The sequence below is a fragment of the Thiopseudomonas sp. SA1F2-1K genome, from assembly GCF_057443035.1.
Window position 1 is genome coordinate 1,522,155 of the sequence record NZ_CM172014.1, and the last position, 54,375, is coordinate 1,576,529.

The 54,375-nt window shown below is 48.7% G+C and carries 69 protein-coding genes and 1 pseudogene (1 of these 70 cut by a window edge); 28 read left to right on the forward strand and 42 right to left on the reverse strand.

Annotation, left to right across the window (positions count from 1 at the left end; genetic code table 11):
* The first annotated feature begins 41 nt into the window (after positions 1-41).
* The 3 genes from AC2T15_RS07340 (at position 42) to AC2T15_RS07350 (ending at position 2,207) form a co-directional block, all read left to right on the forward strand.
* Complete coding sequence (locus AC2T15_RS07340) at positions 42-1,247, forward strand: tyrosine-type recombinase/integrase (RefSeq protein WP_486777891.1); 1,206 nt, start codon at positions 42-44, stop codon at positions 1,245-1,247.
* A gap of 108 nt (positions 1,248-1,355) precedes the next feature.
* Positions 1,356-1,769 (forward strand): hypothetical protein, encoded by a 414-nt coding sequence (locus tag AC2T15_RS07345; RefSeq protein WP_486777892.1) that lies wholly within the window; start codon positions 1,356-1,358, stop codon positions 1,767-1,769.
* Between the two features lie 63 nt (positions 1,770-1,832).
* The gene (locus tag AC2T15_RS07350; protein WP_486777893.1) at positions 1,833-2,207 is read left to right on the forward strand and encodes an Aca2/YdiL-like domain-containing protein; all 375 of its coding nucleotides are present in this window, start codon (positions 1,833-1,835) and stop codon (positions 2,205-2,207) included.
* A 235-nt stretch (positions 2,208-2,442) separates the two neighbouring features.
* On the opposite strand, the gene AC2T15_RS07355 is transcribed toward AC2T15_RS07350, so the two are convergent.
* From AC2T15_RS07355 to AC2T15_RS07395, 9 genes are all read right to left on the reverse strand, one after another.
* Positions 2,443-3,786, reverse strand: coding sequence for an IS1182 family transposase (locus AC2T15_RS07355; protein WP_486777894.1), 1,344 nt, complete (start codon positions 3,784-3,786; stop codon positions 2,443-2,445).
* A gap of 114 nt (positions 3,787-3,900) precedes the next feature.
* Positions 3,901-4,128 (reverse strand): hypothetical protein, encoded by a 228-nt coding sequence (locus AC2T15_RS07360; protein ID WP_486777895.1) that lies wholly within the window; start codon positions 4,126-4,128, stop codon positions 3,901-3,903.
* 41 nt (positions 4,129-4,169) lie between these two features.
* Positions 4,170-4,658, reverse strand: a complete 489-nt coding sequence (locus AC2T15_RS07365) for a lysis system i-spanin subunit Rz (RefSeq protein ID WP_486777896.1) — start codon at positions 4,656-4,658, stop codon at positions 4,170-4,172.
* Positions 4,651-5,130, reverse strand: coding sequence for a hypothetical protein (locus AC2T15_RS07370; protein ID WP_486777897.1), 480 nt, complete (start codon positions 5,128-5,130; stop codon positions 4,651-4,653). Before AC2T15_RS07370 ends, AC2T15_RS07365 begins: the two co-directional genes overlap by 8 nt.
* A gap of 57 nt (positions 5,131-5,187) precedes the next feature.
* Positions 5,188-5,892, reverse strand: coding sequence for a hypothetical protein (locus AC2T15_RS07375; RefSeq protein ID WP_486777898.1), 705 nt, complete (start codon positions 5,890-5,892; stop codon positions 5,188-5,190).
* Positions 5,893-5,935: 43 nt separating this feature from the next.
* Positions 5,936-6,172 carry a hypothetical protein gene (locus tag AC2T15_RS07380; protein WP_486777899.1) on the reverse strand — a complete coding sequence of 79 codons (237 nt, stop codon included), beginning with the start codon at positions 6,170-6,172 and terminating at the stop codon, positions 5,936-5,938.
* On the reverse strand, positions 6,159-8,048 hold the full coding sequence (locus tag AC2T15_RS07385) for a hypothetical protein (RefSeq protein WP_486777900.1): 1,890 nt from the start codon (positions 8,046-8,048) through the stop codon (positions 6,159-6,161). The genes AC2T15_RS07380 and AC2T15_RS07385 overlap by 14 nt, the downstream gene beginning before the upstream one ends.
* 11 nt (positions 8,049-8,059) lie before the next feature.
* On the reverse strand, positions 8,060-8,740 hold the full coding sequence (locus tag AC2T15_RS07390; RefSeq protein WP_486777901.1) for a hypothetical protein: 681 nt from the start codon (positions 8,738-8,740) through the stop codon (positions 8,060-8,062).
* Positions 8,741-8,829: 89 nt separating this feature from the next.
* Positions 8,830-9,372: a hypothetical protein gene (locus AC2T15_RS07395; RefSeq protein ID WP_486777902.1), complete on the reverse strand. Its 543-nt coding sequence runs from the start codon at positions 9,370-9,372 to the stop codon at positions 8,830-8,832.
* Positions 9,373-9,589: 217 nt separating this feature from the next.
* On the opposite strand from AC2T15_RS07395, the gene AC2T15_RS07400 reads away from it, so the two are divergent.
* A complete protein-coding gene (locus AC2T15_RS07400) occupies positions 9,590-10,891 on the forward strand; it encodes an ISL3 family transposase (RefSeq protein ID WP_486779029.1) in 1,302 nt (433 codons plus the stop codon).
* On the opposite strand, the gene AC2T15_RS07405 is transcribed toward AC2T15_RS07400, so the two are convergent.
* Genes AC2T15_RS07405 through AC2T15_RS07425 form a run of 5 tightly spaced genes read right to left on the reverse strand, consistent with a single transcriptional unit; the run spans position 10,869 to position 18,945 of the window.
* On the reverse strand, positions 10,869-11,207 hold the full coding sequence (locus AC2T15_RS07405) for a hypothetical protein (protein WP_486777903.1): 339 nt from the start codon (positions 11,205-11,207) through the stop codon (positions 10,869-10,871). The genes AC2T15_RS07400 and AC2T15_RS07405 overlap by 23 nt on opposite strands.
* Before the next feature lie 57 nt (positions 11,208-11,264).
* Entirely contained in the window at positions 11,265-14,831 is a 3,567-nt protein-coding gene (locus tag AC2T15_RS07410; RefSeq protein WP_486777904.1) for a hypothetical protein, read from the reverse strand.
* Positions 14,832-14,890: 59 nt separating this feature from the next.
* Entirely contained in the window at positions 14,891-15,292 is a 402-nt protein-coding gene (locus tag AC2T15_RS07415; RefSeq protein WP_486777905.1) for a hypothetical protein, read from the reverse strand.
* Entirely contained in the window at positions 15,292-18,579 is a 3,288-nt protein-coding gene (locus tag AC2T15_RS07420; RefSeq protein WP_486777906.1) for a tape measure protein, read from the reverse strand. Before AC2T15_RS07420 ends, AC2T15_RS07415 begins: the two co-directional genes overlap by 1 nt.
* Positions 18,580-18,633: 54 nt before the next feature.
* Positions 18,634-18,945, reverse strand: a complete 312-nt coding sequence (locus AC2T15_RS07425) for a hypothetical protein (RefSeq protein ID WP_286594350.1) — start codon at positions 18,943-18,945, stop codon at positions 18,634-18,636.
* 938 nt (positions 18,946-19,883) lie between these two features.
* Between AC2T15_RS07425 and AC2T15_RS07430 the strand changes: the two genes are divergently transcribed.
* Positions 19,884-20,813 (forward strand): BRO-N domain-containing protein, encoded by a 930-nt coding sequence (locus AC2T15_RS07430; protein ID WP_486777907.1) that lies wholly within the window; start codon positions 19,884-19,886, stop codon positions 20,811-20,813.
* A 123-nt stretch (positions 20,814-20,936) separates the two neighbouring features.
* Here AC2T15_RS07430 and AC2T15_RS07435 read toward each other — a convergent pair whose 3' ends face one another.
* From AC2T15_RS07435 to AC2T15_RS07550, 24 genes are all read right to left on the reverse strand, one after another.
* Entirely contained in the window at positions 20,937-21,698 is a 762-nt protein-coding gene (locus AC2T15_RS07435) for a phage tail tube protein (RefSeq protein ID WP_486777908.1), read from the reverse strand.
* Positions 21,685-21,873 (reverse strand): hypothetical protein, encoded by a 189-nt coding sequence (locus AC2T15_RS07440; RefSeq protein ID WP_486777909.1) that lies wholly within the window; start codon positions 21,871-21,873, stop codon positions 21,685-21,687. Before AC2T15_RS07440 ends, AC2T15_RS07435 begins: the two co-directional genes overlap by 14 nt.
* 12 nt (positions 21,874-21,885) lie before the next feature.
* Complete coding sequence (locus tag AC2T15_RS07445; RefSeq protein ID WP_486777910.1) at positions 21,886-22,311, reverse strand: hypothetical protein; 426 nt, start codon at positions 22,309-22,311, stop codon at positions 21,886-21,888.
* A complete protein-coding gene (locus AC2T15_RS07450; RefSeq protein WP_486777911.1) occupies positions 22,283-22,615 on the reverse strand; it encodes a hypothetical protein in 333 nt (110 codons plus the stop codon). The genes AC2T15_RS07445 and AC2T15_RS07450 overlap by 29 nt, the downstream gene beginning before the upstream one ends.
* Positions 22,602-22,841: a hypothetical protein gene (locus AC2T15_RS07455; RefSeq protein WP_486777912.1), complete on the reverse strand. Its 240-nt coding sequence runs from the start codon at positions 22,839-22,841 to the stop codon at positions 22,602-22,604. Before AC2T15_RS07455 ends, AC2T15_RS07450 begins: the two co-directional genes overlap by 14 nt.
* Positions 22,842-23,873, reverse strand: coding sequence for a major capsid protein (locus AC2T15_RS07460; protein WP_486777913.1), 1,032 nt, complete (start codon positions 23,871-23,873; stop codon positions 22,842-22,844).
* Between the two features lie 9 nt (positions 23,874-23,882).
* Positions 23,883-24,236, reverse strand: coding sequence for a head decoration protein (locus AC2T15_RS07465; protein ID WP_486777914.1), 354 nt, complete (start codon positions 24,234-24,236; stop codon positions 23,883-23,885).
* A 12-nt stretch (positions 24,237-24,248) separates the two neighbouring features.
* Positions 24,249-25,487: a S49 family peptidase gene (locus tag AC2T15_RS07470; protein ID WP_486777915.1), complete on the reverse strand. Its 1,239-nt coding sequence runs from the start codon at positions 25,485-25,487 to the stop codon at positions 24,249-24,251.
* The gene (locus AC2T15_RS07475; protein ID WP_486777916.1) at positions 25,474-27,066 is read right to left on the reverse strand and encodes a phage portal protein; all 1,593 of its coding nucleotides are present in this window, start codon (positions 27,064-27,066) and stop codon (positions 25,474-25,476) included. The genes AC2T15_RS07470 and AC2T15_RS07475 overlap by 14 nt, the downstream gene beginning before the upstream one ends.
* On the reverse strand, positions 27,066-27,281 hold the full coding sequence (locus tag AC2T15_RS07480; RefSeq protein WP_486777917.1) for a hypothetical protein: 216 nt from the start codon (positions 27,279-27,281) through the stop codon (positions 27,066-27,068). The genes AC2T15_RS07475 and AC2T15_RS07480 overlap by 1 nt, the downstream gene beginning before the upstream one ends.
* 10 nt (positions 27,282-27,291) lie before the next feature.
* Positions 27,292-29,226 carry a phage terminase large subunit family protein gene (locus AC2T15_RS07485; protein ID WP_486777918.1) on the reverse strand — a complete coding sequence of 645 codons (1,935 nt, stop codon included), beginning with the start codon at positions 29,224-29,226 and terminating at the stop codon, positions 27,292-27,294.
* A complete protein-coding gene (locus AC2T15_RS07490) occupies positions 29,201-29,731 on the reverse strand; it encodes a terminase small subunit (RefSeq protein ID WP_486777919.1) in 531 nt (176 codons plus the stop codon). The genes AC2T15_RS07485 and AC2T15_RS07490 overlap by 26 nt, the downstream gene beginning before the upstream one ends.
* A 141-nt stretch (positions 29,732-29,872) precedes the next feature.
* Positions 29,873-30,538 (reverse strand): hypothetical protein, encoded by a 666-nt coding sequence (locus AC2T15_RS07495; protein WP_486777920.1) that lies wholly within the window; start codon positions 30,536-30,538, stop codon positions 29,873-29,875.
* Positions 30,538-30,861, reverse strand: a complete 324-nt coding sequence (locus AC2T15_RS07500; protein WP_486777921.1) for a phage holin family protein — start codon at positions 30,859-30,861, stop codon at positions 30,538-30,540. Before AC2T15_RS07500 ends, AC2T15_RS07495 begins: the two co-directional genes overlap by 1 nt.
* 99 nt (positions 30,862-30,960) lie before the next feature.
* Positions 30,961-31,509 carry a hypothetical protein gene (locus AC2T15_RS07505; protein ID WP_486777922.1) on the reverse strand — a complete coding sequence of 183 codons (549 nt, stop codon included), beginning with the start codon at positions 31,507-31,509 and terminating at the stop codon, positions 30,961-30,963.
* Positions 31,510-31,626: 117 nt separating this feature from the next.
* Positions 31,627-32,175 (reverse strand): hypothetical protein, encoded by a 549-nt coding sequence (locus tag AC2T15_RS07510; protein WP_486777923.1) that lies wholly within the window; start codon positions 32,173-32,175, stop codon positions 31,627-31,629.
* Positions 32,172-32,525 (reverse strand): RusA family crossover junction endodeoxyribonuclease, encoded by a 354-nt coding sequence (locus tag AC2T15_RS07515; protein WP_486777924.1) that lies wholly within the window; start codon positions 32,523-32,525, stop codon positions 32,172-32,174. The genes AC2T15_RS07510 and AC2T15_RS07515 overlap by 4 nt, the downstream gene beginning before the upstream one ends.
* A complete protein-coding gene (locus AC2T15_RS07520; protein WP_486777925.1) occupies positions 32,522-32,728 on the reverse strand; it encodes a hypothetical protein in 207 nt (68 codons plus the stop codon). Before AC2T15_RS07520 ends, AC2T15_RS07515 begins: the two co-directional genes overlap by 4 nt.
* A complete protein-coding gene (locus AC2T15_RS07525) occupies positions 32,715-33,008 on the reverse strand; it encodes a hypothetical protein (RefSeq protein ID WP_486777926.1) in 294 nt (97 codons plus the stop codon). Before AC2T15_RS07525 ends, AC2T15_RS07520 begins: the two co-directional genes overlap by 14 nt.
* An 84-nt stretch (positions 33,009-33,092) precedes the next feature.
* Positions 33,093-34,304, reverse strand: a complete 1,212-nt coding sequence (locus AC2T15_RS07530; protein WP_486777927.1) for a tyrosine-type recombinase/integrase — start codon at positions 34,302-34,304, stop codon at positions 33,093-33,095.
* Positions 34,301-34,537, reverse strand: coding sequence for a hypothetical protein (locus AC2T15_RS07535; protein WP_486777928.1), 237 nt, complete (start codon positions 34,535-34,537; stop codon positions 34,301-34,303). The genes AC2T15_RS07530 and AC2T15_RS07535 overlap by 4 nt, the downstream gene beginning before the upstream one ends.
* A complete protein-coding gene (locus AC2T15_RS07540; protein ID WP_486777929.1) occupies positions 34,534-35,208 on the reverse strand; it encodes a replication protein P in 675 nt (224 codons plus the stop codon). The genes AC2T15_RS07535 and AC2T15_RS07540 overlap by 4 nt, the downstream gene beginning before the upstream one ends.
* Positions 35,205-35,984 (reverse strand): conserved phage C-terminal domain-containing protein, encoded by a 780-nt coding sequence (locus tag AC2T15_RS07545; protein WP_486777930.1) that lies wholly within the window; start codon positions 35,982-35,984, stop codon positions 35,205-35,207. Before AC2T15_RS07545 ends, AC2T15_RS07540 begins: the two co-directional genes overlap by 4 nt.
* Positions 35,981-36,745: a Rha family transcriptional regulator gene (locus AC2T15_RS07550; protein WP_486777931.1), complete on the reverse strand. Its 765-nt coding sequence runs from the start codon at positions 36,743-36,745 to the stop codon at positions 35,981-35,983. The genes AC2T15_RS07545 and AC2T15_RS07550 overlap by 4 nt, the downstream gene beginning before the upstream one ends.
* A 132-nt stretch (positions 36,746-36,877) precedes the next feature.
* On the opposite strand from AC2T15_RS07550, the gene AC2T15_RS07555 reads away from it, so the two are divergent.
* A complete protein-coding gene (locus tag AC2T15_RS07555) occupies positions 36,878-37,081 on the forward strand; it encodes a hypothetical protein (protein ID WP_486779056.1) in 204 nt (67 codons plus the stop codon).
* On the opposite strand, the gene AC2T15_RS07560 is transcribed toward AC2T15_RS07555, so the two are convergent.
* A complete protein-coding gene (locus tag AC2T15_RS07560) occupies positions 37,014-37,370 on the reverse strand; it encodes a Cro/CI family transcriptional regulator (protein ID WP_486777932.1) in 357 nt (118 codons plus the stop codon). The two genes, AC2T15_RS07555 and AC2T15_RS07560, sit on opposite strands and share 68 nt — an antisense overlap.
* Positions 37,371-37,419: 49 nt before the next feature.
* Complete coding sequence (locus AC2T15_RS07565) at positions 37,420-37,629, reverse strand: Cro/CI family transcriptional regulator (RefSeq protein ID WP_486777933.1); 210 nt, start codon at positions 37,627-37,629, stop codon at positions 37,420-37,422.
* A 107-nt stretch (positions 37,630-37,736) separates the two neighbouring features.
* Here AC2T15_RS07565 and AC2T15_RS07570 point away from each other — a divergent pair, with 107 nt between their 5' ends.
* From AC2T15_RS07570 to AC2T15_RS07665, 20 genes and pseudogenes are all read left to right on the forward strand, one after another.
* The gene (locus AC2T15_RS07570) at positions 37,737-38,381 is read left to right on the forward strand and encodes a LexA family protein (RefSeq protein ID WP_486777934.1); all 645 of its coding nucleotides are present in this window, start codon (positions 37,737-37,739) and stop codon (positions 38,379-38,381) included.
* 7 nt (positions 38,382-38,388) lie between these two features.
* Entirely contained in the window at positions 38,389-39,141 is a 753-nt protein-coding gene (locus AC2T15_RS07575) for a HipA family kinase (RefSeq protein WP_486777935.1), read from the forward strand.
* Complete coding sequence (locus AC2T15_RS07580) at positions 39,138-39,944, forward strand: DUF3037 domain-containing protein (RefSeq protein ID WP_486777936.1); 807 nt, start codon at positions 39,138-39,140, stop codon at positions 39,942-39,944. The genes AC2T15_RS07575 and AC2T15_RS07580 overlap by 4 nt, the downstream gene beginning before the upstream one ends.
* 714 nt (positions 39,945-40,658) lie before the next feature.
* Positions 40,659-41,036 (forward strand): response regulator transcription factor, encoded by a 378-nt coding sequence (locus AC2T15_RS07585; protein ID WP_486777937.1) that lies wholly within the window; start codon positions 40,659-40,661, stop codon positions 41,034-41,036.
* Between the two features lie 15 nt (positions 41,037-41,051).
* Positions 41,052-41,297: a hypothetical protein gene (locus AC2T15_RS07590; RefSeq protein ID WP_486777938.1), complete on the forward strand. Its 246-nt coding sequence runs from the start codon at positions 41,052-41,054 to the stop codon at positions 41,295-41,297.
* Between the two features lie 12 nt (positions 41,298-41,309).
* Entirely contained in the window at positions 41,310-41,636 is a 327-nt protein-coding gene (locus tag AC2T15_RS07595) for a hypothetical protein (protein WP_486777939.1), read from the forward strand.
* A gap of 813 nt (positions 41,637-42,449) precedes the next feature.
* Complete coding sequence (gene csrA, locus AC2T15_RS07600) at positions 42,450-42,641, forward strand: carbon storage regulator CsrA (protein ID WP_486777940.1); 192 nt, start codon at positions 42,450-42,452, stop codon at positions 42,639-42,641.
* Positions 42,642-42,824: 183 nt separating this feature from the next.
* A complete protein-coding gene (locus tag AC2T15_RS07605) occupies positions 42,825-43,388 on the forward strand; it encodes a hypothetical protein (protein ID WP_486777941.1) in 564 nt (187 codons plus the stop codon).
* 599 nt (positions 43,389-43,987) lie between these two features.
* Positions 43,988-44,299, forward strand: coding sequence for a quaternary ammonium compound efflux SMR transporter SugE (gene sugE, locus AC2T15_RS07610; RefSeq protein ID WP_486777942.1), 312 nt, complete (start codon positions 43,988-43,990; stop codon positions 44,297-44,299).
* 170 nt (positions 44,300-44,469) lie between these two features.
* A complete protein-coding gene (locus tag AC2T15_RS07615) occupies positions 44,470-44,637 on the forward strand; it encodes a Com family DNA-binding transcriptional regulator (protein ID WP_486777943.1) in 168 nt (55 codons plus the stop codon).
* A 15-nt stretch (positions 44,638-44,652) separates the two neighbouring features.
* Positions 44,653-45,414 (forward strand): DNA adenine methylase, encoded by a 762-nt coding sequence (locus AC2T15_RS07620; protein ID WP_486777944.1) that lies wholly within the window; start codon positions 44,653-44,655, stop codon positions 45,412-45,414.
* 185 nt (positions 45,415-45,599) lie between these two features.
* Positions 45,600-45,782, forward strand: a complete 183-nt coding sequence (locus AC2T15_RS07625; RefSeq protein WP_486777945.1) for a hypothetical protein — start codon at positions 45,600-45,602, stop codon at positions 45,780-45,782.
* The gene (gene dut, locus AC2T15_RS07630; protein WP_486777946.1) at positions 45,770-46,213 is read left to right on the forward strand and encodes a dUTP diphosphatase; all 444 of its coding nucleotides are present in this window, start codon (positions 45,770-45,772) and stop codon (positions 46,211-46,213) included. The genes AC2T15_RS07625 and dut overlap by 13 nt, the downstream gene beginning before the upstream one ends.
* 1 nt (position 46,214) lies before the next feature.
* Complete coding sequence (locus AC2T15_RS07635; protein WP_486777947.1) at positions 46,215-46,559, forward strand: hypothetical protein; 345 nt, start codon at positions 46,215-46,217, stop codon at positions 46,557-46,559.
* Positions 46,556-47,047, forward strand: a complete 492-nt coding sequence (gene ssb / locus AC2T15_RS07640; RefSeq protein ID WP_486777948.1) for a single-stranded DNA-binding protein — start codon at positions 46,556-46,558, stop codon at positions 47,045-47,047. Before AC2T15_RS07635 ends, ssb begins: the two co-directional genes overlap by 4 nt.
* Before the next feature lie 37 nt (positions 47,048-47,084).
* Complete coding sequence (locus AC2T15_RS07645) at positions 47,085-47,327, forward strand: hypothetical protein (protein ID WP_486777949.1); 243 nt, start codon at positions 47,085-47,087, stop codon at positions 47,325-47,327.
* A gap of 66 nt (positions 47,328-47,393) precedes the next feature.
* On the forward strand, positions 47,394-47,774 hold the full coding sequence (locus AC2T15_RS07650; RefSeq protein WP_486777950.1) for a hypothetical protein: 381 nt from the start codon (positions 47,394-47,396) through the stop codon (positions 47,772-47,774).
* A gap of 96 nt (positions 47,775-47,870) precedes the next feature.
* Complete coding sequence (locus tag AC2T15_RS07655) at positions 47,871-48,755, forward strand: hypothetical protein (protein WP_486777951.1); 885 nt, start codon at positions 47,871-47,873, stop codon at positions 48,753-48,755.
* Positions 48,756-48,765: 10 nt separating this feature from the next.
* Positions 48,766-48,966 carry a helix-turn-helix transcriptional regulator gene (locus AC2T15_RS07660; RefSeq protein ID WP_486777952.1) on the forward strand — a complete coding sequence of 67 codons (201 nt, stop codon included), beginning with the start codon at positions 48,766-48,768 and terminating at the stop codon, positions 48,964-48,966.
* A gap of 489 nt (positions 48,967-49,455) precedes the next feature.
* Positions 49,456-49,796, forward strand: a pseudogene (locus AC2T15_RS07665) (DoxX family protein).
* A 66-nt stretch (positions 49,797-49,862) separates the two neighbouring features.
* On the opposite strand, the gene AC2T15_RS07670 reads toward AC2T15_RS07665, so the two are convergent.
* Entirely contained in the window at positions 49,863-51,014 is a 1,152-nt protein-coding gene (locus tag AC2T15_RS07670) for a methyltransferase (protein WP_486777953.1), read from the reverse strand.
* Positions 51,015-51,141: 127 nt separating this feature from the next.
* On the opposite strand from AC2T15_RS07670, the gene AC2T15_RS07675 reads away from it, so the two are divergent.
* Together AC2T15_RS07675 and AC2T15_RS07680 are read left to right on the forward strand one after the other, a co-directional pair.
* Positions 51,142-53,505, forward strand: a complete 2,364-nt coding sequence (locus AC2T15_RS07675; RefSeq protein WP_486777954.1) for a penicillin acylase family protein — start codon at positions 51,142-51,144, stop codon at positions 53,503-53,505.
* A gap of 152 nt (positions 53,506-53,657) precedes the next feature.
* The gene (locus AC2T15_RS07680; protein WP_486777955.1) at positions 53,658-54,332 is read left to right on the forward strand and encodes a YiaD family glycine zipper/OmpA-like lipoprotein; all 675 of its coding nucleotides are present in this window, start codon (positions 53,658-53,660) and stop codon (positions 54,330-54,332) included.
* Between the two features lie 25 nt (positions 54,333-54,357).
* Here the strand turns inward: AC2T15_RS07680 and AC2T15_RS07685 are convergent, their stop codons facing one another.
* Positions 54,358-54,375 carry the final stretch of a GIY-YIG nuclease family protein gene (locus tag AC2T15_RS07685; protein WP_486777956.1) on the reverse strand. The gene runs 348 nt beyond the window's last position, so the window shows 18 of its 366 coding nt (coding positions 349-366); the start codon falls outside the window, past its right edge — the gene reads right to left on this strand; its stop codon occupies positions 54,358-54,360.

A 54,375-nucleotide genomic window follows, 5' to 3' on the forward strand; every position in this document is an offset into this window, starting at 1 on the left:
TATCCTCGCCAAAAATCGAACTTTGGGATACACACAGTCTCATGAAAAGAAATGAAATTAAGCGCCGCCCTCTTGCGGACACTGTATTAAATAAACTTGAGCCCGAAGAAAAAGAATACCGAGAGCTAGACAGTCCTGGTCTTTACTTCCGTGTAACTAGCGCTGGCAGTAAGTCATGGCAGCTTCGTTATAAAAAACCTGACAATAAATGGGCGTGGATGGGGCTAGGCGCTTATCCTGAAGTGAGCGGTGCACTAGCACGCGAAAAAGCCAAAGCTTTGCAGGATCAACTAAGTCGTGGACATGATATTTCTGTATCCCAAAAAACTCAGGATACAAACGCAAAGCTATTCAAAACAGTTGCTGAGCAGTGGCTAAATTATAAGTTAACGCATGGGCTTAGTAAGAGCACAACAGATAAAGTCATAGCCTATCTTCACAAAGATATTCTCCCAGCCCTTGGGCATCTATCACTTGATGATATAACTCGCGCTGATTGTGTGGCCCTTCAAGCTAACATAGAAAAACGCGGCGCATTTAATATTGCTGAAAAAGTTCGCGGATGGGTAAATCAAATTTTTGGCTTTGCTATTGCCTCTGGTTTGACTGACAACGACCCAGCCGCTCGGCTAGGAGAAGTTGCAAAGAAAGCCCCTGAAACAGAGCACTACCCACACCTTACTGAAAAGGAACTGCCTGACTTTTTGCGCGCCTTACATGATTCAAAAAGCCGACCTATTGCCCTTACTGCAGCATGGCTGTGCATATACACTGCCGCTCGACCTGGAATGGTGCGCTTTGCGGAATGGTCTGAGTTTGATCTGGATAATGCTATTTGGACCGTTCCAGCAGAGAAGATGAAGATGCGCAGGGATTATGTGTCACCACTACCAACCCAAGCTGTTGAAAAGCTAAAGTTTCTATTCTCGCTTACTGGGAGAAGCCAGTATGCCTTCCCCGGCATCGGTAATAAAAACCCAGTAATTAGTGAGAACACTATCAACGGTGTTTTTAACCGAATTGGCTATAAAGGGAAAATGGTCGGTCATGGGGCTAGACACACTGCAAGCACACTACTTAGAGAGCACGACTGGCCAAAGGATCACGTTGAAGCGCAGCTCGCTCACGTGGAGGGAGGTATTGCAGGGGTTTACAACAAGGCTCAATACCTTGAACAAAGAGCTAAAATGATGCAGTGGTACGCTTGTTATTTAGACGCTTTGGCGTCATCAGATGATAAAGAGTAAACCCGACAAACGGTCACTACATCCGCTTGACCTGTTCGCGATCGCGAACTAATATACAAACAAGCTTACGAGATGGCTCGAAGCTACCCTACTTAGAGGATTCAAATTATGTTTATTTCTAACGCCCTACAAAACGCACATTCCATTGACCAAGTAGTTGAGCTGATCAATTCAGGCTCATGCGAAGGCATGGAAGGCATCGAGTTCTCAAGCGAACAGCTAGCAGGTCAATACGCGTGGAGCTGCGCTAAAGAGGCCGGCTACGGCGTAGGCAAAACTGAGATCGAAGCTCAACTGGAGCTCATATCTGAGCATGGCGCAAAGTTTGATTTAAACCAAGCTCTGGACCTAGCGCTAAAATTCGGAAACCCTGAAAAAATGTACATGAATCCAGAGACAGGAAGCGTGGACAGCTATGACGGTTGGGATTACGAGAAAGATGGTGTAGCTGTAAACGCCGTAGATCTTGGCGAGGTCGTCGAAGTCGAAAAAGATGAAAATGGCGACTGGGTTGAAGTGTAATTTTGCTTTATAGAATTATTAAAAACTAAGCCCGCTATCCGCGGGCTTTTTTATGGTGAACCCATGAACAATTTAGAATTACAAGCAGCGCGCAAACTGCTCATGCTTGATGCGTCCGAAGCAGCTGAAGAAATTGGCAACGTCTCTACGCGAAGCTGGCAGTATTGGGAAACTGGTGAGCGCGCAGTGCCGGACGATGTTGTAGATGAAATGCTGGCACTTATCTCAATTAGAATGGAAAAGATTGATGAGCTTGACCAGCTGTTAGCTGAAGCGCTCGCGGCAGGTGAAGAAAAGATCACGCTTGAGTACTACATTAGCTTTGAGCAGTATCAAGAAAAGCACCCAGGCGCACGTAAGATGGAATGGCGGCTAAATCAAAGTGTGGCCGCGCTTTACTTTACAGAGGGCCTAGCTAACCTAGCCGAGCCTCAATAAAAAAAGCCCCTTAATTGGGGCTCAGGTAGCTGACAAACCCCGCCTTTTTGGTGGGGTTTGTTGTTTTATGCACTTCAATGACGCTTTTTCTTTTGGGATAAGCGCTCAAATGGGACAAGCGTTCAAAGAGCGGAAGTTTTTGCTCCAAGATTTTTTAAGGTGAATTGGGCGTATCTGAGCTTAAGTAGGCGTGTAAACAGGCACTCATGAGGGCAAGAGGTTTACAAAAGCTGCACTATCCTGCCAGGAGTGCGATTTTCTTGATGTTTTGTGCCGCGGCAGTCATCAGGCATTGCGCCTGCACTTTGTGACGACCGCGATACCGCGCGTAGCGGTATTGGTGCAGCTCTTTGGCATCGGCAAAGCTGCGCTCTACTGTTTCTTTGCGCCTCTGATAGATGGTCTTACCCCAAGGCGTCAGCCGGTTGGCATCCTGCCGTTCTCTGCTGTCTTCCCACACATGGCGGGTGACGGTTTTTTGTTGTTTGGCGTTCTGAGTACAGCGTGACAGCAGCGGGCATTGTCGGCACACAGCCGGATCAGATACATAGTGGCGATACCCTTCCCGGTTAGTTGTACTGTAAATCAAGGCCTGTCCTTGTGGGCACACATACTGGTCTGTTTCGGCGATATAGATAAACTCACGTTTACGCAAGTACCCTTGGCGATGGATCGGTCGCCGATAGCCAAACACCGCTTTTACCCCTTTATCTTCCAGCCCCTTGCTGATGGCTGTGGTGTGATAGCCTGCATCCAGGCCAACATACTGGACGTTAAAGCCAAAACGCTGTGTCTGCCGTTCCAATCTAGCCAAATAGGGCACTGCGTCGTGGACGTTACCCGCCGTGACATGCACATCGGTAATGATATTGGCTTTGGTATCCACCGTACGATGGTCAAGATAAAAAAAGCCTTGGGGTTTGTTATCCCGAGTCATAAAGCCGCTTTCAGGATCGGTCTTACTTTGTTTGATTTCCCGCACCTGAGGTTCGCTCGATGGCGGCGGCAAGGGCTTTTTTCCGTGGGCTAGGCGATCCTCCTCGATCGCCTGATCCAACTTATCCATATAGGCTTGCCGTTCTGAAACGGCGTGTGCTTTGACCCATTTCCCCTTGTTAGCATTGGCTTTCAGGTGGGTTGAATCGGTATACAGTACCGTGCCGGATACCAACTTACGCTGCATCGCCTGCAAGACGATTTCATCAAAAATTTGCTGGTAGATATCCGAGTCATTAAAGCGGCGGCGACGGTTCTGACTAAGGGTGCTGGCATCAGGGACTTTGTCGGTCAGGTTTAAACCGAGGAACCAGCGGTAGGCTACATTGACCTGAACCTCACGGATCAACTGACGTTCACTACGAATACCGAATAAATAGCCTATAAGCAGCAGTTTAAACAGTAGGGTTGGATCCAGCGCTGGGCGACCGTTGTTCGCGCAGTACAAGTCTTTGACCAGATCATGAATAAACGAGAAATCGATATGACGATCTACTTTGCGTAGTAAATGGTCAGAAGGAACCAGCTCGTCAATACAGACAAATTCGAGTTCGGACTGGGTCTGGGGGCGATCACGTAACACTGTACAACTCCTGCAGCAGATGTGTGCCCAGTATAAAAAACAAACCCCTCGATGGGAACGAGGGGTTTGTCAGCAGTCTGAGCCCCTTAATTGGGGCTTTTTTACGTCTAGATTTTAATGCAGCCTTCTACTCATCCCCGTTACTATGCGCTCAAACTCTTCAAGCTGAACGATAGTAATTGCACCGACTAAAAACATTCCCATCATGAAATATCTGATAGCTTGCTCTGGCCCCTCCACGAAATCAGCCGTCTCGTTTATGTCATCAAGCCAGTTTTTGGCATAATCATAACAGTCTGGAATTAGCCTTTTCGCCTCTACCACTAGCTGCTTAATATCCATATATCACCTCGCTAAGATTCGTTATTTCTTAGTGTAGGTGCTTAAAGCTGATTAGCAAATTCCTGTAGTGCTGTTAGTTTTGCCCGGCATTCATCTGCCTGTGCTGCTACTCGGAAAATATCCGCTGCAGTTGCTGGATGTAGCTCTGCTCGGGCTCCGGTTGCATCATCCAAGCCGGTGGTTTCGGTGTTGGTGGACACACTAGAGCAGTTGGTTGACTCGATACGGACTGACAGCCGGTGCTTAGCACTAGCGAGCTCAGCAATAAGCTGCTGATTAGCTTTTTGTTCATGTGATAACTCCTGATAGTGCTTTTGATCAAGCTCAGTTAGTGCCTGTTGCTTAGCCTCTGCATCGCTAAATAAGTCATTAATAGTTTTGGCGTTATGTTCAGCTAAACCGCGTAAGTAGTTAGCGTGGCTTAACTCTAACCGAGCTATTTGCTTATCTTTTTGCCAGCTGCAGGCAGCCCAGCCAGCTGCAAACATAACCACGACAGCCAACAATCCTAAATACATAGGCTTACTCATAATCAGCCACCGCTTTTAACGCCTGTTGATACAAAGCATCCCATGTGTGCCGATGCGGTTTGCCCGGGCGCCACGTGCGCATATATAAATCCCATGCTGCCTGAGCATCGCCCAACTCAGGTAGTGACCGTGGATCTGTCCACAAAAGCAGCCGTGCAAATGCCGCGGCCAGCACATCGTCATGCTCTAGCGCTTTATAAATGGCTGCACGATCAGCTGTGCCAATGCGCTCTAATGCAATGTGCTTTGCAAGATCGTGGGTTGAGTGAAAATTAAGCACACCGTGCACGCCACCGCCCGACTCAAACTGCCAAAAACCCCTCGCTGGCCCCTTAATTTGGCGCCGGTGAATAAAACGAGATTCCTGCAAGCCTATGGCCAGCATCATCACAACTGCTTTTTTACTTTTCATACGCGCAGGCAAAAGCGCCAGCGCCGGCTCAATCGCCGTCTGGATTGTATTTTTTAGCATTGGGTTACCTTTCTGTAGGCATAAAAAAACCCGCCGAGGCGGGTTTAGTTATATATTTTATTTCAAGAATTTACGTTGTTCTTTGGTAAATATATGACAGCTTGTATGTCTTATATAAAACTCTGTATCTATTCGTTTTAAAAGTTCAGGATTTCTCATTAAATCTAGCCCGTGGCACGCATCTGAGATTTCAGCGGCTTTTATATTGCTAGTATCAAATACATCACCTCTAGCGTATGGAAACACTCTTGAGTTTCTGGCTGCAAGGTGACAGTAAATGCCAATCAAGTCGAGATCATGCTTACCATTAATTTTTTTTCGCCCTTTATTTCTAGCGTTTGCAACCTGTAGAACACGAAGAGTCTCAATAATAAACTTAGAATTTTCATCAGGGGCGTATTTTATATATTTCTCAAAATTTGCCATCACCCCATCGATACTCAAGCAATTTTTCTTATCATCGATAATATCTTGCACAGTCTTTACTATGTATTCATGAAGGTCATTGGCACTAAAAACCAACATTACTCTCGCTGCTTTATACTCTCGGTTATCCTCAGTCTTTACTCTGTACTTTGTGCTGAACCAAAGCAAAATACTTGCACCAAACGCTAGAACCCCGACATTTAACGCTTGCCACCTTTCCAATACATTTTGAACTTCAACCCAGTTTTGATATTTAATCGCAGGAGCAAGAAACATTGAGCTTACATAAGCTACAAAAACAGCAATAGCCAACCAAAACCATAATCCCTTCTTCATTGCACCCTCTTATCCTCAACTATAAAAAGCTCTCGATAATACCCTAAACCTCCACATCATACTGCGGCAGATCAGGTGCTGGGCCTACGATCTGCCCGTCCTTTATAAAGCACTTCTGCCCTACTTCTACTCCTACGCCCAGAGCGATAATCTCGCTCTGATTGCGTAGTTTTACGGTTGTTGTGCCGTTGCCGTGGCTAACGTGGGTAACAGTGCCCACTGCCCGGCTGCCGTCGGGTAACAGACTGATAAAACGCTTCCAGGGGTTAACGATTGCCATGATGACGCTCCAATTTAACTTGCTGCTTAACAACGCTGGCACCGGTGCCTTCTGCAGTAATGGTGGTTTCTAGGCACAGTCCGCGCCAGTTGGCTTCGTTATGTGGGCGCACCTCGCATAGCATCGCTGGATGAATCAGTGCCGGTGGTGCATCAACGGGGAACAGCGGCAGCGTTAAGTTAACGATTTCTTGGTTACCACCTTTACAGATTTCAGCAATACCACGTGCCCGGGCTGCAGCTGTGGCAGTGATAAGCTCATCAAATACATCAGGCGCGGGTTGATTGCCTGCAGTGCCGGCACGACGCACATCGACTGCCACGCCGTGGGTGGTACCGCTCACGTAGCAGCTGTTGTACTCGGGCTTGGGCGACCACTCCCCACCTACCTCGCTGATAATCTGATGCGGAATGATTCGCTCGTGGAATGCATCCTGCCACTGCCAAACGGGATCGCGATAACGTGGAATCACTGCGAACTCATCTTTAGTGGCATGCGGTCTAATCACCGCGCCAATCGCCTCGGCAATGCGGCCAGCTACTTCGATTGGGGTTTGCTCTTGATACGTGAGCGCTCCGGCGCTAATCGTCCAGTCGGGTGGATTTTGATTAACGCTATCCCACACCACTGTAAAGCCTGTGTTTTGTAGCAGATCCTCTACCGCCTGCGCGGCATTAATATCAACTGCATTTACAGCGCTAAAGGTTCGCGCATACGGCTCGCCCAGCAATTGCGTACGACTGGCACCTTGCACCGTAAAGCGCTCACTGGGAAATTTGTTGTGGCTGCTGTAGCTGCTGATAACAAAAATCCACTCGTGGCCATTGATCGTTATTTTTACGTTTTTCTGCCCTTTCTGATCGGGCTTGAGTAGCTGCATGCTTTCGCGACCAAATAGGTTTGCGCTTAACGTCCAGCTGTAGCTATCAATATCACGGGTAATCACGATGCCCGTGGCATTAATTGGGGTGCAATCGGGCAGCACGCACATACTGACTGTATTTGCGATCACGTACGTCTCCTTAATTTCGGGTTCACCCGCTGACTCTGGGTCGGGAATAATAATGATGGGGCCGTCGTAGTCGGGGTATTTAATGCCAGTAAAGTGTGGGTCAGTGGGCGTGGCCCACTTCCAGCGAATGCGAGTGGTTGGGTTAATCTGCTTAGCTTCACCCCAGCGGATGCGCTCACTGCGGCCATCAACCGGCTGCAGCTTTGGCTCGGGCGGGATATAGCGAAAATCAAAAAATGCCTCGCCGTTTTGCAGCGGTGAATAGCGCCGCCCACCAAAGTTAAAGGCCAGTGGCAGAGTATTAGGTAAATACAGGCTATCGCGCAGGATTTGCGCAGGGTTTGGCCGCTTGCCGAAGTCATCGACTCTTAGCCAGGCTGCGTTTGCCTCTTGATCAATGTCCCTTGGTTTTGGGCTGTAAAGCACGTGCAGCTTTATATCGATGCAGCGTAGCCGCCGATGCCAAGCGATTTGCTGGGTTAGATCCACGTCGCGCAACTGCTTCCAGTCTGCGCGCTGCTGAATATCTTGAGCAATGGCTTGGCCCCAAGCAATTTGGCTTTGTACATCTTTAATCGCTACCGGCTTCCAACCTGTTCTTTTGCTTAGATCATGGCTTGCAGCTAATGCCCAGCGGCCACGCTGATAGCGTTGATCTAGCGACCAGGTATCAGCAAAGCGAATGCCCCGTGCGCGCTGGCTTTTGGCTTTGGCATTACGGTAACTAATGCCTGCAGTCAGGGTAATAAGCGGCTTGTTTTCTTTAGCTGAATTGAAGTCAAAAAAAAGCGGTGAAGCTGGGTTATATGCTTCACCGCTTAGATCAAAGATCGTTGGCGTTTTGGGTATGTAGCCTTTGCTCATGTTGGATGCTCTTAGATCAGCTCATAGTGAATCGGCCCGTGTGCTATGGGTTGATAGTAACGCGTAGCTTGCAGTCGCGCGGTGCCTACCGGCCTTGCTGGGTTATCGCCAATTTCAGGCCACCACTCTGGCTCTGTACTTGACAGCTTACCTGGTTCGGTGCATACATATAGCCAACCCTGAAAGTTTGTAGGTCGCACTGTTTGCCCTACTTCTAAATCAAGCCCAGCTTGGTAAGGAATACCAAAATCATCAACGGCAATCGCATACACCTCACCACCGGTTACTTGCATTTCCAAGTCGCCAGACTGACTGATTAGGGTACTGCCAGCAAAGCGGTAAGTGCCGTCGGCACGGCGCTCCACTGCGAATAGCTCACGGGCTGCTGGTTTCTTATTCACGCGGACCACTGCAGCAGCGGTGGCTGGCTCGGTGGGTTCGGTAGAGCCACCGCCAGCACCGTCGTTGAGGTCGATATTGTAGTTAATATCTTGATTGATAGTGGGAGTTCTAATAGTTGAGTAAGGTGTGTCATGGAAATCGTAGACTAGTATGGCCCTCTTTCCATCCACTGACTCTGCGAGTAATCTCTCCTCACCAGAATAGCCATTGAGAAGTGGGGTAATGACTAGGTATTTTCTATCATATAGGGATACCCATATAGCTGCCTCTTTATATTCACTGGACTGCATACCATCCCTTGTTACTCTGTAAGATATTTTTCTAAATACAGGTGCTACATAACCAGGATTTGGGTACTGAGGATTTAATACAAGCTCCATTACCACCACCTTGGATCATCAGTGATTAAATAATTACCAGCACCACCGTTAACTGGTATGTACTTAAAATTATCAAGTATTACGGGTTCTCTCTCACCCCAAGCACCTATGTCTAATAGTCTATATGTAGTCTGTTGGTGGGCTGCGTGCATAATCGGGTCTAAGCAAGCCCCTGGTATATAACCAACATAATTATTACTACCTGATCTGACTAAAATTCTACCTAAGTTTAGGGTGGGAGGGTATGGACTACTTATACTACCTGATCTCCATAAGTCGTAACTATTGTCAATGAATGGTATAGCCCCAATATCAGTATACTCAGCTAAACCGTTAACTTGATTACGTAAGCTGGTAAAACCGTGGGACAGGCTTGCATAATAAGGACTAGAATTTAAGCTTACATTTCGACCACCTAGGGCAACAAACTTATTGCTAATATCATTAAAATTAATAATATTTCCAAAAAATAATGGAGACATCCGAATAGCTGTTCCACTAATACTAACAAAGCTTAGGTTAACCGATTCTTTATTAGCCACCACTACCCAAGATAAGTTATTAAGGTAACTTGAATTGTTAAATACTGCAGCAGTAATGGTGTGGTAATTATTTCCTGAACCATCTCTATAACCACCCGAGCATACGTTTAAGGGCTCTTCGCATTTAAGGGTGTAGAAAAAATCTGACCGGCTGGAAAAGGTGCCGGGGAACTTGGAAAATGTAAGCTCCTACACCAACAAAAACCAAGCCCCCGACGTGAACAATCTTACCTTTTCAAGCCCCGATCTTTCCAGCTTTTGCCAACTAAATATCCTCGGCCTGACTGCCACTGGGCAGCACCTTTGTGCAGAACGCGCCGTCATCGAATGCCGTTTCACCAAAGCACCTGAGCCGTGCCCCAAGTGCGGTGCTGCTGGCGTTTCACGCGGCACGGTCGATAGGTATCTTGCTCACACACCTTACGGGCAACGGCCAACTACATTGTTGCTGCGTATTCGGCGTTGGCGTTGTATTTGCGGCTGCTTCTGGCACGAAGATACCAGCAGTGCTGCGCCGCCACGCGCAAAGCTTTCCCATGGAGCGATACGCTGGGCATTGGCTGCCATCGTGCTGGATGACTTGTCGGTATCCCGTGTTGCGAGTCATCTTGACGTTGCCTGGCACACCGTCAATAACGCCATTATCAACGAAGGACGGCGCCTGCTTTTTAATGATTCGACACGTTTTGACGGTGTGACCGTGCTGGGCGTGGATGAGCATGTTTGGCGACATACACGCCGTGGTGACAAGTACGTCACCATCGTGGTTGACCTTACGCCCGTGCGTAACAAAACAGGACCATCGCGCTTGCTGGCTGTGCTGGAAGGCCGCTCCAAACAAGCCTTTAAGCAGTGGCTGAACAATCGTCCCAAGGCTTGGCGTGACCAGATTGAAAGCATTGCCATGGACGGTTTTACGGGGTTTAAATCTGCGGCGCAAGAAGCCCTGCCTCAAGCCCAAACCGTGCTGGATCCTTTCCATGTCGTGCGCTGGGCAAGCAATATGCTGGATGAATGTCGCAGGCGTGTTCAGCAAGACACTCTGGGCCGAAGAGGGCGCAAAAGCGACCCGCTCTACAAAAGCCGTCGAACGCTGCTGACCCGGATCAGCTACCTGTCTGACGCCAACAAAAAGCAACTGTTCCAGCTGTTTGCAGATGAGCACCACCTCGAAGTGGATTGCACTTGGAACATGTACCAACGGGTGGTCAGCGCCTACAACGAGCCGGATCGAAGGCGTGGTAAAAAACTCATGGAAGAGGTCATAAATATCATTACAGCCAGTGACTTGCCCAAAGCGCTCATCGAGGTGAAAGGCTTGGGAAAAACGCTGAAAAAATACGCGGATAGCATCCTGGCCTACTTCGACCGACCAGGAACCAGCAACGGACCTACAGAAGCTATCAATGGTCGGCTGGAACACTTGCGAGGCACTGCTTTGGGCTTTAGAAATTTAACCAACTACATCGCCAGATGCCTGTTGAAATCCGGAGGGTTTAGAAACCAGCTACACCCTTAAATGCGAAGAGCCCGTTTAAGCCCTGAATGACGGCCTCTGAAATATCAGTGATTGATTCAGATAAATAAATTACAATGGAATCACTGTGATAACCAGACAGGTTAGATACAAAATTAATATAACCATTACCATTAAATAGAGTAAAACCATTAGCGTGCTCATGTACTAATTCCCACCCAGCTGCTGGTTTATCCCCATAACCATCTACCAAGCAAGCTTTTAAAATCTGCTTTAGGCGGTTTTGATTATTACCTGTTAAATTTCGCCCAGGACTACCCACGTCATCCCAGTTATAAAAAATCGGCTTACTACTCATACCCACCTCACAAAAAAGCCCCAATTACGGGGCTTGTGTTGATTGTTTAAATTGCTTTTAGTCCGCGTCGCCGCGTACCTGCAGTTTGAAATGATCGTCTTTAACTGCGCCTTTACCCGCTTGAATGCTGCGCACCACCCACATTGGCCCAAGGCAGCTGTCGGTGTTAAACCGCACGGCGTTGCCGCTGGCCCAGCCGGTGCCCCAACCTTCCTTTTTAATCACAAAATACGGCGTGTTAGTGGCTGGGTTGATTGGACTGCAGTCTTGCGAGACGTTGCCCACAGTGATAATCCCCAGCTTTTCTTCAACCACTTGGAATGCCGTAGTGCTAGTAAAAACCAGCGCCCACTTGCCTGCAATTGCGCCGATATTGGTCACGATGGGCGGATAGTTCAGTGTGTTGTAGTTGGCCGTGGTTTGATCACCTACCGGGTTATCGCTCCAGTTGGGGCTGCCGGTGTTCCATGTTTTTTGGGTAAACCAGCGGTATAACCGTGATTGCATATCACCCCAAGTTAGAGCGCTGCTGACCATCGTTTCGCCTGCAGGCGCATCGAACGGCAACGGGCTGTTGATCTCTACTAGCCCCGTGATCTGTGCCTCGGTGCACACAGTCATGTGCTCGATGCGATCCATGATTTTAAAAGGTGGTACCAGCAACTCGCCGTCCTCTTGCTGTAGCAGCAAAGGATTGGCAAAAGTGAGCGTGCCTTCCTCTCGATCGGTTTCGTACTGCTCTTCATCTAGCCGATTACCCTCGGCATCCACAACGTAGATTTCGGCTTGTTCAGCGCGATTTAACGTAATGGTTTTACCTGCCGCTGGCTCTACAGCTGTCGCTTGGGTGTGGTGAATAACCAGCACATCGCCTTCGCGATAAATTGGCACGCGACCATCAGCGGGTAACCGCACGGGGTTAAGCCCCAGTAATTTGGCATCCATCGGCATGCTGGTTTGCAGCACCGCGTTATAGCGCAGTAAGGCAGCAATCACTGGCACATCTGACAGACCGCTATCGTCATCTGGGTCAGTCGTAAACTGCAGCCGGGCAATACCGGTGCGCGCATCAACATGCCCGTGAATGATGCCGCTACTTACGTCCCCGTTAAGGTTTGGTGTAGCGGTTACCACCTCGCCCGTATCAATCCGCACTGCCGTTATTTGCAGCGATGCTGGGCGTAGTGGTGAGCCTGCAGTACGGAAAAACACACGCTGGGTTCCAAAGCCCACAGCGGTAGTTAGGCAGGCCAGGCGCTCAACCTTGGTTGATACGTTGCTTGGCCAGCTAGCTAGCGTAATTTGCCGCCCTGCATAATCCACCCGCCCAACCGCTGTACCTGCGTTTGTAGTGTGATCGATGTCTTTATAAAGCACACCGTCACGGTCTACATACAGCGAGTTGCCCCACTTCAGCAGTAATGAACCTGGCACAATGGAGTCACCAACGTTTGGCAGCAGATCCACTACCAGTTGCGGCGCCGGGATTGATTCGCGCTCGCCGCCATAACTAACGCTAGCTTCCTGCGCTTTAACGATGATCGTGCCAGTAAAGCGCTCACGCTCGGTGCTTTGAGTGTGCGCCAGCTCGGGCTTATTGCTGCGGCGGTAGTTAATGTAGTACTCGTTAACCGTGTAAGTGACTTCTGTACGGATACTAAACTCACCCGTTTGATAGTTAATCTGCCCGTCTACGCCTCGCCACTTGCCGTTACCATCATCTGTGACGTTTCGCGTGACTAGCGTTTCAGTGTCGTATACATCAAGACTTGCCGTTGCATCTAGCCCGCGATCACCAGCGCGATTAAACACCGGCACTTTCCCTTTGCGCTTTACATCCCACGTAAACGAAATGCTGCCCGGCTTGAATGGAGCGCCTGGTATCGTGCCAATCGTCATACCCCCACCATCAGCACCTAACGTAAGGTTAGTGCTGACGTTAGCGCCAAACTCATACTGCACATCAATCGCGCTGCCCAGATCCAAGGTCTGGGTAATAACCAAGTTTAAAATGCCATCTGCGGCATTAATAAAGCCGGTACCCACTTCGCCGGTAATTTGCCCGTGCTCGTTTGACGTCATTGTTTTAGTCACGCCGCCATGTTTGGTGGTGACTTTGATACTTGCCGGATCTAGCCCTTTATTTTTAAGCTCCTGCACGATCTTGATAGGGCTGTCTAATGATGCACCGGTGTGCACTGCAAAGTTAAAATCGTCTTGGGCAACGTAGTCGTAAATTATCGAGCTACCCACGTCCGGCAAGGCATCCAGTGTTAACGCAACTGATCCTGTTGCAAAGTCCACCGCTCCAGCACCTTCGCCGATTAGCTGACCATCACCCTCATCGCGGAGCTGATACCAGCGGCCAAGAGCCATAAAGCTAATTGTCAGCGTGGCTGGCCGCGGCTTGGCTTCGCTTAGATTCAGCGTGTAAGCATAGCCACGGTTGCCCAGTTTAATTTCAATCTCACCGGTCACCGATTGATTAGTGGCGGCCACGCCAGTGCGATACGTTACGCTTGCAGATCCCGTGTAAGCACTTGGGCGAAAGGCAGTTAACATGCCGCTTTCATAATCAATGGTAATACGATCGAAGTTAGCACCACCGCTGCTGAGCTTTAGCTCGCCCGCGCCATTGTCGCGATACACTGAACCCGACACAGTAAGCGTTAGACTGCCGCGATATACGCCCGTGCCGATAAAACTGCGGCTTTGGCCAGCCGCTGAGCTAGTAAAAGTTAAGTTAATGGTTCGATCGCTATTTGAGGTGGCCACGTTGTACCGTTTGCGACTGCCCGCGATCTGATCGACCAGAATATTTTCTTTGATCGTGCTGGGTACTAGCTGCGAGTAAATCGACTCTACCTGCAGAGTCAGCGAGCCAGCGCTAACTGCTTGGGCTAGCTTATTCACGCCAAAATAACGTGCCGAGTCTGCAACTTGCGTCGCCCGAACGCGTGTAATCTTCTCACCATCAAGGTTACGCTCGGTGACCCCTTCGGGCACTACCTGCCCGCCAGGAAACTTGTAGAGTAACGCCGAGCTAATGCTTAAACGCAAATAGCGCCGCCAAAAAGTAAGCAACTTGCCGCTATCATCCACGTAGTGAAACTCACGCATTTCGTGCTCAACTTCAGTTAGACGCACAAACTGCTCAGCGGTATCTGTCACTAGCTGAAATACATCGCCAACCTCTGGCACTGGCCGCGACTCAAAAGCCACTGCACTCAACTGCCGCTGGCCTTTAAACTGGTCACCTATCAGATCAAAGTCTGCAATCACGCTTGGTACCACATACCCCTCAATAAACCCCAGCGCTTCTTCGCGCTCATCTGTCTGGCTGTCCGTATTGAACATCAGCGCATGCACTAAATCATCACCTGGCTTGCGCGTAATAATGCAGTGCGCGCCAAGGTAACGATCTTGGTTTTCAGTGATTACCCCTGCGAACACTTTGCGTAAGTTGATACGCCCTAGCGTGCGGTCAAGACGTGAAATATCGGGGAATAGGTTATTGATTTCATTATCAACAATGGCCTCGCCCGTAGCGCGGCCACCGCCATCGGCTTCGTCGGTTAAGCGCTGGCTCTTGAGCAGTTTTACATCATCTACTGTGATAGTCATGGCTTTTCTCTAGTCATTAAAAAACCCGCGCATGGCGGGCTCTTGGTCAGTGTTTGGCGCTAAGGCTCAGGGGGTGATTCTTCTTTTGGCTCGACTGTGATTAGCCGCACCGCAACTTCATACAAATGATCGGGCTCGGGTACGTCATGCCTAAATAGCGGCTGCGCTTCCAGTGGTGGCTCGTCACGATTAAAGATCACGTGAAACTCACGACCATCGGGCACCCTTAGCACCATTACGCGACCGTAACTGTCGCGCAGTAGCTCTAACTGGCGTACCAGGCTAAGCGGTGTCCATTCGCCCGAGTTGCTGCGTAACGTGATTGGACGGCCATAAAGCTTTTGCCCACCTTGCACTAAAAACACCCCGCTCACTGAGCGATCTGTTTCTTGCGCCACCGCATCCCAATCGAACTCATCCACCCACTCTAAGCTGCCTAGCTTTATGCTATCTAACTGCATTATCGAACCGTCCTCATGCCTGCTTGCTCTAGGATTTTTAGCAGTGCCAGCTCGTCGCTGTCGTTATCAATACCAACAGATACCGACTGTCCAGCAGCCTGCAACTGAATCACCTTTGCCGGCTGTTTCTGCGCCGGCTGTGCCTTGGCTTTTTCTTCAGCTACTTTTTGGGCTTCGGCCTTAGCCTCTTCAGCCCGCTGGTTGCGTAGCTGCCGCTCTTTTTCGGCCTCGATCTCGGCTAGAGTATTAAGCGCTTGGCGCAGATTACGGATTGCTTCAGCGTCACCGTCTTTCTGCGCCACAACCAGTTGCTGACGCAGGTCGTCTTTACGCGACTGCATCTTGGCTGCTTCGATCTCTTCTTGCGTACCCTTTAACTGCAGTAACTCGTCATTGAGTGATTGCAGGGTGCTGCGGGTGCTTTGTGCTAGTTGATCCATTTTGCTTTTAGCTGCATCAATCGCGCTGGTTAGCCCCGACAAATCAGCCTCGCCCAGCAACTCAGCATTTTTACGCATTTCATCGGCTGATTTAGCAAATTTAGCGGCACCAATGGCACCGGTGTTGTATTGCTCGATCAGCTGCTGCATGGCCATTTTTTCGTTCAAATATGCAATTTGGATTTGCTTAGAGCGATCCAGTGTTTGCACCGCCCACTTGCTAAAACCACTTGCCATTGAGCCCGCCAAGGCTGACTCAGAACGAATGCCGTTTAGCTCATTGCGTGCTTCCTTTAGCGCTTCGGTTAAACCTTCTACTGAGCTGTAATCCATTTTTGGGGCAGCAGCTGAGGGTAACCCTTGCAACGCATCGAAAGCCGCAAGCGCTTGCTCGCTCATCTCCGCTAGCGGCTCACGCGCTCGACTCAGAACTTCATCAAAGAAACTCTTAATGTGCATGGCTTGCTCTTCAAGCTCGTTCTCAACGCAATCTGTCTGCTCCTTCATTGCTCCGCAAACTTTGGAGGCCTCTTGTGTTTCTTTTAATGCCTTAGCTGCAGTTTCAGCTGCTGGCTTTAACTCAAGCAGCCCTTGCTTAACTTGCTCTTGCCCTTTAGCTAGTTGCTTTGCATCAATTGCCCCCTCTCTATATAGCTTTTTCAAAGCCGCATCAGCTTCCCGCAAGTCCAGCTCGTTGGCTGCATTTTCAATAGCCTTAAGAACACCTTCAAAGGTTTTTAAATCTTTGGCTGTTTCTGTACCACTTTTGCCTAATCGATTTATTTTTCCATTTAACGAGTTAGTTGACTGCTCAAACTCTTGCTGACTGATACGCCCTTCCTGATAGGCTTTTAGTAGTGCTTTACGCATCTTTTCAAGCTCTGCAACGGACTGGGTGGAGTCAATTAACTGCATGGCATCAGCCATGTCTTCGATGGCGCGCTTACCTTCGATCGCTGCTTTACGCTGCTCCTCCCCATTATCTTTCTGTTTCGCCAGCAATTCATCTGCAAGCGCCTGCGAAAGCTTAAGCTCATTTTGAATCGCCCGCTCAGCATCTGTTAGTTCTTGTTTTTCTTTCTTCTTATCCTTGATTCGCTCTTCAGTAACGGTTTTCCAAGCGGCGCCTAAGTTATTAGCGCTTTCCGCTGTAGCTTGCTCATAGGCTGTCTGCAACTCTTCAAGAAACTGGTAGGCGTTTTCTGCATTTGCTTTTACTGTATCCATTCCTAGCGCATCGGCTATAGTTGCTGCAGCCTTCAGCACATTCCCCACCGTCAAATTAATGATTTGCATCATCACTGTAGCGGCACCGGTAACTAACATTTTAAATCCGTTCCATGCCCCACTGAAAGCAGCTACAACGCGCTCACCCTTGTCTTGCACTTCGTCAACATGCGATCCAAAGCTACGCAGCCATTCAGCGCTCTCATTGATAAGCTGCTTAAAACCGACAGCGTTCAGCCCAGCAACAAATTCATCAACTTTCTCTAACCCTTGAACAAAGGCATCGCTTAATGCTTCTGCTAGATTGTCTAGCGTTCCATCATCAGTTAGCTCGATTGTCTTATCCAAGATTCCTTGAAGCTTTTCTTTTACAACGTCCATAGCCCCATGTGAGGCTGTTTTCTCGCCAAACTTTTGAAACTGGTTGAGCAGCACATTCCATTTACCTGACAGTGTTTCAACTGCCCGCGCTGCCTGCCCATCGGCAGACTTGCCCATCTCATCAATCAGCAAGCGAATCTCGTTACGCCCCAACTTGCCAGCGGCTGCCATATCTTGCAGCTCACTAACGTTTTTATTCATTGCTTTACTAAGCAGATCAAATGCGTTTACGCCACGCTCACGAAGCTGGTTTACCTCTTCCTGTACAATCTTCTCTTTAGCCCACATCTGACCAACAGCCAGCGAGATACCTTTCAGCTTTTCAGTTTCACCGCCTAATTGAGCGGTTTTATCCATAATCGCCTGCATGGTGCCGTCCATCGGGTCTAGCCCATAGGCTTTTAGCTCGGCAAAGGCTTCAGTCACGTCATCAATGCGCTGGCCTGTTTTGTCTGCAAACTCTTCAATCCATGCTGTGGCTTGTTCGCCACCGGCCACGCTACCCATTAAGCCTTCTAGCTGAATTTTGGTTTTTTCAGCGCCATCACCCACACTAATTACTTTTTCAATGCCGGCGCGCACCAAGCCTAAGCCTTTAGCCGCTAGGTTAGTGGCAGCCTTTAGCGAAATATAAGCAGCGGCATACCCCAACACCTTTTTTTCAGCCGAACGTAATGCATTACCCAAACTGGTGGTTCTGGCCGCTTGCTCTGCTGCGGCGCGTGCGGCAGCCCGTTGTTCGCGCTCTAAATCCTTGGTTGCTTTGGTATTACTGGTTACTGCTTTTTTGGCTTTATCTACTTCGCTGCTCAGGCGTTTTTCTTCATCTGCTAGTTTGCTGGTATCAATGCCAGCAGCTTTTGCTCGCGCGGTGTAGTCAATGGTTTCTTGCTTTAATTTGTTTAAGTTGCGTTCGGCTGTACGCGCTTCTCTAGCAGCAATTTCTAGCGATTTTTCTAAACCTTTACTGGCTGGCTCGGCATCTAGTGCTTTAGTTAGTGCTTCTACTTTTTCGCGGGCACGCTCTACTTCGGTCTCTGCCCGTTTACTGTCTTTTTCTAGGGCTAGTAATGATTTAGCTAAGGTGCTTTGCGACTCTGCATTTTCTAGTTCTTTACGCAGCTCAGCGCCAGCGGTACGCAGCTCATTTAGTGCATCTTTACCTTTCTTGGCTTCTGGCGATAGCAGGTCTTTACCGCGCAGCACCACTTGAATCAGTCTTTCTTTAATTCCCGCCATGCTTTTCTCCAGGCATAAAAAAACCCGCCGAAGCGGGTCAAATAAGTACAAAAGCTACTCTGTGGAAACTTTATCTTTTATGCATTGCAAAAATGCGTAGTTAACAAACTTATCAATGATTTTCTGCTGCACCTCCTTGTTACGCGCAGCAATATGATTACTAAAGGCCTTTACAATCAGAAACTGAGCTGCTTCATCTCCTTCATACTCAAGCATAAGGCTGGACATCTTTTCTTGGGACTGTCTGGCAATCATTATCTTCTCCGCCAGCGGTTCAATTTCGATGCACTCTTCACGGGTCGCTGAAAGCCCCATAATAGGAGTAAGCAATGTAGTAACCGCAACAGCTAGTATTACTTTATTCACGTTTTCCTCCATTTTTAAAGCTTGAAATATAGCTCACTTACCCCTTGCTAGCTATATAGCTAGTATAGACAACCACCACGAACATGCATAAAGTGTGCGCGTAACTGCAAATTCAGGGATCGGGTTTGGTCGCCCGAATATCTCACGGTGCACAGCGCCGCATAAGCGGTTTTTTTGTGCCTGCTTTATGGCGGGCTGTGCGCAGGACACCTTCGGGTGTGCCGGGTCCGTGATCTCGGTCGACCAACCTACGCATAGTTCGCCACCTCATATCCTTTATTTGTATCTGCAGCATGGTAATGCCTGTTATGGGCGGAGCTGTGCGGGGGCATCTTCGGATGCGCCGGTTCCTTTGCCCGGTACGCCAACCCTGTACAACTCTGCCCACCCTGATTGGCGTCAGGTAAGCAAAACTAAACAACAAAGGACTTTCACCATGCATGCACTTACCTTTCAAAATACTAAATTAGACATCATAGATCACAACAGCCAGACTTGGTTAAGGGGCTTCCAAATTGGAAGTACCTTAGAGTTTGGTAAGTAAGGCACTTGCAAGTCGCAAGCACCTTAGCAGCATCTGCTCCGTCAAATTGACGGTCAATGATTTCGAACATAGAAACTATGGCAAGCTATTTAAAAGCATCCTCAAATTTGGGGCACCTTTAAATAGCTAGTATTGACAACCACCACGAGCATGCATAAAGTGTGCGCGTCACTGCAAATTCAGTGATCTGGGATTGGTCTCCCGGAAACAAAGGCGGATACGACACCGCGCACAAGCGGTTTTTTTGTGTCCATTGCATGGCAAACCTGTTATGGGCGGATCGTGCGAGGGAGCCTCTGGCTCGCCGGTTCCTTTGTCCGGTAGACCAACCTTGCTCGATCCGCCCACCCTGATTGGTCTCAGGGCGCGGAAACTCAAAACAAAGGAGTTCACCATGCACGCACTTACCTTTCAAGATACTAAATTCGATATCGTAGACCGCAATGGCCAGCCGTGGCTGCAAGCAGCTCAGATTGCAAAAGCACTGGGCTATGCACGAGAAGATTCTGTCAGCCGCATCTATGACAGAAACAAGGTCGAGTTCACCGCTGGCATGACAACGACCGTCAATTTGACGGTCAATGGAATCGGTAACAGTCAGCGCAAAAAAGAGATTCGTATTTTCTCACTTCGTGGCGCGCACCTGATTGCCATGTTTGCCAGAACAAAAGTTGCTCAAGAGTTTCGCAAGTGGGTGCTAGATGTACTAGAAGGCATTGCCGAAGTTAAACCTAAAACACAGCCCAAAACTAAAGCACTACCAAACGGATTAACCACCGATCAGCAAGATGCTATTAAAGCTATGGTTAAAGCACGGGTAGAAGCTCTACCACAAAACAAACGTGCCAAAGCAGCAATTACTTGCTGGTCTGCACTAAAATCTAAATTTGGCTGCACCTATAAATTAATTGATAGCGAAAACTTTACCGATGCAGTTAGCTTAGTGGCCAGACTTCCACTAGAAGGCGAACTGCTAGAACCAGAGCCGCTACTACCTGCACCCCCGATTAACTATCCATTGGAATGGTTAGAGCAAAAAAACCATGCGCCTTTACACCGCTGGATTGGTATTAACGAACAAGGCAAACAACATGGGCGCTTTTCTACCAGCCAACTGGTCAGCCCCGACTTTAACTCGCCCACTCGTGATTTGTTGTGGAACCTACACCAGCAAGGTAACGATGTAAGCGCCTGCGTAGCCGAAATTAACGCTATGCGCCAGCAGCTTGAGGCTTATTTAAGCCTAAACCAACAACTACAAACAGTGATTAACCACACCAGCAGCCGAATAGTTTCTAGCCCTGTATGGCAGCCGCGTGGGTAAGTAATTAGTCTGAATATGCCCGAGGAGTCAAACTGACCTCCTCGGGTTGCCATATCCTCAAGCTTTAGTTTTTAAATGTGAGTATGGCTCACATTTAAAAAAGCTTACTAAATAACCTAAGCGCTAACGCACCAAATCCATCCGCACAAATTTACTGATACCAGTGCCTGTTACGGTGTCATCAGTCAGAATTTCAAGCGTTGGGTTTAGCTTGGTGTAGTCTTGCGAAAGCACTGCAAAATCGCTAGATAGGCTGAACTTACAACGATGCACCCGCACGGCATACGGCTCACCCGATTGCGCATCGTTAAGGCCGGCAATGTAGATCTCCCACTCTTGGCCTGAGCCTGCCAGCATCTGTACTGCACTGCCCGCTTTAGGTGTATACGAAACTTTTACCCCTGCAGGGGTTACCTTATCTGACAACACCACTAAGCCATGCGCGCTCACACGGTAGTCGGTGCCCGCTTCTAGCTCTGAATCATCGGCCAGTTTTACTGTTACCGGCTTTTCAGGGTCTGGAATGTTGGCAAACGGCACAAACTCGTTAATGATGCCCGAGCATTTAAGCGCTTCATCGGTAATAGCTTGCGTATCAATTTGCTGCACTACACCTTTAAGCGCGCGGGCAATGTTCTCGGGCGTTAGGTCATATAATCCAAGGCTGGCCGTCACGCCGCTGACCTTTTCAATCACGTTACGGTTACCGCCACCCCCACGATAGTTTTTGAGCTCGCGTTTTTCGCTGGCAAAGCCCAGGTTAAACTCATCGCAGTTGCCAATATCAATCATGCCCTCTTGGCTGCCGTATTTACGCAAGTAAATAATGCCTTCGCCAATCAGCGACTTATCTACCTGTACTGCATTTCCGTCAGTCATCGCCATGTTTTATTACCTCTGGTTTAGGTTTAGTTTTTACTGGTGCCTGCACTTGCAGCCAGCCGTGTTTAGTTGCGTGCTCGATTTGTGCCGGCGTTAAGTCTTGCTCGCCTTTTTCAATAAGCACGGCGTTATGCCCGATGCGCCAAATAAATGGGCGGGCTACGTGAACAATGGGCATTACTGCCTCCTGTTAGTAGTTTTGAACGTAGGTGATTTGCAGGGGCATTACGTGGGCTGCAAATACGCTTCCACTGGCGGGTTGAATGGGTGACTCAGCAAGAAAGCTGGCCGACTGGCTCTGGATAAGCCCAGCATTTCTGCCTGCTAATAGTTTTTTTACGTGCAAACGGCCTGCACGCAATTCTGCTGCATAGTCACGCTTACGCGTCACAAGCGTGATATTAAGCACCACACGCTCACGCAAGCTTTTACTGCCTACACGCTCTACCTCGTCGGTTTGGCCTGTTTGCAGCACAATAAAATAATCAGGCAGGCTTGCATCGCCCTCATCAATAACGCGCATTGTTGAGTCTTCAAATACATGCTGCCCAAAATTGGGTACCGCTTTTAGCTTGCCAAGTAACTCATCAACCAAGGTTTGCTGTTTGTCGATCATGGTCAACGACTGCGCACTCCACTAGATAGCCGTCATCTTTTAAGATGCTGTCGATTCTCCACATAACTCCGGCATGGCTGATTAGGCCATTAGGGTCGTAGCGTGGAGCTTCGCGGCGGTTAAAGGTGATGATGTTGGTTCGCCCAGTGAAGTTAGATGGGTGCTCAACGCTTAGATCAAGGGTGATTGGCACATTGCTCGCAAGCTCTGTGCCGTGCTTGTCATATAGCGTTGCTAACCCATCATTTAACACTTTCAGCAAACGCTCATCTGCTTGTGCTAAACGCTCACTAAAGCTTTTCATCTGCTGCTGCCTTAGCTGCTGGCTTTTTAGCTCGCGCTGCTGGTTTAGCCGCTGCTAAGGGTGGATCGGTTGTTGCTTCTTGTACTGGCGCAATTAACCCCTGCGCCAGTAAGCGCTCTGCTGCTTCAAGGGAGGCAGGGGTAAAACGCTGGCCTTGAAGCACCAGCGTTGGACCATCTTGAATGGCGCCAGCAACCACCACAAACGGGGTTTTGTTGGCTGTCATTTACACCACCTTTGCAGTAAAGAACGCATCCGGCTCTAACATCGCTACCAGCGGTGCTGATTGCAGCATTAACCAGCGTGCACTTGGATCTGGTGTTTTCCATGTTTTAGGGAAGCGTGCAGCTTCAACTTGCCCCTGCTCAATCGCTTCTAGGTCTTGAATAGCGCCATACAGTCGGCTATTGCGCGTACCAGAGCCGCCCATAATGATCTGACCATCAGGAATCATCGGTGCTAGCTCATTGCTCTCGGGGTCAATAAACCACTCGTTATAGGCGTAAATATCTAGGCCCGGATCATTCAGAAAACCCAGATATACCACGCCACCTGGCAAGTTTTGCGGGTTAATCTGCCCCATATCCACGCGGCGCGTATTGAGTAATTTATGCACTTGTTCAGACTTCATAAACGCATCTTGAGCTACACCCGATAACACTACGTGCGTAGGACGGCGACCAGAGGTTTTAGCCACTTGCCGCGCCCATAAGCGCAAATCAGCGATTGGATCAGCTGCCGTTGAACCCCACGCATTAGTCAAAGCAGATACTTTATGCTCAGCTGGCATGTGGTAATCCACTTCTAAATCAACGCCTTCACCTTGAATAGTGGATTTGCCAGTAACCAGAACCTGAGCTGCCATCCACTCTTCGCGGCGGGTGATTTGATCGTTTAGCTCTGCTAAATCTTTACCCAGCTGCTTAGCTGCACGCTCTGCAGGCGTTTCGTTAGCGTACGGATTATTGCCCGCTGAGCGCTTAAATAGCTGCTCTACGTTGGTTTCCATTTTTGGCTTGATATAAGCCGGCTTAAACTGCTTTGAGGTATAGCCTTCGCGAGTAATGACCTTGCCAGCCAATTTAGGGCTGACAAAAGGCGCTAATTTGCGACCACCTTTTACGATGTCTACGTCTACTGTGAGCGTATCGAAAGTTTCTTGATTGCTGAAAAAGGTATTCAGTAAAAAGGTGCTTGGCGTGTGCATTTGCTCGACAGCTTCGAGCATAGTGCGAGTATCAAATAATTGATCAGGCATAATTATTCCTTAACGTACAAAAATTGAAAGTGGGCGTAACGCAGCTTTTACACTGCTTACGGTGTGGCCTTCGCCTAGCTGCAACTGCTCGCCCAGTACTTCGCCGGTTAGCTGCGCAACTCCCTGAGCTGGCGAATCATCTGTCACGATGTCGTGATAACAAATAGCTACTGGGTTCTTACTGGTGTCTTCTGCTGCGGCTACGCTTAGCACGTAGTGCCCTTCTGCGTTTACGCCTACCACTGCACCTGCTTGCAGCACTTGATTGGCACCAAAGATGACGCTTTCAGTGACCACTGGAAAATCACCCGCGCGGAGCTGATGCGGGATGTAATGTGCTTCTTTTGGGTATTTCTCAGTCATGTCGACTCCTTATTACTTAACGCCTGCGCCTTTCAGCATGGTAGAAACTAAACTGCCGCGTTTATCGGCAGTCTTTTGTTGATCTGTTTGCGGGGTTGAGCCATCGGCTTGGGTGGCATCGGCTTTGATGCCGGACAGGCTAATCCCGCGCTCTTGGCTTGCAGTTAAAATGGCTAGGGCAGCTACCTCTTTGCTGTCGCCATTTTCAATCGCCGCATCAATTTCTTTTTGAAACTCTGGCCCGGCTAATTGAGTGATAGCAGTTACACGCTCACGCTCAGCTTTGGCGGCTTCGGCTTTTACTTCGGTTAGATCAAAGCTCTCTAAAGTGGCTTGCGGTGCTTCTGCAATCACAATGTCTTTAGCATCTGTGCCAGCTTCTAACGCTGCATGCAGTTCTGCCGTGGTTTTTACTACGGTTTTTGTCATAACGGTGCTCCGTTTAGGTTGTGAAGGTGTTGCTAGCTCAGTGATAACTGATTCAAGTGAACCCAGCCGATGGGCTAGGCCGTGAGTTACTGCATCTGCCCCAACGCGTATACCGCCGGAATCACCCATTTCTGGGATTTTTTCGGCATCTACTGCAAGGTGCATGGCAACTTTTTTCTGAAAGACCGAACCCAGAGAGTCGACCATTTCACCCAGTTTGGCGCGGCCTGTTTCGGTGGTTAGATCTGGTCGTTTATTGGGTGCATTGCTGCTGACGATCTCGTAAGTGGTGCTGCCGTCATCTTGCTTATTTAGCTTGATGCTAAGCGCCGCTCCGATGCTGCCGGCCATGCCTATGTCATCAATTACGATTTCGTGTGCGGCGCTGGCAATCCAGTACGCAGCGCTTGCACCTGTGCCGCCGATATAGGCCACAATCTTTTTCTTACTTCGGCCTTGGAATACAAGATTTGCTAGCTCATTAATGCCGCTTGCTACACCACCTGGGCTGTCGATGTTCAACACAATGGCTTGAACTTTTGGGTCATCCAGTGCGGTTTGAATGTCCAGCGCCAGCACTTCGGTGCTTGTCGCACCGCTAATACGGGTGAACAAATTGGCATAACGAAAAATAGGGCCAGAGACTGGAATCACAGCAACACCATCACGAAAGGTAACGGTATGCGTGTGCTTCAGCTGCTGCCCCAGCTTGGTTTCTAGTGCCTCAACATCATTTGTGCGCTTAGCAATGCTTAAAATGGTATCGAGCGCATCGGGTAGTATTAACCACGGCTGCGATGCCGCTAACTCAAAGGCGCTCATCGTCTTCTCCTTGATTAACTGGTACTTGGTTTTTAGGTACGGTGTAAATGCCGTCGGCCTTACGGCGATTAATTTCAATTAAGCGCTGAGCATAAATATCCGCCCAAGGCTCACCACTCATGGCTGCGGCCTCCATCGACTCGTTACTTACACCAATATCAATCCGTTTGCCGGCGGCATTGGCTTCTTTAAGTTCATCAATTGCTCCGCGTGCTGGACCAATCCAGAGCGCATTTAGATAAGCGCGGCGTTTGGCTGGGTCGCTATAACCGGGCAAGTCAATCATTCCGCGCGCCACCGCTTCATCAATAATCAACGCTCGGCTTGGCTGGCAAAAATCACTGACCAACCAATAACGGCGCACACTGTAGTAGCGCCAAGCTTGCAGCATCGCCGCGCGCGCAGCCGAGTAACTGCTGTCGTAATGCAGCAGTAGCTCTTCCATAGGAATCTCAAGCGCTGCACCGATTTGCTTTACTACCGAAACAAAGAAAGGGTCGAATTGGGCGTTTGGTCGTGCAGGGTTTGCCACACTTGCTTTTTCACCAACCGCCAGATCAACAATTGCACCCTCGCCCAAGGCAATGGTGTCGCTGTCGTTATCTGAGGGGTCTTCTGAATCCATCATTGCCATTGGGTAGCTTGAATCTACATAGCCTTCTCCTTTTTCAATGAATACGGTAAAGAATGCGCTTAAAACGGCGGCCATTAGCTCAGCTGAGCTGTAACGCTCTAGCTTCTGTAAGGGCTCTAAAACGGGTGCCAAATAAGGAGCGCCGCGCTTTTGCCCTGGACGTTCTTTGTCACACATGATATGCAAAGTTCGCCGACGTCCTGTTTCGCTACCAAATGCCTCTAGCGCTTGCCACTTTCGCGTTACTTGGGAAAAAGCACGTTCGCGCTTATAACTACTGGCCACGTGATACCGAATCGGTGCACCAAAGCGGTCAAACTCAATGCCATCCACTAGATTTTCGGTGTCGAGTTGTTCGTTTGGGTTACATACCCGATCGGCCTCAATTAACTGTAAGCGGGTACCAAAAATGGTGCCCGTTCGCTCGGTGAAGGGCGTGGCCACAAACACGTCACCGTTAACCAGAGTAGAAACCAGTGTTAACGCCTGCAGTTGATAGTGGTTTAAAGTGGCTTCCGCATCACACTCGCGCGGATCCAAAGCATATAGCTCCCAAATCCGATCTAACTGCTTGTTGAGCGCACAACCTTGCTCAGGGGTAATACCTAGTGCAGCGCTATCCACTTGGGCATAACAAACTAAGCCGGTACCCACAACGCTGGTGCGCAGCCGCATAATGGCGGCACGGGCAACTAAATGGTTGCGACTAGCATCACGTGATCGCGCAATTAGGGTTTCACGCTCGTTTAGCGGTAAATCTGCTGCAGCACTACGCAGCCCAGGTATCCAGCTAACCATCGAGCGCAACATTTTTGATGCGCCACGATAGCGGGTTTCGACACCACCACCGCCTCCTTGAGCAGTTGGCTGGTTCTGCGTATTGGCAAACTGCAGAGCGGCATCGAGCAGTTGCTTTTGTACGGATTCTGCAATCTGCTTACTCATTAAATGGCTCCGTAAAATACTCGGTTTCTAGGTTTTCGGCGGTTGGCTTGGCTTTCTGCAGTGGCCTCTTGCAGATACTGCTTTTCAAGCTGACGCAGACTAGATAGCTCTGCTAAGCGCACTTCTCGGCCATCTTTTCGGATGCTTTGCCCGGTGGTTAGCACCTCGTGAATGGTCTTGCGTACATCAGCTAATCGTTGGGCTGCTGTGGTCATGATTACCTCGTTAGTTTCTTACTGCGCTGCGTGTGCCGCGTGCGCCTCTTGGGCGCCTTGTTGCGCCTGCAATGCTTTTTGATTGAGCGGCTAAATCATCTAAATTAATGCCGAATTTTTGCTGACTAATACGTAATGCAGCCAAGGCGTACACAAAACAGTCCAAAGCCTCGTTACGCTTGCCGCCGGCTTCCCAGCGGTAAGTTCTGCGGCCTTTTACGATTTTCATTACTTTGGTTTCTGCAGTTAGCTGCTTTACTTCATCTTCATCACATAGCAAATCGTCTGCGGGTAGATGAATAAAGCCTGGCATCTCTTGATTGGGCTGGTACGGCATGCGTAATCGGCTATAAATCAGCTCTTTAGCGTTATCGGTGCCGACCATGGTCAGATAAACCTTACTGATCGGATGCCTACGGTTAGGGAATGTGGCTATCGGCCTGCCGTAAACCGAAGCTCCTTTAATTGGAATCACCCAGTGCACACCTAGTGCGCGCGACTCTTCGTATACTTCATCGGTGTAATGGCCGCCCGAGTCCCAGCACCAACGAATAACGGGCATCAAGTGCCCGTTATCTTTTTGATACTGTTTTCGGATTCGCTCTCTTACTTTTCGCCGCAGTTCTTCGCTGGCCGGATCACCAGTGAGCACCCATTTATCAATCAGCCACGCTTCTTCGCCTTTGCCAAAGCCCCACACGCGCCCTTCGTAGCGGTCGTCCTGAGTATCAATACCGCCAAATAGCAATAACGCCTCATCGGGCACCGCTGGGTACACTTCTCGGCGCGCATAAAGGTTCTCCCACTCTAGCTTCTCGCCCTGATCTTCTTCCCATACCTCGCCAAGCGTGGTGTTAGTAAAGGTTTTCAGCTTGGAGCGGTCGTTTTTTACTTTAAGAAAGTCGTAAGCAATGCGGCCCCAAGTGGTAAATGGACTGTATGCTGTCCATACATGAAAGCTGACCGCCTCCGGAGTTGGGATAGCTTGATCATCTTTGTCATAAAACTCGAACGCATCGCGCGTCCAGATTCCCGTTAACTCACATACCCAGCGACCTTTCGATTGCTGTTCTTGCATTTCATGCTGCTGAACCACGCAAGCATTGTGCTCACACACATACCAAGCACCCAGCGGATTGCCTTCATCCCACTTGATGCCGTAATCGCAATCGGCACCACCCCATTTAAGCGACTGCTCACCGCCACAATGCGGGCACGGTACATTCAGCTTAAATAAGTGGCCCGACTCTTCTGCAGCCGAGCTGATCTGACAGCGTAACTCTTCACCCGAGTTGGTCTTTGGCGTACTTCCGCGAATCGACTTAGGGAATGCCGAGCCTTCAATCCGTTTGTCGCCCAAAAATGTTGGGTTACCTTCGCCTTCAACGTCCTGCTCGAACGCGGCCAGCTCGTCATAAATAACGGTATCGGCTGACAGTTCGCGGTAGTTTTTAGCAGCAGCACCGCCACGGCACCACAACTGCTTGCCGTGGGTGAATCGTTTAGTGTCTAGCGTGTTGTCTCGATGCTTGACGCCATACCACGGCGCTAGATCGCGCACCAGCGGCACGTCACGAATCATGGTCTCGATTTGCGACTTCATAAATGCGCTAGCCGATCCATCGGTGGGTACCAGAAACAGAATGTTGCGCCGCTTGTGCTGCACCTGATAGCCAGCTGCTGCAATCAACATCTTGGAATAACCCACACGCGCGGACTTGATAATGTTCACCGTGCGGATTTCGTCATTGCCCATCGCGTTTAATAGCGCGACCTGAAACGGCAACGTCTCCCAGCGTCCCTCTTGATAAGAGGACTCACTGGAAAGGTAAAAGTGTTCGTCTGCCCACTCAACTGGAGTTAAAGGCGGTTGTTTATATAGCGAGGCAAGCCCCGCTTCGATAGCAGCGGCGATTGACTCACTCTGTGCTATCGAGATACTCATCAATTAGCTCCGGCAATAAACCTGCGTACTTAGCGCAGGCGTTTCTGATTTTGGTCGCCTCACGCTCCAGCGTATCTAAGTGCCGTGCTTCCAGATCGGTATGTCGGCGACGCATAGTCATGGGCAAAGTGTCCATCGTGGCCGCAATTTCAGGAATCAACTTACTGAGCGTGAACGTAATAAAGTCTGCTGGGATTAATACCCGCCGCGTGACCTCGTTTTTCAGCTCTTGGGCTTCCGATTGAGCCTTAGTTAAGCGCAAACGCTCTTGAATTAGCTTCTGCTCTGCCAGCGGATCAATATCGTCGTCAGGTTGGTGTATTGGGTCTAACTTGCTCACCCGATTATCGACCACAGAGCGGACGTCAAAAAAGGTCTCGCGCCCTATGCGGGCAACTGGCTCAACGCCCCATTTATCAAAGGCTTGCGTAGAAATACCAAGGCTCTCAGCCATCTCAGATTTATTGAGCCAGCCGCGCTGTTTTTCTTGCTTAAATTTGCTCATGACTAAACAACAACCAACCCTGAAAAAATCTCATAAGTAGAGGTCTGCCGAGCTGGAATCACCCTCGGACGGGGGGGTGGGGGCTGGGAGGACCCGTAAAAGTTATTTAGATGGGAATGATTTGCATCGGCTGGCAGGACGCTAGCCGAGTGCCTTGGTGATAGCCAGGTTAAGGTTATCTTCAATGTTCTGATCTGCCACACGCTCAACGACTGCGCTGTAATCCAAGCGCTGCACGTACTGCGGCTCACGGGTAAACACCAGCACTAGCTGCACCCTATTACCTACTCGCTCGGCAATACCGATTGCTTTATCACCTTTACGCGCTACAAAGAACGGCTCCTTGCGTGCACCGGCCACAGCCTTACGAATGCTGGTCAGCAGCTGGCGAATGTGCCCGCGACTCATGTTGCCATACTTGTCCAACCTGGCGCCTTTAGCTGGCACAGTGAACATGCCTGCAGGCAGCACACCCAGCGCGCGCAAGGTGCGCTCACTGGCCTTAAGCTGTCGCTCACCACCAAACACTTGCGGGGCAAACCAATCTTCAGGGGCATTAGCGCCCTGCTTCTTGTCCTTAACAAACACCGCGCCTTCAGGATCGCCCGCTGGCTTAGCTGGCTGAACAGCAATGGCATTCAATGTAAATGGCGTAGGCGTTGCGAATACCGACTGCATTTCTGAGCGAAGCTCAATGCGAGACTGGTTAGATGTGTGGTTGATAGCATCAGCCAGCGCTACCGGTGCAGACCTACCCAGCCGGTCCAGTGATTCAATCGCTTCATCTAATCCAGTCACATCAGTCATTAATCACCACCAAAGCGTTTAGTGGCCCAGCTTTCTAGCACGCTGCGGGCCTTATCGATCCCAATCAAGCCAACAAAGATGGCCACACCCCACGCCCAACCTTCATTGATCTGCATAGCTTGCAGCCCATGAGCGGCCATCATGATGACGAAGGTGCCTAGCAGTGCTTCCAGCAACTCTGCTTTCCAGCTGCGACCATCGCTATATAGGTTGATTCGTAAGTAAGAAATTATGAAGGTGAGCATCATGATTAGCCCATGCTCGCGGGCTGTTGCGATAATGCTCGCCCAAAACCCTAGATCTTTATCTGGCATTTTATGCATCTCGATACCCCGCGGGGCTAGTGAATTAGAGCCATCCTCCTTGGAGGATGAAACAAAAAAACCCCGCATTCGCGAGGTTTCGTTAAGATTTTTATTGAATTATTTCAACATATATAGTTCTTCTATTTTCTTGGCGCTCTCACTGGTTTCCATGCCTAATTTACGGTTGATATAAAGATACGGGGGAAGCAGTGAGTGCCCTCTTTTAATAATCAAGTCATTCTCAATATAGTACAAGTCATCTGGCTCAAAATATTGGTCTTGAATATAGTCAGTGCCTGCCACTATTTGATTATGTTTAAACTCTGCTGTTATGAGCAACCCGATCAAATCAACATTTAACTTCCCCACAACCACATTAAGCTGAGAAATATTGATATTAGGTGCAGTATCCAAATTGACATTGCCGCCATTAAATTGATACTCATCCGTTTGACAGCGGTAATTATTACGATCAAAAGCTTGCATATAGCTTGCAAAACGCCTTTCTAACTCAACGTAAAGCTTAAGCATTTCCGATACGGATTCTTTTTTAGCGATGCGACTTGCCATTGAAATGTTGAGCACATACTGCAGTAACGCTCCTGTCACAACACCAGCTAGGCCAATAACCGCAGGAAACATTTCAGCAATTGAAATAATATCCATAATCTCTCCACATTAAAAAACCCCGACCAGCGAACTGATCAGGGTTTATAAAATTCTGGTGTCATTCTTTTAGGCGCAGAATCGACACAATGACGAAATACTAGGTCACACGGCCATTCAAGTCAAGCACAGTACACCTTCATCTTTTAGCACTTCCTCTGCCGCTGCCAGCGCCTCTAACAGCAAGTCATCTAACGTGTCAAAAATCCCTTTTCGCCAGCGCCTACGGGTTCGTTCTGGGCGTGCATCTTCATCCCACAGGTTCATATCATGCAGCCAGCGTGGGGCCTGCAGCGAATCCTCACTGCACTTGCCATCAACCCCTTTCTTCTTAGGTAACGCCCAAGCAAATACTGCATAACTAATAAAGCGCATGGGCGCTGGCGTACTTACGCGAATCTTTAACTTGGCGGTAGCACTAAGCTTTTGCCCTTTCTGCCCCGAATACTTAGCCACCAATACATCCCAATGCGCAGGAATAAGCTGCTTTTTAAGGCGTGCACACATCCAAAAGTTAACCAACTGGCGGTCGCTTTCAGTAAGCTCACCACTTAATAAAGCTCCCATCGCTACCGGCTCATTCTCAAACCGTTGGCCGCCCACATCAGTCATGCTTTCAGCAGATAGAATCGAAACAACAGCGCTCACCACGTTTTTATAAATCATTGATTCTCCCGAGCGCTAATAAATACTTTTACCAAACCACCTTTCACAGGCTCACCCACTTCAAACTGAGTAGCAAAGCGGTTGTCGTTAACTTTGAGTCCATCAGCAATCCCATCACGCCCAGCCTTAAAGCTGGCCAGCATGTTGTCATCATCGCGGGCGCGGCGGTCTGGTGGGCAAAACTCAATTTTCATTAGCAGCTTGCCAGACGGCAGTTCTTGGCGGGCGTTATAAGCAAAGGCCATGCATAACCGGCGGTAGCTTTTTACTGCTCTAGCCTTGGCTTGATAGTGCGCACGATGATTCGGGCTAAGCTCACGCGGCGGCCACGGCAACTCTAAATAAATCACTCAGCTTCCCCTTTCATATGCACTTCAATCACTTTCACTACTTCTTCACGACTTCCAAGATAAGCAAACGATTCTTTAGCGCCTGGTGCTGTCACCGTATAAACGTACTTTTCAGCCACCTTAACTTTGGCCACGATATAGCCCTGATCGGTTTCAAACACGTTATGAGCGCCGCGCACTGGCCGCCATTTAATCGCCGACATAACTACTACCTCCCGCACCGTACCGGTTAACCGAATGCACTGCCGGCTCACCCTTTCGCTGACCAGCCTCCAGCTGATAAATACGCACCATCGCCGACCGCAGTTCAGCACCCAACTGCGCTGCCAATCCATTCTCAACACGCTGCTTTGGATCTGGCTTAATCAAGGCATAACCCGAGCCCTCGCAATCTAAGCAGCTTAGCGTTAAAACCATGCCGCGCACTCGACCACTGCCACCGCATACGGGGCAAGGTTTTACTTTTTTTAGGTCGAAAGCCATCAAATAGAACCTCCATCTATACGGATTACTAAACGCGCTAAAGCCTTTTGGTTATGCGTTCTTAGAGAAATACTTATGGTTGCTTTATGCACTAACAGTCTCCTGTGAAAGCGCGCATAAACCGCTGTCATCTAGCCGTTTATGCCATCTAGTTAATGCATCCAGCTTCAAATCGTCAGCACTTGTATTAATGTAGGTTTCGGCCATTAGGCTCATGTTGTGGTTAAGCAGCATTTCACCGATCAAGAAATCCACTCCCAACTCAACCCAACCTGTTCTGGCTAGTTTTCTGAGGTCGTGACTACTCCACTGCCCTCTGGATAATCTTCTAAACTCCCCCAGCGCTGCCTGCTCAGATAAACCTCTGTTGGTTAATCGATCTACGAACAAAGCACCTTGCGCGCTATAACGGCTACCTATCGCTTCACGATAAACGCCCAGCAGCTCACACATACGGTCAGTCAGTGGCAAGACATGCTCTGATCGAGTCTTTGTGTTTTCAGCAGGAATAATCCAAACCTTTTGCTTTAAACAGATATGCCGCCAGCGCGCCAGTCGGGTTTCACCGATTCTAGTACCGTGAGCGAGCATCATTAAGGCCAGCATGCTGGTGGTTGGATTCTGTTTGAATGTCTCAACCAAAAGCGTAATCAACTCCGGCAAATCAAGCATATTTAGACGGGCGGGCTTAGGCTTAATCCTCGCTGAAACAAAGTCAGTAAAACGCATTGCAGCCACAGGGTTGTCAGCTATCAGCTTTAACTTATGTGCTTGAGTGAACGCCATCTTAAACACCCTTAAACAAGAGTGAACGTAGCTAAGGGATAGTTCTGACTGCAGTGGCCACATCATCTGGTCATCAATCGCACTAGTGCTAATATCCGATATTCGTAGCCCACCAATTCTTGGTAATAATTGAGCATCAATAATCGATCGAACACCATTCTTTCGTTTTTGCGTTAAGTTGCTGTCCTTGGATACTCGCTCACGATGCCAGCGCAACAGGTCGCCACAAGTATCAAACTGCCCAACAACTGCAGTTACAGGCTGATTAAGGGCGCGCTGAGCTTGCAGCTCTGGCAGTATTTCAAAAAACTTTTTACTGCTCAGCTGCGGGTACCCGGCAACACGCTCCCACTTACCCCCGCCGATCAAAAACCAACTCCCCCGCGCCCGATCTGTCAAAAACCGAAAGCGCACCCCCGGATAACGGGCATCGCGCAAAGTATGCGCAGTGCCCATCATTTGCCGCTTAATCTCAGCGTCACTCATGCTTACAACTACGGTTTTGCTCATTCAAACGCCTCGATGCGCGCCCAGCGCGCTAAATCTTCATTCGCTCGGTATTCGCTCTGATAGCTCGGGTACTCCTTGCCCGTTTTTACTTCAAAGTTCCAACCTAGCTGTGGCGTAAGCCATGCTTTTTTGTGCTTATCCCATACAGCCAAATCCAAGCCGAATGGGCTGCCAAAATCAGCAATGATTTGCTCGCCGCACTTAGGCGCGCTGGCAGGCGGCTTCCACTTCATGATCGTTTCCCCTTGATTTTGTTAAGCAAAGCGCCCAGCACTTGGGCACCTTTTTCGCGATCTTGGTCGGTTGGCTCGGCAGGCTTGGCGGGTAGCGCTTTGGGTGTTTCAGTCAGTGGTTCATCACGCATGACCATTTTCACCACAAGCCCATAGTGATAATCGAACACTGGGCGCGATACCGACTCGGGCTGATTGGCCAACAGGTGCAACCCCGTCTCGCTGGCAGCATGAAAAACAGCGGCATGGGCTTGGGAGCGGTCAGCGGCTGGATGCGCCAAGGCACACGCTTGCCGGTACGCTTGCTCTGCACTGGGCAAGCCCAGCATTTCAGGCGTTGGCTGACACCATTGAATAAACTCGCCCACAGACGGCATAAACGGGCGGCCACTAAGGCGGCACTGCTCGACACCAAAGCGGATCTGCTCCAGCTGAGTTAAACCCACAGAAATAAACGCCTTGGTCCAGCTGCGCTTAGCTGCTGCCTCATCCTCAGCGGTTGGCCATGCGTTGCGCCATGCTGGGAAAACGGCTTTTAGCTCACGAAACAAGCGATTAACCACTAAGCCCGACTCATGATCGGCTACTGCGCTAACCGGATTAGCTGGCTGGGCTGCGTACTGCTCAGGCGCCAGCATTACGCTTTGGGTTACTTGTAAGGCGCTTCTCATAACCAGCCCTCCGGCTCATTCATCCAGCTGGTGTCGTTCAGATCATCGGTCACCTGAGTGCTTTGCGGTGCCAGCGGCTTATCAATCACGCCAGCGTAGTTATTAAAATTCTTAGCGCTAAACAGCGTGCCCGGGCGAAGGTATGCGCTCATTTTTGGGTCGTTAAGCCACTCCGCGCACTTGCGGTCAATCACCGCGATAACTGTTGCTAGGCTGTGGCCCTCTTTGAGCCGTGCGTTAATCAACTGAGTATTTGACTGAACAGGCTTAAACTTTGAACCGGTGCGCTGATTCAAATACTCAATCACTTTTGAGGCGGTGTCGGGTTGCCCGACAATAGATGGTTCTATGACTGGTTCAAAAGAGTGACTGGTTCTGGGTCTCAAATTGGGACTAGGGGGTGGTGCGGAATTGATACTAGGGGGTCTCAAATCGGGACTAGGGGGTACCAATTCTGCACTAGGGTTAATCTGCGCTTTAGGTGTGGTTTTTTTAACAGTTTCACCACCTTCTAAAGTCAAAATAAATAAGTTAGATGAATTACCTTTAATCGGGCACTTGCGCTCATAACTTTTGATTAATCCCATATTTTCCAAGGTTTTCACATGCCGAATAACAGTGCTACGCCCTAACTCGCAGTGGTCAGCAATGTTCTGGTATGACGGCCAACATTCGCCCTGATCATTGGCGTTATCAGCCAACTTCAATAAAACCAACTTGCACCCTGGATTCCCCACTTTTAGCTGCATGGCTTTAGCCATTAAAATCATGCTCATGCTGCCACCCCCACCACGCCAACCAAGTCATGCTTTAACTCACCATCCCAGCTACGCTTCATGGGTAGCTTGCTGCTTAGGTACAGTTTGAGTAGTCGTTGGGCGCCAGCTTTAAGCAATACGGCTTTAACTGCGCTAAATGCACCGGCTGTGCCGCTTTTAATTTCTACTGCTTGCTCGGTCATGTACTTGTCGCGAGCATAGCTAGCAACGCGCCAGCGGCTGCGCCCATTGCCCGAGTCAAACAACCAGCCAGCACGCTGCAAGTAGGCGTTGATTTCCATTGTGTTAACGCCATTTAAGCGGCGGCAAAAGTCAGGAGCAGTTACACCGGCAGCTAGTAATTGTTCTAGCGCGTCAATGCGGCTAGCTTGCTGTTGATTGGTAAGCGCCAGCTGCTGGATCTGTTCTTGTTGATCGGCTGCAAGGCGTAGTGCTTCAGCAAAACTGGTTGGAATGGAAGGTTTGGCTAACTGGGCTTCCAGCTCTTTTAAACGCTCCAACACTTTCATGCGTAATACAGCGCTATAACCCATCAGTAAGCATTCAACATGAATGCGGTCTAAGCGATACTGCTTTTGCTCGCGTCCGTAGCTATCAAAAAAGATCTCTTCAAATTTGAATACATCTTTTTGCAGCTGCTCCATCATGTTTCTAATGTCACGTGACACATTACCGTGACTTTTGTTTGTTAAGGCAGCAATTTCTCGACTGCTCATAGTTACTTCGGTCTGATTGCTTGGTAACATTGCTTTGTGCATAATAGTTCCTGCTATGTGCATAAAGCCCCGTTTGGATTAGTCGTCGAGCGGGGCTTTTTTTCGTCTATAAAAATGTTAGGCCTCGCGTGGTATCGTCTTGCTTCCACACACAACGGCCACAGGGGGCCTAACATGAAAAAGATTCCAACAATGCAAGTGAGCGACTTAATCGAACAGCTTGCAGGCTTACCTAAAGATGCTGAAATAAGCTTCAGCGGGCTTACTTTTGAACGCATTAAAGGTCGTGGAAAAACCTATCAAATAGAATTTAGAGAAGGTCCTTACCTGTCAGAAGACGGCGTTTTGAAGGTTGCTGTCCCTTCAGATGACTACTAGCGATATATAAAGCCCGCGCCAAATCGGTTATGGCGTAACTGGCATCGAATACATCGCCTTCAAACACTGTTACCTGCACCCCTAAGTCAGTGGTAGTTAGCTCTACGCGAGTAGCTAGTGGCTTAGGCCGTGCAGCCTTAAATTTGCCATCAGTAATTACTTCTACCTGGTACTGGCGCAGCTCTGGCACTAGCTCCCCCCACTGCGTTACGGCAGACTCAGATAGGCCAAGCACCTGAGCAAAAGCGCGCTGGCTTCCGAAATGTTTTACTAGATCGCTTACTCTCATTTTTAACCTGCCAAAATACTGTTTATCTGTTCAGTAGCTAACTACCGACTTAGCTCTGGCTCACTGTTGCTTTATCTTTGCTATCAGCAAGACAAGAGGACACTGCTTTAAACTTTCCTTTTGTAATAACTTCAATTTGGTACTGGCGAGATAGTGGAATTACCTCTCCCCAGTAGGAAACAGCTGCCTCAGATATTCCAAGCTGTTTAGCCAAAGCTCTTTTACTGCCAAAGTGGCCTGCAACCTCACTTACTTTCATAGTGACTCCTACTAGAAACACGCCAATTTAAGCATGCTTAAATTTACAGGTCAACCAAAGGAAAAATCACTCTTTATGCTTAAATTAAGTTTACTTAATCTGTGTGCATGAATATGTCGGAAAGAATTGCTTACGCAATATCACAAAGCGGAAAAAAGAAAGGCGAAATAGCGGCAGAGTGTGGAGTTTCCAACTCAGCAGTTTCGCAATGGTTAGCAGGCTCAAGCAAAACGATGAAGCCTGAGAATCTTTACGCCTTAGCAGAAGCAACAGGTTTTCTACCTAAGTGGCTAGCACTTGGCGAAGGCCCAAAGAAAAAGCCAGAACCAAACGTCATTGCTGGCCCCGATTTAACAGCTAAAGTCCCACTTATTAGCTGGGTCCAGGCAGGAAACTGGCAAGAAATAAACCTATACGAGCCAGTAGAAACCTACTACTACTGCCCTGTGCCACATAGCGAGCACACCTTTGCACTACAGGTGCGCGGCGCTTCAATGGAAAACCCGCACAGCCGCAAATCGTTCTTTGATGGCGATATTATTTTTGTCGATCCAGAAAAATGCGCAGACCACAATTCGCTAGTGGTCGTAAAGCTTGATGAAAGCAACGAGGCTACATTTAAGCAGCTCATCATTGAAGGCGAAGAACGCTATCTAAAAGCGTTAAACCCTGCATGGCCAGAGCAAATGATCAAAATAAACGGAAATGCCACGATCTGTGGCGTGGTAATCGCACGGTTGGATATGTTTTAGGTGCTAAATGAGCCTTAATGGACTTGTAGTAACAGCTAAAGAGATAATCAAGCAAAGTGAGCAAGGCTATTCTGTTCAACCCTTTATTATCAGGGCTGATGACAATGAGATCTATTTCGTTAAGGGCTTTAATAAAGCAGGGCCTATAGGGCTTGTTTCTGAGGTATTAGCAGCACAGCTAGGAAAGCTACTGGGTTTGCCAATTCCAGACTGGCGGTTTATGCAGATACCACAAGAACTGATCGATTTTAGTATAATAAACAACATACAAGATCTCTCAGGCGGTATTGCTTTTGCATCCCAGCAAGTGCCTAATGCTCGAGATCTTCTTTACACATCCATAGATAAAGTTTCACCTAGCCTGCAGCTGCTGGTACTGATTTTTGATTACTGGATTCAAAACCAAGACCGTAACTTAAGCTCGGCTGGTGGCAATGTTAACCTTCTCTTGTCTGATAATTCAGAGCTAAGCGTTATTGACCATAATGGCGCTTTTTATGGGGACTTTAATATAGGCGAGCTTCTAGAGTTCCACGTCTTTAAAGACGCTGCCCCACTAGCTCAAGACTTAGCTACACGTGCTGAGCTTGAAAACAAATTTAGCGAAGCGCTAAACCAGTGGTGCAATATAACTCAATGCTTACCCCCTGAGTGGCTGTATCATTACCCGGATTTGGTAGATAAAATTAAACCAACCTTAGAAGACAGACTCGATATATTAAACCGATTTACCCAAAACAGCTTTTGGGGTCAACTATGAAAAAAGTATGCAATTACACTGTTATTCAATTTCAGCCTTACCCAGAAACGGGTGAGTTTGTGAATATTGGGGTGGCATTAATAACATCCACCGGAGAGTTTCATCACAAAATTGAAATGCGTAAATCTAAGCGGGTAACAGACTTTTTTTACACCCTAGATAAAGCACTGTTCGCCAACGCCCGCACAGAAATAAAGCAGGAGCTTGATCGCATTGAGAATGCGATCGAACGCAATCCTGAACTTGCTATTCCTTTCTTTAAAGCTTTGATTAGCCCTCGTGAGACCATGATCCGCTTTCAGGCCCCTGGTAGCATGATGATTAAAGATGGAGAAACAGCTATTAATTACCTGTTTGATCATTACGTAAACCTAAGCTTTGCCACCAAAGAGTACGAACAGCAAAACCTGGAAAGACAAGTGGGTAAGCTTTTAGAATCTGCTCACCTTAAAAAACTGTACAAAGAAGCACGAGTGGGAACAAGCACCTACAGCGTGCGCTTCCCATTTGTACGGATGAAGCAGGAAAAGCCCACCCAAGCAATTAAACCACTCGACCTAACCCAAGAAGACTCAACTAAAATTCTTGATCAAGGTGCAATTTGGATGGGCCGCCTAGAAACTCTTAACAGGCACAAGCAGTTACCTGAAGACACCATAATCATTGTATCTAGCGCCAAAAACAAGAAACTTATTGATGCAAGCATGGAGGTTGTCAATCAACTAAGTGGAATCGACCATGTTCGAGTAATTGATAACTCGCTTCCCGACAGTGAAATTATTGAAACTATAAAACGCCACTAAAAGCCTCCCCTCTACAAACCCACCCTCAGCGGTGGGTTTTTTATTGCCTAAAATTCACTACTCTCAAAAAACAATTTAAGCAAACTTAAAATAAACTTGACACACAGCTTAAGTATGCTTAAATTTATCGCGACACAGCCCAACAAGCTGTTTGCTCTTTACACAATCTGGAACCCTCGCCCGTGAATCCTCAGTGTTCATTAACGAATCACCATGAGTTCAGCGCGAGTAATAAATTTTCACGGCCACGCTGGCTCTGGTACCAGCTATTGCAGACGAATCTGCCTGCTAGTTATTCACGCCCACCGCTCCCTCAGCTTGCTGATAGCGGTAAACGGTTTAACCGGTTGCCCTGCTAATGCTCCCTGCCCGCTGGATAGATAAACCGCTGTACGGGCACAGCAGACAGCAAATGTTGCAGGGATCTAATCACGCGCCCAGCCCACAGTGGCGCTAGTAACTGAGGCCACCTCTTGCAATGTGTCCAAAAAAGTAGGCACACCAGCGCTGCACGTTGCAAGTTGTATAAGCCCGATGACCGTTACGCAATAGATTGCGATTGAGCGTAACGAACAGGGAAGCGCACAGCCACCCGCTACAGATACTCAACGACCTACATCGCAACAGGTTGGCGAGGGCATTAAAGCAGCCAGACCGCTTTACTGAAGCACCTTGGCAACAGGGTGCTTTGGAAAGCCAAACCAAGGAGGTTTTATGGAAAAGCACGAAATAGTAATCGGTGATTTTAAAGGTCTGCCTGGTAGCAACCTAACCGACCAACAGCTTAAAGCACTGCTCTATATGGCAAACGAATACAGCGCAAAAGAAGCAGCCCGCGAAATGGCGATAAGCCCAAGAACAGTAGAAAAACACGTCAACCTAGCCAAAGAAAAGCTAGGCGGTAAGCGCTCAGTAACGGGCGTATGTGTTGAAGCAATGGCGCGCGGCATCATCGCTAAGCTTTGCTTAACTTTGGCTGTAGGCGCGTGGCTGGCACCCAGCGAAAGCCAGCCAACTAACCGCATCGCTCGCGTCACGATAACCCGTCACGCACCACGGCAAGCCATCACCCAACCCCTGCAACTCACCTAGTAGTAAGGATTCCGCTTGAAGCCAAAACGCTTTAACGCAGACAGCCTAGTCAGCGCTGACAACCTGCTCGATGAGCTACAAAAAATCATCAATCTTGATACAAACAACAGCTTAGAAGTCACCGATTTAAACGGCCACTCGATAACCCTCACAGGTGATCAAATCGCCGCTTTTAAGCTTGGCTTGGCCACCGGTGTCTCTGCAGTCGTGATTAAAAACGTAAGTCAGAAACAACCTAAGCCACCTACCCGCATTCATTAAAAGGTATTTACCATGACTGCTATCACTCATGCCCCATTATTTGCACCAACAGCTTTAACCCTTATCAAACAAGCGGTTACCGATTTCTTTAGTAAGCCAGCATCGCAACCAGCAGCTGCACAACCAGCGCCAGCGGTACCTAGTCTGGAATCTGTAGCTATTAGCTATAAGCGCCAGCTTGGGCAGGCAGTGCTAGCCGTCAATTTTCAGTTAGACGACGGTGCAGACTTCGATCATGCCTTATCCGTTATCAGTGATCGATACAGCGTATGCCCCGACGAACTGCGCAAGTCATACAACAAATACTGGAGCAACAAGCAAAGCTTGGCGGAGAAATAAGCATGCACACTGACACCCTATTCAGCAAACCAACCACCCCATTAGTTGCGCAGATCAGACTTGATAGCAAGTACGCAAGTCAGGGGCGAACACAGTTTCGCGTAAGCATCGAAGACTGTCGTCTTGGCTATGTAGTAAAAGGCGGTCCAGGTGGACGCTATCGGCTAAGAGATGTTCATCTGTTTACTGAAACCGAGAGCGGCAAGCTGATCCAGATTAGCTAAGAAAGGATCGGCGCGGGTGTTCGCCTAAATGGATTTTGCTTGCTGTGTTAGCGAAGGTAAGTCACCCCCTAGGGTAGCGCACAGCAAGACTAATAAGCACCAAGCGCTTGAGTCCTCTGCTCCCTCAGCAGGCGCGATCGAGGCGAGTCACTGGCGTAACCAGTGTGTATTGATAAGTGATTTGCGAGCAAGAGCACAAATAAGCCTGCAATGGCTTAGCCGTAGTGGCGCAAAGGCAGCGATAAGCACCGTTTAACTCGGTAAGCGCAGATCATTTTTCAATGCAGTGAATGCCAAGGCTGATTGGCCGGTAGTGGATGTCGGGTGAAAAACCCGCTTGGCGAGCCACGTAAAGTTGACGATGCACCGCGACCCTGTGGGAACAGGGGATGCAGGAGATCAGCACCTGCCACTGCATACTTAATTCCCTCTGCACGCAAAAGAGCTGTCCCGTAAGCGTGTAATAACGGGATGATCAAGATCACACGGTCAATCGAGTGCGAAGCCAATTGCTCTAGCAGTGATCATATAAACCGAGTCGCTGGCGTAACCAGCACCCTCCTTCCCCATCTGAAATAAGGATATTCCTATGCTTGTTTTTACACGCCGCTCTGGCGAGTCGTTCAAGATCGCCGATGATATTACAGTCACTGTTTTAGCTGTGAAAGGCCAAACAGTGCGCATAGGCATCGCAGCCCCTGAAAACATTCCTGTCCACCGTGAAGAGATATACCGCCGCATTCAAGCCGAGCGGCAGGAGGCCGAAAATGCCACTGAGTAAGCACGACATCTACTACGGCCACAAAAAACGCCACGTTATCAAAGCTCAAAAATCTAACGATGGCCTAGTCTTTTGGCCAGTGCCCGGTGGCTATATTTTTGAAACCAAACAAGGTGCGCGCAACTGGGCTGAGGTAGCCACGCATAACCTGAGTAATTCCCCCTGCAAAATAGTGAGGACGCCATGAGCCAGCCATCAGCAGAAGCTTTTTTAAAGGATGTAGAAAGCCACCGGATGACGGTGCTTTCTGATAGCGGCGTAAATCGCTCACTGAAATTTGAAAACCCAAACTGCTCGAACCTGCACTTTTTTATCACCACATGGCCCGGTCACTTATGCATCAGCGGCGATATGGGCACCTTTGTTTTTGCGCGCATTCACGACATGTTTGAGTTTTTCAAAAACATTGATAATGCTGGCTATTACACAGAAAAACTGGTCGCTGGAGTTGCTTCAGAATACTGCCAAGAAACTGCAAAAAAAGACATTATCGAGATAGTAAAACATGCAGAGCTAACTCCTGACAAAGAGTCAGTCGCCGTCACTTATGTTGACAGGTTCGATTTCTATGATGAGTACAGCTACGTAGAATCAATAAGAAACTGGGATGAACATGAAGCCGGATTCGAGTTAGAGATTTGTGATCTCTCTAGGCCTGTAAAACCCACCTATCATTATATATGGTGCATGCACGCTATCATCTGGGCAATCCAGCAATTCAAAGCCACTAAAATAGCGATCACATAGACGCTTTCGATAAAAAACGTATGAGTAACATCATCCCAACCAACTAAAAATGCACATTTAAGTTAAGTTTGTACATGAACACTGTGCAAATATGCTTAATAACACTAAAGTCATAGAACTCTTCACATAAAGTCGCAATACAGGTGTTTTAATCTCGCGTGAGACTAAGTAGAGTTAGGCTTGCTTTCATCAATACGGTGGTAAGCAGCTAAGCGCTTACTATCTAGCTGATAAAACACGCTTTGCGTCATGGAGGAGTACATAATGATCAATAAGATTATGGTCGCGCTGCCGGCCCTCGTAGTACTGGTATGTGCTAGTGAAAGTCTTGTAAATGCAAGGAACCGATTCCCTCAACCCCCATCTAAGAAAACAGAGGCCGTACACCAACCTAGAATAAATAAGCCTCAAAAAGTTGAAATTCGAACGCTGAGCTACAAGTTTGATGACCTCTTGCTTTTAGAGCATGTTCAGCCTATTGAGTTGCCAGACAATGAGTACACTTATACTTTCTAAGCTATAAGTAAGCTCTTCATGATGTGAGGACGACCTCACCGCTCTTTATTTACTAGGGACGACCCTAGCTATAAGGAGCACATATGGCTTGGTTTATTTTAATAGTTGCTGGTCTCTGTGAAGTGATCTGGGCGTTCGGTTTAAAGCATACCAATGGCTTTACTGAACTTTTGCCTTCTATTTTTACCATCTCCACTATGGGTCTAAGCTTCTGGCTACTGGGTATAGCTATGAAAACCTTACCTATGGGGACTGCGTATGGTATCTGGGTTGGCATAGGCGCCGTAGGCACTGTAATTGTTGGTATTCTGTTCTTAAATGAAAGTAGCAGTATTGGCCGCTTAATCAGCATTGCACTGATCATTGCTGGGGTTGTTGGTTTGAAATTTTCGTAGCGAAATTGACTAATAGCGACCAGCTGATTGGCATTTAATTGAAGAGAGGCGATCCAGTAAGGCGCTAGGGGTGCCCTACTGGATCACCAATTAGCAGTTGACGCTGCTAACCAGCCGAAGCCTCTCACACCTGCGCAAGTGCGAGACTAAGGTAACATAAAACAAGCACTGTGAATATATACAGCCATAAGTTAAAATCAATCCGTTGCTATAAATGCAACAGGCTACTCGCTCTAGCAGACGGCAATTATCAGCTTCAGATAAAGTGCCCACGCTGCAAAGCATTAAATACGAAGGCCTCGAGCTTCCAACCCAGTGCTGAGTTAAGCACTGCATGAGTAACGAGGCAATCAATGGCAAAACCTATAATCCCCTGGATGGGCGGCAAGCGTCGCCTAGCAAAACAAATCCTGCCCAAATTCCCCGAGCACAAAAGCTACATCGAGCCTTTTGCTGGTGGAGCCGCCATGCTGTTTATGAAGGAGCCGTCCAAAGCTGAAACAATCAACGACATAAACAGCGAGCTAACTAGTCTTTACCGGGTGGTTCGCCACCACCTGCAAGAGTTTATCCAGCAATTCCGATGGAGCCTCGTTAGCCGTGAAATGTTTGAGTGGCTAAAGCTCGAGCATCCTGACACGCTCACCGACATTCAGCGAGCCGCCCGCTTCTACTACCTGCAAAAGCTAGCATTCGGCGGTAAAAGCGTTGGCCAAACTTTTGGTGTAGACCCATCACGAGGTGCCCGCATCAATTTACTGCGCATTGAGGAAGAGTTATCCCAAGCGCATTTACGCCTTAGCAAAGTGTGCATTGAGCACTTAGATTGGCATAACTGCATACAGCGTTATGACCGCCCTTTTAGCTTTTTCTATTGCGATCCACCCTACTGGAAAGTAGCCGGCTACGGTGTTGACTTCGGCTGGGATCAATACGAAAAGCTAGCCGACACCTTTCATAATTTGCAGGGAAAAGCCTTGCTCAGCATCAACGACCACCCCGACATTCGTGAGCTGTTTAAAGACTTCCACATGGAGCCTTTAACAACCTCTTACACAGTGGGCGGGCACCCTATTGATGCAAAAGAGCTGCTGATCTATAGCTGGCAGCCCTAAAAAACCATCTAAAGATCATGTTCTTGGAATCAGGAACATGATCCCAATAACCATTTTTCTGGCATCAGGAAAATGGCTCTAAGCACTATTTTTTCTATGACTATGTTCTCCCTTATCTGCCGCATAACCCTGATCTGGTTAGTCGGCTGGACCGCCATTATTTTGCCTTTTTTATGGTACGCAAGATGACACCATTTCAAGCCCAAATAGATATAAACGAACCCAATCGCCAGCTGCTGGCCAAGCTTCAGAAAGATTACGAGCGCCGGCACGGCAAGATCAAAACACAGCCGCTTATTCAGCGAAATAAAGCGGCCTACTTTAATGGGAAGCCAAAAAGCAAAGGAGCAATCACATGCCTCAGCTAAAAGTTAAAAAGCTATCAGACAGCGCCACTATCCCTAGTTACGCAACCAGTGGCGCAGCATGCTTTGATTTACACGCAGACCTTCATCAAGATGAAGCCAGCCAATTACTGATTGGCTCAGACAGCATTATCGGCACGGGTTTAGCGTTTGAAATTCCTGAGGGCTGGCAAATGCTTATCTTTAGCCGGAGTGGTCACGGGTTTAAAAACGATATACGCCTTGCTAACTGCGTCGGCGTGATTGATAGCGATTATCGTGGTGAAGTGAAAGTAAAACTAAGCAACGACGGTCGCACAGCTTTTCCTGTAAAGCATGGTGACCGCATCGCCCAAGCCCAGTTAATGCCTGTTCACCGCGCAAGATTCGTACAAGTCGGAACTCTTAACGATACAGAGCGCGGCACTGGCGGATTTGGTAGCACAGGTAGCTGATATGGCACTAGATCACGGCATATTAAACTTGCCGCTGGATAAGCGCGGCAAGAAATTCCACGCAGAGCTTGATCAGTATCTAGCAGCAAAGCGCCAGCAAGAACGCGCACAACAAAAAGTTATTAGCGAGAAGCGTAAAGAGGCATTCGCCCGCTCTCGCGAAGCTAAAGCTCTGCTGCAAGATCTTAAAAAGAACAAAGCATTGATCAAACGTGAAGCGGACCGCCGCGGTGTAAGCCGGGCATGCTTAGTCGATGGGCTGGAAAGTATCGCTGAGCTTCACCCGCACCGCATGCAAGATGTGATTGACTTGATACACAAGAACGATAGAAAGGAGCAGCCATGAGCCGCGGAGTTAATAAAGTAATTTTAGTGGGTAACGTGGGCGGCGACCCAGATATTCGATATATGCCCAGCGGTAACGCTGTTGCCAACATCACACTGGCTACCAGTGAAAGCTGGAAAGACAAACAAACCGGTCAACAGCAAGAAAAAACCGAGTGGCACCGAATTGTTTTTTTTGGTCGCTTGGCTGAAGTGGTCGGTCAGTACGTTCGCAAAGGCTCCAAGCTATATGTAGAGGGCAAGCTGCAAACCCGAGAATGGGAAAAGGACGGTGTTAAGCGCTACACCACCGAGGTTGTCGTGGATATTAGCGGCCAAATGCAAATGCTAGATAGCCGCTCCGGCGATTCTGGACAAAGCAAAGCCGCTGCACAACAAGCTGCCTACCAACCTGCTGCACCCAACCAAGCGCCAGCACGGCAACCTAGCCAGCAAGCCCAAGGGCCAGCACCTGATTACAACAGCTTTGATGATGATATTCCGTTCTGAGGTTTACCAGAGAGTAGTGTGTAAATAGGAGGCTGCAGTGGCCAAAACACCCGCCGAACGTAAACGAGAACAACGCGAACGCGACAAACTAAAACAAGAAGAACGCCTCGCTAGGCTATTAGCCAAAACCATCAAACTGCAACTGTTTCACGTCACCAACGCAAAGCTTGAGCTACTCATGCAAGAAACAGGCATCGACGAACCACAAGACATCATCACTCGTTTAATCCACGCCGCCGAGCACCTTACGCCCGAGCAAAAGAAACAGTTTTTTAGCTAACCCAGCGCTAAGCTAACTGGTCGCCAAAGTTCATAAAGGCGGCAAACGTCCTCTGAGTAAACAACTATGAGCAAAACAAAAATGCGTGCTGCGTTCGAGCAGCGCGAGCGCCAGCTATTTCCTAAAAAACCAGAAAACATACATCGCAAAAAAGGCAGATACATTTGCGATGAAGTGGAAGTCGCTTGGCAAGACTGGCAAGCAGCCTGGCATGCAGGCATCAGCTACCAAAAAAACCTAAAACCCAGCCCAGAAGTTAAGGCCCGCGCAGAGCAGATAGCGAACGATATTAATCAACGCTTTAAAGCTCAGCAGCAAGCGCTCAAAGAAATTGATCTGCAGAACAAGAAAACACTACAAGCAGCACAAAAGCTTGGCTACACACCGATCATGGCATGCACCCCACTAGATTTTGTTCTAGCTATTGCCGAGTGCCGCCAGTCATGAAAACCATCTGTAGAAAAACCCGCAAACCTGTTAGCGGCTGCCCTACTCGCGGCGCAGCCTGTACGCGTTGCGGTGCGTTATTAGGAGAATCACGCCATGGCACGCAAGCCAAAAACGAAAAAAATCCGCGCACAGCATAAACCAGTAAAAGGCTTTGCTATGCGCGCCGAAGTTAACCGAGCAAACTTAATGCTGCGCGGTGTATGCCGCGTAGGCATCCAGTACTCGGACGGCAGCACCAAGATGCTGTTTGTTGAGTACCGAAAAATGAAGCCAATCATAAGCCCAAAGATGGCCCAGCAAGTTTACCGTGACTTTAGCGATCACCCGTGGCTGTTTAGTGCGGCCACAACGGCAATACTCGATCAAGATCACGCAGAAGAACAAAGGCTTGAAACGCTGCACTTGAAAGCTGAAGAAGAGTACAAGCTGCATACTTTGCTTGAGCAGCTCGATAGTGAAAGCGGGGATTTTATTCGCTCGATTGACTGCAAAAATCTCCAAGCGATTGGGTCTGTGTTAACTCAAAATAAAAGCCTCAATGATGAGATTCAGCTTTTCACCGACCAGCAGCTTGATCAGCTTTATACGCTTTGCCACGATCACGGCTGGTCGATGCTGCAGTGGCAGCTATCAAACTCAATACAAAAAACCTTGCCCATCATCGCACACCCCGAAGCAAAGCTGGATCTGCTCTATGAAACGCTATTTATAGCCTTTCGTGCACTGCTTGAAGAAGAGTCAAAAGCTAAATGCTTTGCTAAGCGCCAGCAGATATACGAGCTAATGCAGCAAGGTCAAACACTTGATCAGGTGTGCCTGCAAATCAAATTATCACGCAGCTACACCCGCCGCCTCTTAAAAGAATACAGCGACTTGCTGGATGAGGCGCAGCGCAGAACAGCAGCTGTGCTAACTAAAGCCACTGACCTTTGGCGCTACAGCAAACTAGCAAAACAACCGAACAAAATGGCAGCATAGGAGATTATTAATGGTAGAGTTACATCCACAGCTTTATCGGCAAAATGAAGTATGTGAGATTCTCAGAGTAAGAGTCGACACTTTACGCCGCCGAGTAAAAACAGTTCCTGGCTTCCCTCAGCCGGTTAAAATTGGCAACTCAAGGCAGTCTCCTGTTTACTATAAAGCAGAAGATATTCATAACTGGGTAAAGCAGCAGGAATACACATAAGCAACACGTTGCATAACGCAACTTAACGCGCCCCCTCTTGTATCCCCGCTTGTATCCTTAACGGCTAACCTTAAAAAAAACACCTTATAAATCAATCCCTTCTATCAAAGGTTAGCCGCCCCCCCCGGGCACCAAATACAGCCTGTAAGCCTTATCTCTAAAGGCCTACAAAAAAAGATCTGAATAATCCCCCCAAAAAACATCCCAAAAAACTGCATCAACCAGCAAGGCTAATCATTCCTAAAGAAGTCAGCATCAAGTGCTATAGCCCTTATCGCTAGGTAGTAACTTTTTTATTCTCTATACGCCACCCGCCACCTGTTATTCCAACTTCGCTGCATACTTAGCTAAACTTTTACTCTCAATACTCACTTCTCAGAATAAGCACTGTATTTGGAGTGTGCTCTGCCTAATCCCAATCTGATTGTACAACGCTACTTAACTCAACCTAATCTACAGGCTGCTCTTAACCTAATTGCCCGCGCACTCTTGGCTTATATTTTTATTGTCTCGGGCTGGGGCAAGTTATTTGCTATGGAGCCTACTTTGCAATATATGGCGAGCCAGGGGGTGCCCAGCTTTTCCCCTTAGTGGTCTTGCTTGAGCTCGGTGGTGGACTGGCGATTTTATTCGGCTTTCAAACCCGCGGCGTAGCCTTGGTATTTGTCGTATTTAACCTAGCTTCTGCCTTTATCTTCCATGGCACGCCTGATCAGGCCACTGCCTTTATGAAAAACATCAGTATGGCTGGTGGTTTTTTAGTGCTAGCCCTACAGGGTGCGCAGCGCTTTAGTCTTGATCACGCCCTAGAACACAAAAGCCGCAGCTAACTGCTGAACTTGCTAAAAGTTAGCAGTCATGACTTTTAGCAAGTAGCTTGTCCGCTGCTACGTTTGTTATTTGGCAGTACCCAACACCCATAATGAAGTAACTTCTTGTGAGCGCTCGTGATAAAACGCATCCTGCTGATCGTGGCTACGACGGTGACTGGGTTGGATATCCAAGCGCTTGATTACCCGTAAACCCGCCTGCTCGATCCAGTGCAATAGCTCAGTGCGCGTTCTTAGCTGTAAGTGTTCGGCAAGATCAGAAATAATAATCCAGAGTTGCCCACCACTATTTAGACGCAGTGCACCACCCTGCAACACCTGCTTAAGCATCCGGCTTTTATGGTCATAGACTGCAAACTCTAACGCACTAGATGCTTTACCCGGTAACCAAGGCGGATTACACACGATCAAGTCATAGCTCTGCAGCGTATCTGGAAACAAGTCAGCTTCAATAATCTGCACCTGCTGGCAATAACCCAGTTGTTGAATCGTTTCCTTTGCCGTAGCAATCGCCGCTGGATTAATATCGGTTGCCAGCACTTTAGGCACGCCTTGTTTAGCCAACATGGCCGCAATCACCCCAGTGCCGGTTCCTATATCCAGTGCCTGCTCTGCCTTAAGCTCAGCACAGGCCTGTTCAACCAAAGCTAAATATTCGCTACGCACTGGAGCAAATACACCATAGCGTGGATAAACCGAAGCCTGTAACTCTTTAACTTCAACCCCTTTAAGCCGCCACTGATAAGCCCCTAAAGCACCTTGCAATGCACGCAGCGGCAATAAATAACGATCTTCCTGCAAGCCAAATGCTGCCTGCAATGCCTCAGCAGTATCAGGTGCGCGCTTAAGCGCACAACTACCGTTAGCACTGAGCTGAATCAGCAGCTGATTTAAAATAGCGGCCCGCTGGGCTTGCTGTAAGCGATACTGATGAAACCTTTCAGCCGTAGTTAAAGTCCCTGCTTTTTTCTTTGATTTTGCTTTAAGACCGCGCTCAAAACGCCGGCTCATGGCCTGCAATAATTGCTTAGCATTTTGAAAGTCACCTTGCCATAACAAGCCATGGCCTTCACAAGCTAAACGGTAAGCAGTATCTGCGTTGACCTGATCATCGATCACCGTTAACTTGCTTGGAATTTTGGTAAAGTGCTCACTTAACCATAAGGCAGATTCGATAGATGATTGTTGCTGCCACTCAAGGTATTCTTGCGCCGACATAGGCACTCCAAATTCAGTGATACTGAGACTAATGACGCCTAACGGGCATTAGCTTTAAAATAGTGCCCCACTTTACCAAGAATTCAGCCATTCCCTTAATTCCGCCCTTTTATTGCTGGGATTTACCATGCTCAATTGTCACCTTCAGCTTAATTTGTCACCACTTCGTCGTTACGGATTGCTACTGGGAATGACCTTACTCAGCGGCTGCAACCACCTTAACCACCTTATTGGCTCCCAAGAGCAATCACTGCCTATCACCCAAGGCGCGGTAGCGATTAAAGGGTTAGCACAACCGGTTCAAATTAAACGTAATGCCCTAGGCTCACCACTGATTCAGGCTGCCAATGCCCATGACTTATTATTTAGTCAGGGCTTTTTACATGCGGATCAGCGTTTAGAGCAAATGATGCTACAACGTGCCATGGCTTACGGCACCTTGGCTGAAATTCAAGGCCCCAAGGCGTTACCAAGCGATTATTTAATGCGCTCCCTCGACTTTAAAGGCCAAGCTCAGCAACTGTTGCAGCAACTACCTAAGGGGCTACGTACTTATCTAGAGGTTTATGCCCGCGGGGTCAATGCTCAGCTGTATCATCAGCGCCAGCAGTTAGCCGACTATGCCTTAACAGCAACAGGCAACCCCGCTTACTGGCGAGCTGAAGACTCACTGGCCAGCTTACTGTTTCTGGGGTTTAGCTTGGCTGGTAACCTCAATGATGAGCTAACACTGACCTTACTGACGGATAATTTTAACCCAGCACAACTGGCTGCCTTAGTTAACAGCGATTCAGCCGAAAGCCTGACGCTACTGACACAACTAAAACAATACAAAAATCAATTACTTGAGCTCGAACCCGTACTAGCCGCTAGCCTGTACTTAAACCAACAGAACCGACTAGCGAGCCTGTCCAGCTCCCAGTGGGCGCAAAACCGTCGCCCACAAACAGGAAAAAGTTTATTAGTCAGTGACTGGCATGCCAATCCTCAGCTCGGAACAGCACTGTATTTAAGTCAATGGCAGTCGCCTGAGCTGGCAGTGGCTGGCTTTAGTTTGCCAGGCTTTCCTAGTGTTTTAGCAGGCAGCAATCAGCGGGTTGCCTACTCCTTTGCCAGTAGCAATGCCGATAATCAAGACCTCTTTATCGAGCGCCTAGCCCTGCGTAATGGCCGCTTAATGTACCTTGAGCAACAGCAGTGGCGGCCCGCCCAAGCAAAAATCGAGCGCTTTATAGTAAAAGGCCAAACCCAGCCCCTGACCCATACCTTTTATCGCACCCCACGCGGCCCGCTCTTGCATAACGGCTTAGTCAGCGCTGCGCAGTTAAACGGTAAATCCAGTGTTAGTCTCCAGCAGCCGCAACAGTTTACGCCGCAAGCCGTGGCAGCTTTATTTAAGTTTATGCAGCTCAATCAAGCCGAAACTGGTCTGACACTGGCGAGCGACTTACACCTGCTAGGATTAGAAATGCTGTTCGCTGATGCCCAACAAATTAGCTGGCAAACTACCGGGAGCTACCCCAGCCGTGGCGCAGGCCGTGGTTTATTTCCAGTAGCCGGCTGGGAGATGGATAAGCAGTGGCTTGGGCTGCTAGAGCCTAGCTTATTGCCCTATGACATAAATCCAGCTTCTGGAGCGCTAGTGACTGCTAATAACCAGCCGGGGCAACAGTTTGGTTTAATTCTCAGCAATCAAGGCAATGGACGCTACCGCGCCCAACGGATTGAGCAACTACTAACGGCCAGTCAGCCACCCGCCAAAGCAAACTTGGCACTATTTAACTCGCCACTAGATATCAGCGCCCAGCGTCTACAGCACAGCTTACAGTTACCCCATATTGCCCACCCGCTAAAGCAGGCTATAGAACAGCAAGCCCCAGCCGAGCAAGCAAAATCACGCTTTATTTTGCAGCAACTGCAAAACTTTGACGGCCTCTTAGCCCCTGACTCAATCGCTGCCGCCATTTACAGCCAATTATTAGCAACCAGCCAAGAGTTTTTACTGCAGTCAGCCCAGCGGCCACTCTCGCCTGTCGCCCTGCAAGGCTTTCAGCAACTCAGCAATAATTCTACTGCGCCTGCTCTAGCACACTTACTGCAACAAGATAACAGCCCTTTTTGGCCTCAAGCTAAAGGCCAAGCTCTGGCTGAGTTATTCCTCGCCACCCACCAACAGCTAAGCCAAAAACTCGGCAGCAATAGCAGTCGTTGGCAACTGCATAGGTTACAAGGGCTACCTGCAGATTTACCAAGCGGCTCAATTCACACCCTCAACAGCCTACAACTTGATACCAGCCTCCCCTCAGGCATTGAGCGCCTTAGTAGCCAACGACTTCTGGTAGACTTTAGCCTACGTGAACCACTATTAGTTGCCGAGCGCCCCACTAACAAACGGCGCCCAGAAGCATTTCGCTCTAGCTATTTACCCTTTAGCCCCAGTCATCAACACACTATGTACCGTTATGCGCCTTTGCAATTACAGCCCAAGTAACTTGACCTAGATGCAAGCCGTACCTAGCTCGCGCTATACTCAGGCTCAAGCTGGCAAGGTTTTACTGGTCGGCTAAGGAATTATTTGCTGTATTTAAGCTCTATTGAGCGTTAAATACTATTGAGTTATAAGCTGAACAGGAGTAACACCAAATGAAAGGCTTAACTAAACTAATTGTTGCAGCCAGTGCCCTAGCGCTGGTTGCCGGTTGCGCTAACAATAACCCGTACAACGAACCGACCGACCGTAACAAAACCGCGATGTATGGTGGTTTAGGTGCCCTAGCTGGCGCGGCAGTAGGTGCCGCAACGTCTAGCAAAAAAGACCGCGGTAAAGGCGCCTTAATTGGCGCGGCGGTAGCAGGTGCTGCAGGTGCCGGTTATGGCTACTATGCTGACAAACAAGAAGCCGAGCTTCGTCGCAGCATGCAAGGCACTGGCATTGAAGTTCAACGTGAAGGCGACAATCTGACCCTCGTAATGCCGGGTAACGTCACCTTTGCTACCAACTCAGCCAACATTACCAGCGAGTTCTACGCGCCGCTAAATGACTTAGCCCGCTCCTTCCAACAGTACGATCAAAACACTATTGAAATCGTTGGTCACACTGACAGCACAGGTTCACGCCAGCTTAACCTAAATCTGTCACAGCGTCGCGCGCAAAGCGTAGCCGATTACCTCAGCAGCCAAGGGGTTAATCGCGGCCGAATGAGTGTGCATGGTGCCGGTCCAGATCAGCCTATTGCTAGCAATAGTACCGCCCAAGGTCGCCAAGATAACCGCCGTGTAGAAATCAATTTACGCCCAATTCCTGGCGCTTATCAGTAATTTAGCTCTTCAGACAAGGCGCAGCTCACCCTGCGCCTTGCTG

Excerpts from the sequence above, each read along its gene's own strand:
- AC2T15_RS07340 (WP_486777891.1), top strand. The coding sequence starts at position 42 with ATGAAAAGAAATGAAATTAAGCGCCGCCCTCTTGCGGACACTGTATTA.
- AC2T15_RS07345 (WP_486777892.1), top strand. The coding sequence starts at position 1,356 with ATGTTTATTTCTAACGCCCTACAAAACGCACATTCCATTGACCAAGTA.
- AC2T15_RS07350 (WP_486777893.1), top strand. The coding sequence starts at position 1,833 with ATGAACAATTTAGAATTACAAGCAGCGCGCAAACTGCTCATGCTTGAT.
- AC2T15_RS07360 (WP_486777895.1), bottom strand. The coding sequence starts at position 4,128 with ATGGATATTAAGCAGCTAGTGGTAGAGGCGAAAAGGCTAATTCCAGAC.
- AC2T15_RS07365 (WP_486777896.1), bottom strand. The coding sequence starts at position 4,658 with ATGAGTAAGCCTATGTATTTAGGATTGTTGGCTGTCGTGGTTATGTTT.
- AC2T15_RS07370 (WP_486777897.1), bottom strand. The coding sequence starts at position 5,130 with ATGCTAAAAAATACAATCCAGACGGCGATTGAGCCGGCGCTGGCGCTT.
- AC2T15_RS07375 (WP_486777898.1), bottom strand. The coding sequence starts at position 5,892 with ATGAAGAAGGGATTATGGTTTTGGTTGGCTATTGCTGTTTTTGTAGCT.
- AC2T15_RS07380 (WP_486777899.1), bottom strand. The coding sequence starts at position 6,172 with ATGGCAATCGTTAACCCCTGGAAGCGTTTTATCAGTCTGTTACCCGAC.
- AC2T15_RS07385 (WP_486777900.1), bottom strand. The coding sequence starts at position 8,048 with ATGAGCAAAGGCTACATACCCAAAACGCCAACGATCTTTGATCTAAGC.
- AC2T15_RS07390 (WP_486777901.1), bottom strand. The coding sequence starts at position 8,740 with ATGCAGTCCAGTGAATATAAAGAGGCAGCTATATGGGTATCCCTATAT.
- AC2T15_RS07405 (WP_486777903.1), bottom strand. The coding sequence starts at position 11,207 with ATGAGTAGTAAGCCGATTTTTTATAACTGGGATGACGTGGGTAGTCCT.
- AC2T15_RS07410 (WP_486777904.1), bottom strand. The coding sequence starts at position 14,831 with ATGACTATCACAGTAGATGATGTAAAACTGCTCAAGAGCCAGCGCTTA.
- AC2T15_RS07415 (WP_486777905.1), bottom strand. The coding sequence starts at position 15,292 with ATGCAGTTAGATAGCATAAAGCTAGGCAGCTTAGAGTGGGTGGATGAG.
- AC2T15_RS07420 (WP_486777906.1), bottom strand. The coding sequence starts at position 18,579 with ATGGCGGGAATTAAAGAAAGACTGATTCAAGTGGTGCTGCGCGGTAAA.
- AC2T15_RS07430 (WP_486777907.1), top strand. The coding sequence starts at position 19,884 with ATGCACGCACTTACCTTTCAAGATACTAAATTCGATATCGTAGACCGC.
- AC2T15_RS07435 (WP_486777908.1), bottom strand. The coding sequence starts at position 21,698 with ATGGCGATGACTGACGGAAATGCAGTACAGGTAGATAAGTCGCTGATT.
- AC2T15_RS07440 (WP_486777909.1), bottom strand. The coding sequence starts at position 21,873 with ATGCCCATTGTTCACGTAGCCCGCCCATTTATTTGGCGCATCGGGCAT.
- AC2T15_RS07445 (WP_486777910.1), bottom strand. The coding sequence starts at position 22,311 with ATGATCGACAAACAGCAAACCTTGGTTGATGAGTTACTTGGCAAGCTA.
- AC2T15_RS07450 (WP_486777911.1), bottom strand. The coding sequence starts at position 22,615 with ATGAAAAGCTTTAGTGAGCGTTTAGCACAAGCAGATGAGCGTTTGCTG.
- AC2T15_RS07455 (WP_486777912.1), bottom strand. The coding sequence starts at position 22,841 with ATGACAGCCAACAAAACCCCGTTTGTGGTGGTTGCTGGCGCCATTCAA.
- AC2T15_RS07460 (WP_486777913.1), bottom strand. The coding sequence starts at position 23,873 with ATGCCTGATCAATTATTTGATACTCGCACTATGCTCGAAGCTGTCGAG.
- AC2T15_RS07465 (WP_486777914.1), bottom strand. The coding sequence starts at position 24,236 with ATGACTGAGAAATACCCAAAAGAAGCACATTACATCCCGCATCAGCTC.
- AC2T15_RS07470 (WP_486777915.1), bottom strand. The coding sequence starts at position 25,487 with ATGAGCGCCTTTGAGTTAGCGGCATCGCAGCCGTGGTTAATACTACCC.
- AC2T15_RS07475 (WP_486777916.1), bottom strand. The coding sequence starts at position 27,066 with ATGAGTAAGCAGATTGCAGAATCCGTACAAAAGCAACTGCTCGATGCC.
- AC2T15_RS07480 (WP_486777917.1), bottom strand. The coding sequence starts at position 27,281 with ATGACCACAGCAGCCCAACGATTAGCTGATGTACGCAAGACCATTCAC.
- AC2T15_RS07485 (WP_486777918.1), bottom strand. The coding sequence starts at position 29,226 with ATGAGTATCTCGATAGCACAGAGTGAGTCAATCGCCGCTGCTATCGAA.
- AC2T15_RS07490 (WP_486777919.1), bottom strand. The coding sequence starts at position 29,731 with ATGAGCAAATTTAAGCAAGAAAAACAGCGCGGCTGGCTCAATAAATCT.
- AC2T15_RS07495 (WP_486777920.1), bottom strand. The coding sequence starts at position 30,538 with ATGACTGATGTGACTGGATTAGATGAAGCGATTGAATCACTGGACCGG.
- AC2T15_RS07500 (WP_486777921.1), bottom strand. The coding sequence starts at position 30,861 with ATGCATAAAATGCCAGATAAAGATCTAGGGTTTTGGGCGAGCATTATC.
- AC2T15_RS07505 (WP_486777922.1), bottom strand. The coding sequence starts at position 31,509 with ATGGATATTATTTCAATTGCTGAAATGTTTCCTGCGGTTATTGGCCTA.
- AC2T15_RS07510 (WP_486777923.1), bottom strand. The coding sequence starts at position 32,175 with ATGATTTATAAAAACGTGGTGAGCGCTGTTGTTTCGATTCTATCTGCT.
- AC2T15_RS07520 (WP_486777925.1), bottom strand. The coding sequence starts at position 32,728 with ATGTCGGCGATTAAATGGCGGCCAGTGCGCGGCGCTCATAACGTGTTT.
- AC2T15_RS07525 (WP_486777926.1), bottom strand. The coding sequence starts at position 33,008 with ATGGCTTTCGACCTAAAAAAAGTAAAACCTTGCCCCGTATGCGGTGGC.
- AC2T15_RS07530 (WP_486777927.1), bottom strand. The coding sequence starts at position 34,304 with ATGAGCAAAACCGTAGTTGTAAGCATGAGTGACGCTGAGATTAAGCGG.
- AC2T15_RS07535 (WP_486777928.1), bottom strand. The coding sequence starts at position 34,537 with ATGAAGTGGAAGCCGCCTGCCAGCGCGCCTAAGTGCGGCGAGCAAATC.
- AC2T15_RS07540 (WP_486777929.1), bottom strand. The coding sequence starts at position 35,208 with ATGAGAAGCGCCTTACAAGTAACCCAAAGCGTAATGCTGGCGCCTGAG.
- AC2T15_RS07545 (WP_486777930.1), bottom strand. The coding sequence starts at position 35,984 with ATGAGCATGATTTTAATGGCTAAAGCCATGCAGCTAAAAGTGGGGAAT.
- AC2T15_RS07550 (WP_486777931.1), bottom strand. The coding sequence starts at position 36,745 with ATGCACAAAGCAATGTTACCAAGCAATCAGACCGAAGTAACTATGAGC.
- AC2T15_RS07555 (WP_486779056.1), top strand. The coding sequence starts at position 36,878 with ATGAAAAAGATTCCAACAATGCAAGTGAGCGACTTAATCGAACAGCTT.
- AC2T15_RS07560 (WP_486777932.1), bottom strand. The coding sequence starts at position 37,370 with ATGAGAGTAAGCGATCTAGTAAAACATTTCGGAAGCCAGCGCGCTTTT.
- AC2T15_RS07565 (WP_486777933.1), bottom strand. The coding sequence starts at position 37,629 with ATGAAAGTAAGTGAGGTTGCAGGCCACTTTGGCAGTAAAAGAGCTTTG.
- AC2T15_RS07570 (WP_486777934.1), top strand. The coding sequence starts at position 37,737 with ATGAATATGTCGGAAAGAATTGCTTACGCAATATCACAAAGCGGAAAA.
- AC2T15_RS07575 (WP_486777935.1), top strand. The coding sequence starts at position 38,389 with ATGAGCCTTAATGGACTTGTAGTAACAGCTAAAGAGATAATCAAGCAA.
- AC2T15_RS07580 (WP_486777936.1), top strand. The coding sequence starts at position 39,138 with ATGAAAAAAGTATGCAATTACACTGTTATTCAATTTCAGCCTTACCCA.
- AC2T15_RS07585 (WP_486777937.1), top strand. The coding sequence starts at position 40,659 with ATGGAAAAGCACGAAATAGTAATCGGTGATTTTAAAGGTCTGCCTGGT.
- AC2T15_RS07595 (WP_486777939.1), top strand. The coding sequence starts at position 41,310 with ATGACTGCTATCACTCATGCCCCATTATTTGCACCAACAGCTTTAACC.
- csrA (WP_486777940.1), top strand. The coding sequence starts at position 42,450 with ATGCTTGTTTTTACACGCCGCTCTGGCGAGTCGTTCAAGATCGCCGAT.
- AC2T15_RS07605 (WP_486777941.1), top strand. The coding sequence starts at position 42,825 with ATGAGCCAGCCATCAGCAGAAGCTTTTTTAAAGGATGTAGAAAGCCAC.
- sugE (WP_486777942.1), top strand. The coding sequence starts at position 43,988 with ATGGCTTGGTTTATTTTAATAGTTGCTGGTCTCTGTGAAGTGATCTGG.
- AC2T15_RS07620 (WP_486777944.1), top strand. The coding sequence starts at position 44,653 with ATGGCAAAACCTATAATCCCCTGGATGGGCGGCAAGCGTCGCCTAGCA.
- AC2T15_RS07625 (WP_486777945.1), top strand. The coding sequence starts at position 45,600 with ATGACACCATTTCAAGCCCAAATAGATATAAACGAACCCAATCGCCAG.
- dut (WP_486777946.1), top strand. The coding sequence starts at position 45,770 with ATGCCTCAGCTAAAAGTTAAAAAGCTATCAGACAGCGCCACTATCCCT.
- AC2T15_RS07635 (WP_486777947.1), top strand. The coding sequence starts at position 46,215 with ATGGCACTAGATCACGGCATATTAAACTTGCCGCTGGATAAGCGCGGC.
- ssb (WP_486777948.1), top strand. The coding sequence starts at position 46,556 with ATGAGCCGCGGAGTTAATAAAGTAATTTTAGTGGGTAACGTGGGCGGC.
- AC2T15_RS07650 (WP_486777950.1), top strand. The coding sequence starts at position 47,394 with ATGAGCAAAACAAAAATGCGTGCTGCGTTCGAGCAGCGCGAGCGCCAG.
- AC2T15_RS07655 (WP_486777951.1), top strand. The coding sequence starts at position 47,871 with ATGGCACGCAAGCCAAAAACGAAAAAAATCCGCGCACAGCATAAACCA.
- AC2T15_RS07660 (WP_486777952.1), top strand. The coding sequence starts at position 48,766 with ATGGTAGAGTTACATCCACAGCTTTATCGGCAAAATGAAGTATGTGAG.
- AC2T15_RS07670 (WP_486777953.1), bottom strand. The coding sequence starts at position 51,014 with ATGTCGGCGCAAGAATACCTTGAGTGGCAGCAACAATCATCTATCGAA.
- AC2T15_RS07675 (WP_486777954.1), top strand. The coding sequence starts at position 51,142 with ATGCTCAATTGTCACCTTCAGCTTAATTTGTCACCACTTCGTCGTTAC.
- AC2T15_RS07680 (WP_486777955.1), top strand. The coding sequence starts at position 53,658 with ATGAAAGGCTTAACTAAACTAATTGTTGCAGCCAGTGCCCTAGCGCTG.